A 57,671-nucleotide genomic window follows, 5' to 3' on the forward strand; every position below is an offset into this window, starting at 1 on the left:
GGGGTGGAGGTGGACTGGAAGGCGGTGATCGGTTCGGGTCGTCGGATGGTGGACCTGCCGACCTACGCCTTCCAACGCACCCGCTACTGGCTCGAATCCGAGCCCGTCGCAGCGGCCGAGCCCGTCGCAGACTCCGATGACGCGCGGTTCTGGCACGTCGTCGAGGCGGTGCGCGGTGAGGACATCGGTGCCCTGGCCGACAGCCTCGCCGTCGAACCGGCCTCGCTGGCCGAGGTGTTGCCGGCGCTGAGCGAATGGCGTCGCCGCGAGGCCGCCCGCGCGGATCTCGACTCCTGGCGCCACTCCGTGAGTTGGCAGCCCCTGGCGACGCGTACCACATCCACCACTCCTGGCCTGTCCGGTTGCTGGCTGCTGGTCGCGGACGAGTACGACCAGGCCATGGCACCCGCCGTCGCGGACGCCATAAGGCGCGCGGGGGCCGAGGCGGTCACCGTCCGTGTCGATCCCGCTCGCGCCGACCGGGAGGCCGTGGCTGCCGCGCTCCGTGCCGCCTCGGCGGGCGGCGATCTCGCCGGGATCGTCTCCCTGGTCGGCACCGACGACCGCCCGGACGCCCACCGTCCCGGGCTGACCGCCGGCTTCGCCGCCACCGTCGTGCTGATGCAGGCGCTCGCCGACCTCGGTACGGCAGCCCCGTTGTGGTGTGTCAGCACCTCCGCCGTCTCGGTGGGCACCTTCGAACCGCTCGACCATCCGCTGCAGGCCCAGCTCTGGGGCCTCGGCATCGTGGCCGGACTGGACACCCCGGCCAACTGGGGTGGTCTGGTCGACCTGCCGTCCGATGCGGACGACGCGGTTCTCGACCGGTTCTGCGCGGTGCTGGCTCGCGGTGACGGTGAGGACCAGGTCGCGGTGCGCCGCTCGGGTGTCTTCGGCCGTCGACTGGTGCGGGCGCGTGCCGGTGATGGTGTGTCGGATCGCAGCTGGCGTCCGCGTGGGACGGTGCTGATCACCGGCGGTACCGGGGCACTCGGTGGTCATGTCGCGCGCTGGCTGGCGGCCAACGGCGCCACCCGTCTGGTGCTCACCAGCCGTCGCGGCGACCAGGCCCCCGGCACGGCCGAACTCCTGGCCGAACTCGCCGACCTGGGCGCCCACGCCACCGCCGTCGCCTGCGACCTCGCCGACCGCGACGCCGTCGCCGCACTGCTGGTGCAGGCCCGCGCCGACGGGCCGCTGACCGCCGTGGTGCACACAGCAGGTGTGTCCGGCGAGCCTGCGCCGCTGGTCGACACCGGCCTCGACGACCTCGCCGCGACGCTGGCGGCGAAGGTGTCCGGCGCCCGCCACCTGGACGAACTGCTGGCGGACGAACACCTGGACGCCTTCGTGCTCTTCTCCTCGGCCGCCGGAGTCTGGGGCAATGCGGGCCAGAGCGCCTACGCCGCCGGCAATGCGTACCTCATGGCCCTGGCCCAGTACCGGCGCGACCACGGACAGCCCGCGACCTGCGTCGCCTGGGGTGCCTGGGACGGTGGCGGCATGGTCGACGCCGCCGAGGGCGCCCGGCTGGCCCGGAACGGCGTGCTCCCGATGGCACCCGAGCAGGCCATCGCCTGCCTGCAGCAGGCGATGGACGCTGACGACACGTCACTCGTGGTGGCCCGGGTCGACTGGCCGCGCTTCGCCGAGCTCTACACGCTCTCCCGGCCCCGTCCGCTGCTCGACGCCCTGCCGCAGGCTCGGCCGGCCCGGGCCGGAGAACTGGACGCGGCCGACGCGGTGACCGATGACGTCACGGTCGGTCTCGCGGCGCGGTTGCTGGCGATGGGCGAGGACGAGCGGCAGCGGGAACTGCTGCGTCTGGTCCGTGAGCGGGCGGCGGGGACGCTGGGCCACCCGACACCCGACGCGGTGCGCGCCTCACGTCCGTTCCGCGAACTCGGCTTCGACTCGCTCACCGCCGTCGACCTGCGCAATCAGCTGAACGCGGTGACCGGGCTGCGGATCCCGGTGACGGCGGTGTTCGACCACCCGACGCCGGCCGCGCTGGCCAGGCACCTCAACTCGGCGATGGCGCCCGCCGCCTCGGGGTCGGCCATGCCCGGTTCTGCCCGGTTGGACATGCTCCCGCTGGCCGCCGTCGAACAGCTGGAGTCCTCCCTGGCAATCGTGGACGGCGACGAAGGGGTGCGCCGGCAGGTCGCGGACCGGCTCCGGGAACTGCTGGGTCGTTGGGAGCGGACGGACGAGGGCCTGGAGGGCATCTCCGACGACGACATGTTCGACCTGATCGACCGTGAACTGGGGGAGTCCTGACTCCCCGGTACCCGCGTGCATATGCGGTCCGTTAAGCCGTCGATCATGTGGCATTCGGGACCGGAACAATGCCACCGGTTCCGTTGAGGTAAATGTAACCTCAGATCATCCTCAAATGTGTATCCCTGGAAACAGCGGGCTGAGAACATTTGTATCAGGAAGATACTTCCGGCGGGGCCCGGTCGGCCCCGTGGGAGAGTTCACCAACCGTGCACCCGGCTGATCGGTGACGTCTACGGACGATGCGATACCAAGCTGTCACAGTCTGTGCCGTCAGGATCGGAAAATCCTCACGGTCGGGGGTGTCCTTAGGGTTGCGAGGGCCGCCGCCTTCGGGGCGGGGCCTTGGTCGGGTATGTGTGCATGAAAGACTGGGGAGTGCATCATGGCTTGGCTCAACAGCGCCGTCGTCGATGACATGGAGTCTGCTCGTACTGGTCGGGGCCTGCCCTGCGGCGAGGTCAGCCTGCTGGACCGGCGTCGGAGCGAACCGCGGAATGCCGCCGCGGATCCACTCGTAAGAGCGGACGAATACGGCCACATATTCCTGGAGAATGTCGAGCAGGGCGGCGTCGGACTTGCCGTTATGGATCCCCGGATGCGCATCAAGGAAACCAATGCCGCATTCCTGGAGCATACCGGATTCCATGCTCGCCAAATTCGGGACCGGGCTTTATTCGAATTGCTCCACCCGGCGATCCGGCAGCACGTGATGCGACAGTTCGAGCGGTTGCAGCAGCGTCGTTGCAATCGATTCATGGAGCGGCTCCCGGCGCTCTGGGCGACGCAGACGGAATTCTCCTGGGATCTCACCGGAATGGCCGTCGTCGGCGATGTGGGTGATGTCAAGACCTTCGTCATGCTGGCCGATCCCGCGAGGCTGGACGAGGACAGCCGCGTGCTGATCAGCCCCAAGAAGGTGCTGAAGCAGATAGACGCCCGCATCCTGGAGGGCGTGGCCACCGGCGTCACGACGGTGCAGCTCGCGGCCAGCCTGTACCTCAGCCGCCAGGGCATCGAGTACCACGTGAGCAATATGTTGCGGCAGTTCAAGGTCACCAATCGGGCGGCCCTGGTCTCGAAGGCCTACTCGATGGGCCTGTTCGGTGTCGGTAGTTGGCCGCCGCGCGTTTTGCCTGAGTACATTCAAGAATAGGCGCAGCCCCCGCTCGCCTCTGTCCGTGTCTCGCCGACCCGTGCGCCCGAGCACTTGTCGCGAATGGGACAACCGGAGCCATGACTGCCCACTACACCGCCGGTCATCGACACCTCGTGTGCGCGAACTTGCCATCACCGGCCGGGCCCCGCCCCAGCGAAGGCCCGGCCGGCCCCTCCTCCGCCGTGGGGGATCGGAGGTACGGGCAGGCCGGGCCACATCGTCGCAATCAGCCGAGCGTCGGAATCAGCCGAGCGTCGGAGCTACCCGAGCGTCCACTGCTGGTTGCTGCCGCCGTTGCAGGTCCACAGCTCGACCGGCGATCCGCTCGCGGTCCTGGCGCCGGTCACGTCGAGGCAGAGACCCGACTGGACGCCGGTGACGGTGCCGTTGGCGTTGAACTGCCACTGCTGGTTGGCGCCGCCGTTGCAGGTCCAGGTCTCGACCTTGGTGCCGGCCGTGGTCTGGTTGTTGAAGGCGTCCAGGCACAGGGTGGTGCTGCCGCTGTAGACGGTCAGCTGGTTGGCCGAGGTGCGGGTCCAGGTCTGGTTGGAGCCGCCGCCGCAGGTGTTGATCTGCAGCTGCACCCCCGGAGTGGTGCTGGAGTTCGGCACGTCCAGGCACTTGCCCGCGCCGATCGCGTGCACCTCGCCGCTGCCGGCGCCGGTGGTGTAGCCGGCCGCCACGACGTTGGCCTGGACCGCGTTGTCGGCCGCGTCCGTGGGGTAGCCGGAGGTCATGACGCCCTCGAAGAAGGAGCCGATGGAGCTGTTGCTGTTGTCGCCGCCGGTGCCCAGGATGATCGCGCCCTCCTGGTGCATCGGGGCGTAGCCGCCCAGGTTGGGCAGCGCTCCGTCGTACCAGGTGGTCAGACCGCCGGACTGGGCGTTGCCGCCCTTGATCGCGTACGTGGTGGTGCCGTTGTTCTTGAGCAGCGCGGTGACGAAGGCGCTGGAGTTGCCCTTGTTGCCGGTGTCGGAGCCGTTCCCGCCGGCGAAGAGCCCGTTCTCCAGGTCCGCCTGGACCCAGGGGCCGGAGCCGGAGCAGGGGGAGAACCAGCACTCCGTGCCGAAGTTGATCGCGTCCATGTGGCCGTTGCCGGTGTCGTCGTTGGACGTCTCGGCGTTGCCGTAGTCGAAGCAGCAGCCGCTGTTCACATGGGTGCCGCCGGCCACCATGTACTCGCCCTGCGCCTGGCTGCCGGTCGCGATGCCGGTGGTGGCGTCGTCGCGGTAGCCGACCCCGGCCGACACGTACACCCCGTAGACCTTGTGGCCGCCGACCGTCACCGGCAGCGCGTTGGCGACCGCGCCCACGTCCTGGCCGCCGTTGCCGCCGGGGCCTGCGATGGTCAGGTTGTTGTGCTCCGCGCTCTGGTCGTAGATCTCGGTGATGACGCACGACGTGCCGGCGCAGAAGCTGTCCTGGGCCGCCGCGTCGGCGTAGCCGCCGGCGCTGAGCGTGGAGATGTCCGCACCGGTGCCGTCGGACCCGCGCTGGACCCGGTACAGCGGGCCGTTGTAGGCGCCGTAGAGCGCGCGAACGGTGCTGTGTGCGGCGACGCAGGGGGTGCCGGCGGCTCCGTAGATGTCGCACGGCAGGGACGTCGCGGCCTGGGCCGTGCCGATCGTCCCGACCAGGATGCCGCCGAGGAACGCGATGACCGCGCCCATCGACAGCAGTGCCCGGATCACCTGCCGTGTTCTTGCCACATGTCGACCAGTCACTGTGAACCTTCCCGCTGTGTTAGCGCTAACAATTGACGCCGGACGATGCGCGCACAGGGCTGCGCTCCGTGCTGCGTCTGGGTGGGTGGTGGGGCCGTCGCGTGCGGGCCGGGCGCGAGAGCGCAGGCCGGTGGTCCGAAGCCGGCGATGTGCCCGTCCGTGCCGTCCGACGGGAGTGAACCGGTCGGCCGGTCGGCCCCTCCCATGTTGTACGCGTCCCGCCAGGCCCGGTCAACGGGTCGGCACGAACCTCGGAATGACGCTTCCTCACGATCCGTCGCCGGTCCGGCTCCGTTTCGGCTCCATCCCCGGTCGCCAGAGGGGGACCGAATCGGCGACCTTCGCTGTCCAAGCCCTTGACCGAGCGGAATGTTGGCGCTAACAATTCTCCACAGCGCTCCCCGGGTCGGAGCGGACCGCAGAGAAGAGGGGAGGAGTGGACCATGGACGGCGACCGCGCACCTGTCATGGCGGACGTGGCCCGGATCGCCGGTGTCTCGCACCAGACCGTCTCGCGAGTGCTCAACGATCACCCGAACGTACGGGCGGCCACCCGGGACCGGGTCCACGCGGCCATCCGCGAACTCGGCTACCGCCCCAACGCCGCCGCCCGCACCCTGGTCACCCGCCGCACCCGCACGCTGGGTGTGGTCAGCTTCAACACCACTCTCTACGGCCCGGCCTCGATGCTCCACGGCATCGAGCAGGCGGCCAAGCAGCAGGGCTACTTCGTCACCGTGGCCGCGCTCGCCGCCCTCGACCGTCGTTCGGTGCTCGACGCGGTCGAGCGGCTCCGGGACCAGGCCGTCGAGGGGATCATCGTGATAGCGCCGCAGACCACCGTGGTCGGCGCGCTCGCGAACGTGCCCCCCGAGGTGGCGCTGGTCGCGGTCGGCTGCGGCACCCATGCCTCGCTGGCGTCGGTGGCCGTGGACAACGAGGCCGGCGCCGAGCGTGCCACCTCCTACCTGCTCGACCTCGGCCACCGTACGGTGCATCACCTGGCCGGACCGCGTTCCTGGCTTGACGCCCAGGAGCGCGAGGCCGGCTGGCGACGTGCGCTGGAGAGCCGGGGGGCGCCCGTGTTCGGGCCGCTGACCAGCGGCGACTGGTCGGCGCGGACCGGGTACGAGCACGGGCGGCGGATCGCCGGCGACCCCGGGGTCACCGCCGTGTTCTGCGCCAACGACCACACGGCCCTCGGCCTGCTGCGTGCCGTGCAGTTGGCGGGCCGGCGGGTGCCGGAGGACATCAGCGTCATCGGGTTCGACGACATCCCGGAGGCGGAGTACTTCGGCCCGCCACTCACCACGGTGCGCCAGGACTTCGACGAACTCGGCCGTCGCGCGCTGCGTGCGCTGATCGAGATGATCGGCGAGGCCGCCCCGTCCCCGCACCACGCGCAGCACGCGCACGGGCCGTCCATGTCCAGGCCGCCTTCGGGCAGCCCCTCGTTGGCCAGACCCGTGATTCCGCGTGTCACCATCGAGCCCAGCCTGGTGGTGCGCGCCTCGGCGGCACGTCCTCGCCGCTGACCGGCCGGCCCCGGCCCCACTCGCCACCAGGACATGAGGGATCAGCGGTGACAGCTCCTCCTGCCGATGTTAGCGCTAACAAATATCGTGCCCCCAGCGCCGACTGAGGCAGCCTCAGACTCCCTGTCCGGCCCGCCATCCCGCACGGGCAGGGCTTCGGGGATCGGCCCGCGCCGAACCCGACACACCGTCAGACATCCACCCCCACCCCCCCGACAAGCCTCCACACGGCTCGACTCGACCCACCAACACATCCGCCAGGAAAGGCCCCGATCAACGATGATTGGCATCAGTAGATCCCGCACCGCCGCTGCCGTCGCGACGGCAGCACTGCTCGCGCTCACCGCAGCGGCCTGCTCCAAGAGCCCCACCGGCGGAACCACCGCCGCCGCCCCGTCCGGCTCCGGCGCAGCCGCCGGGCCCGTGCTGTCCGGCTCGGTCACCTTCAACCAGGACAACCTCGGCAAGCTCGACGCCGCCCTCAAGTCCGCGCTGGCCGGCAAGGACCTCTCCGGCGTCAACATCGCCATGGTCGTCAACGTGGCCGCCGACTACTGGAAGGCAGGCCAGGTCGGCTTCCTCAAGGGCTGCTCCGACCTCGGCATCTCCAGTGGCAAATGCACCTACTTCGCCCCGCCGAACGGCAAGCTGACCGAGCAGAACTCGGAGCTGGAGACCCTGCGCTCGCAGGGCGTCACCGGCTACTCCCTGTCCGCCATCGACCCCACCTCGGCCGCCGGCACCATCCACACCGACGTCACCGGCGGCGTCGCGGTCCTGGCCATCGACTCCCCACTGCCCGGCACCGACGCCTCCTCGCTCTACCTGGGCACCCCGAACTACACCGCCGGATTCCAGGCCGGAACCGCGATGAAGACGGAGCTCGGCGGCTCCGGCAAGGTGGCCATCCTGGTCGGTTCGCTCACCGCCTCGAACGCCACCCAGCGGATCCAGGGCTTCGAGGACGCGCTCAAGGGCACCGGCATCACCATCGCCCAGAAGGTCGACGACAACCTGTCGGCGAGCACCGCGACCTCCGACGCCGAGACCATCCTGGCCAACAACCCGGACGTCAACGGCCTGTACGGGGTCTACTCCTACGACGGCCCGGCGCTGGCCCAGGCAGTGACCTCGGCGGGCAAGACCGCCTCGGTGCACATCGTCTCGGACGACTCCGACGCCCAGACCCTCCAGTTCATCCAGTCCGGCGTCATCTCCGGCACCGTCGTCCAGATGCCCTACCAGCAGGGCTACACGGGGGCGTACATCCTGGCCGCGGAGAAGGTCCTCGGCAAGGACGCCACCATGGCCATCGTCAAGCCCTACCTGGAGTCCGACGGTTCCACGCTGAGCTCCGGCGTGGGCCTGGTCACCAAGTCGGACCTGAGCGCCTACCAGTCCCTTGAGTCGCAGCTCGGAATCGGCTGACCATGACGACCTCGAACGACGCCCCGGGCCGCGCGGTCACCGCGCGGCTGCGGGGGGTGCACAAGTCCTACGGCCCGGTCCGCGTCCTGGACCTGCCCGAGCTCGACCTCTACGCCGGCCAGGTGGTCGGCGTGGTCGGCGAGAACGGCGCCGGCAAGTCCACACTGATGGGCACGCTGGCCGGCTCGGTGCACCGTGACGGCGGCGACATCGAGATCAACGGCAGCCCGCTGGCCGCCGGTTCCACCGAGGCGGCCGGACAGCTCGGCGTCGCGCTGGTCTCCCAGGAGTTCCCGCTGGTCGGCGAGTTGTCGGTGGCGGAGAACCTGCTGCTGGGCCGGCGCCCGCGCAACTCCCGGCGGCGGATCCTGGTGGACCGCCGGGCGCAGCGCGCCGAGGCTGCGGCGATGCTGGAGGAGATCGGACTGTCCGCCACCGCGATCCCGGTCACCCGCGAGGTGCGCACCCTGCCGGTGCCGACCCGCCAGATGATCGAGATCGCCAAGGCCTGGGGCCGCGAGCCCTCGCTGCTGATCCTGGACGAACCGACCTCCTCGCTCGGCCCGGTCGAGGCCGGGATGGTGCTCGGCCTGGCCCGGCAACTGGCCGCGCGCGGCGGCACGGTGCTGTTCATCGGGCACCGGCTGGACGAGGTGCGCGCGATCAGCGACCGGATCCTGGTGCTGCGCAACGGCAGGCTGGTCGCGGACCTCGAACCGGAGCAGGCCACCGAGGAGCGGCTGATCCGCGAGATGGTCGGCGGCGAGGTCACCCAGGGCGACCCGAAGGCCCCGCCCGCCGACACCCCGGTGCTGCTCAGGGTCGAGGGCCTGACCGCGGACGGCCTCGGCCCGGTCGACCTGGAACTGCGCGAGGGCGAGATCCTCGGCGTGGCCGGGCTGATGGGATCGGGCCGCAGCCGGCTCGTGCACACCGTCGCCGGCGCGCAGCCGTCCACCGGCGGCCGGATGTGGCTGGGCGGCGCGTCCTACGCTCCGCGCGGACCCGGCGACGGGGTGGCGGCCGGGATCGCGCTGATCCCCGAGGACCGCAAGGAGCAGTCGCTGGTGCTGTTCGCCTCGATCCGGGCGAACGTCGTCGTCTCGGTGCTCCGGCGGATCAGCACCCGGGGCCTGCTCGGTCCGCGCCGCGAGCGCGCCGAGGCGCAGCGCATCGCCGAGGACGTCAACGTCCGGATGCAGTCGGTGGAGCAGCCGATCGGGTCGCTGTCCGGCGGCAACCAGCAGCGCGCCATCTTCGGCCGTGCCTTCGCGGCCGAGCCACGACTGCTACTGCTGGACGAGCCCACCCGGGGGGTGGACGTCGGCGCCAAGGCGGAGATCTACGCGCTGATCGACCGGGCGGCCCAGGACGGCACGGCGCTGCTGGTCGCCTCCTCGGAACTGGAGGAACTGCTGTGGATCTGCCACCGGATCGCGGTGATGAACCACGGCCGGGTGGTCGAGGTCATCGACCGCGCCGACGCCACCAAGGAACGCATCATGACAGCCGCCGCCGGAACCCTCCACCCGACCGCCCCCTGACTCCTGAAGACCTGACCGCAGAAGACCTGACCGCAGAAGCAACTGACCGCAGAAGCTTCTGACGGCTGAACATCGGAGCCGCACCATGAGCGCCCAGAGCACGCTCACCCCCGAACAGGCGCCGCCGCGCGCCCGCCCGGCCGCCACCGCCCTGCTCCGCACGCTGGCCCAGTCGCCGGAAGCCGGCGTCATTATCGCCTGCGTGCTGGTCTTCGTCGGGATCGCCTCCAGCGCGCCTACCTACACCGCCGTCGGCAACCTCCAGGTGATGGGGCGTGACCTCTCCCAGGTCGGCATCCTGGCGATCGGCGAGTCGCTGGTGATCCTCACCGGCGGCATCGACCTGTCGGTGGGCGCGCTGGCCGGACTGGCCGGGATCCTCGCCGCCTGGTTCAACGTCAACCAGGGCCTGCCCGCGCCGCTGGCGATCCTGGTCACCCTGGTGATCTGCGGTGTGGTCGGGCTGTGGCACGGCACCATGGTCACCCGCCTCAGCGTGCCGCCCTTCGTGATCACCCTGGTCACCTACACCGTGTCCCAGGGACTGGCGCTCGCGATCACCAGCGGCTCGCCGATCAACAACATCTCACCGATGTTCAGCAACCTCAGTCAGTACTACATCGGCGAGGTTCCGGTCCCCGCACTGTTCTTCGTGGGGGCGGCCGTCGTCGCCTGGTTCGTGCTGGAGCGCACCTATGTCGGCAGGCAGGTCTACGCCGTCGGCGGCAACAAGGAGGCCGCGCGGCTGGCCGGCATCCCCACCGGCCGCCGGATCACCGCCACCTATGTCGCCAGCGCGGTGCTGGTGGGCGTCGTCGGCGTCCTGGTGATCGGCCGGATGAACGTGGCCGACCCCTCGGTCGGCGCGGGCTGGGAACTGACCGCGATCGCGGCCGCGGTGGTGGGCGGGGTGTCGCTGTTCGGCGGCGCCGGCCGGATCGCCGGCATCGCCGCCGGCGCGATCCTGCTGGAGTTCATCACCAACGGCCTGCTGGCCCTCAAGGTCAGCCCCTACGACCAGCAGGTGGTCCAGGGCGCGGTCCTCGGCGTCGCGATCCTGCTCGACCGCGTCCGCGCCCGCTACTTCGCCCGCAGCCGCACGTAGCCCGCCGGGCTCATCAGGGTGGGTCCGCAGCATCGTTGCGGACCCACCCTGCGCTGTCACCAGGAGGGGCCCTGGACAGTCCGTCAGTAAGTTAGGTTAGCCTAACCTTATGAGCCTTCCTCATTCACTGCTGTCCGCCGCCGGCTACACCACACCTGCGCTGTGGCGCGTGCTGACCAAGTCCGGCTACTTCATCGGCATGTGCGGGGCCATCGGCGCCACCGTCACCTACGCGGCGACGGTCCGCCCGGCCCTGTGCTCGGGGGCCGGCGGTGCCGCTGGGAACGAGGTGCTGCGGCGCCGCGCCGCGGTGTTCATGGCCTGGTCGGGGGTGGTGCTGCTGGTCGCCGGGTACTTCCAGCTCGCGGCCCGGGTGGCCCGCTCGGGCCACGGCATGCCGTTCGCCTCCGCGCTGACGCCGACGCAGATAGCGGCGTTCCTCCGCGCACCGGCCCAGCCGGACGCCTGGATCGCGCAGGGCACGCTCATCCTGGTCCAGAACCTCGTCCTGGTGCTCGCCTCCGCCGTGCTGATGGCCCTGTTCAGCCCGCGGGCGCGGCGCCACGCGGACGCCCTCGCACTGGTCGCGCTGCCGCTGACACTGGCGACAACGCTGGTCGGCGCGATTCCGGCCAAAGCCCTCACCGGTACGGACGCCCTGCTCGACACCCTGCTCGTCCAGGTCCACATCGTCAGCGGCACCGTATGGGTCGGCGGCCTGACCCTGCTGGTCACCCTGGCCGCCGCCAGGCGTGCGCCGGGGGAGCACGCCGGCGTGCTGTGGGCGGATCTGTGGCGACGCTTCGGCCTGGTCGCGCTGGTCTGCGTCGGCGCGGTAATGGTCTCCGGTCTGTGGATGACCTGGAAGCACGTGGGCACGGTCCCGCAGCTGTGGACCACGACCTACGGGCTGTTCCTGCTCGTCAAGATCGGCCTGGTCCTGGGCATGATCACCGCTGGTGGCTTCAACCAGCTCTGGCTGATGCCGCGTATCGCCCGGGCCCGCCGCGCCGACGCGACGTCCTCGCTGCTGAGGCTGACGCTGCGACACTTCCCCAGGGTCGTCTGGGCCGAGGTCGCGCTCGGTGGCGGGGTGCTGGCCGTCATCCCCTTCCTCAGCGGCTCCGCGCGTACCGAGGCGGCACCCGGCAGTACGGCACCCGTGGCGACCGGAGGCATCCTCGCGGTCGGCGTCCTCCTCGTCCTGACCCTGGCCGCCTCCTTCTACGCCACCGCCAGGGCGTCCGACGCCCTCGCCCGACGTGACGCCCCGGCACCCTCCTGACGGGTCGACAGCCACCCGCCGAACAGCGCCCGAACCAGGCGGTCATCCCTTGTTCGGCGGGTGAGGTGGCTACTCTGGCGGCCATGGACGATGCTTCGGTGGCACGGTTCTACGATCAGCTCGCGGCGGACTACCACCTCATCTACGGTGACTGGGACGGAGCGGTGGTGCGCCAGGGCAAGGCCCTGGACGCGGTGATCCGCTCGGCCCTCGGCGCGGAGCCCGTCACGGTACTGGACTGCGCGTGCGGGATCGGTACCCAGGCCGTCGGCCTCGCGCTGCAGGGACACCGGGTGACGGGTACGGACATCAGCCCGGTGGCCGCTGAGCGGGCCGGGCGCGAGGCGGCCCGGCACGGCCTGGAGATGACCACGCGGGATGCCGACATGCGGTCGCTGCCCTTCGAGGACGCCGCCTTCGACGTGGTCGTGTGCGCTGACAACGCCCTGCCGCACCTGCTGACCGCGGAAGACCAGGCCACGGCACTGGGGGAGATGCGCCGCGTGCTGCGCAGGGACGGCCTGCTGCTGGTCAGCACCCGGCCCTACGACGGGATCCGGCAGTCCCACCCCGCCTCGACCACCCCGCAGTCCCACGGGCGGGGACGCGACCGGACCGTCAGCTTCCAGCTGTGGGACTGGCACGAGGACGGCGAACGCTACGACCTGGAGCTCTTCCAGTTGATCCCCGACGGTGACGACTGGCGTGTCGAAGTACGGCGCACCGCGTACTGGGCCCTCACCTCGCAGCAACTGGAGGGCTTCGTGACCGGGGCGGGATTCGACCGTACGGCGTGGTTGCCGCCCGAGGACAGCGGGTTCTTCCAGCCCCTCCTCACCGCCCGGGTCCGCTGACCCGGGCCACGCGGTCGCGTTGCGCAGCGGTGCGGCCGGGATGCGCCCTTCGGGGACGGGGGTTCTGATAGGGGGAGCGAGCAGCGTCCGGCTGTCGCGTACAGCAACCGACCGATTGCCCTCCGAGGAGAGGCGATGTCGATCAACGGCTACGAACTGATCTTCCCTGCGGAAGCCGAGCTGCCCGACCGGGTGGAGGTGCGCCGGACGGGCGCCACCGGCCCGGGCGGGCATCCGGTCTACAGCGACGCCACCGGGATCATCCGGGCCGAGATCAGCGAGAGCGGGGACATCCGGATGCTGCCGACCGGAACCCACCAGAGCCCGCGCCGTCCCAGCTCACTGCGTCGTCTGGAAAGCCCACAGTGAGGGGCCGACGATGCTTCTGGACCTCTTCGTCATCGGCATGGCTATCACGCTCGGCCCGCTCCACAACACCGCGTTCATCCTGATCCTCACCGCGCGTCGGGGCGTGCGGAAGGGAGCGGCCTTCGTCCTGGCCTGGCTTGCCTGCCTGGCGCTGGTGGTCGCGCTGGTCCTGCTCGGCACGGGCGGGGACCCTCCGAGGCCGGGGACCGCACCCTCCACCGCGGCCGAGGCCGTCAAACTGGCAGTCGGCGTCGGCCTGATCGCCTACGGCGAGCACAGACGCCGCACGGCGGCCGGCCACACCCGCAAACCGGCGACCTGGTCGACCCGGCTGCACGACGTCTCCGCCTGGACAGCGGCCGGCTTCGGGGTGTTCCTGCAGCCCTGGGGGATGGTGGCGGCCGGTGCCGCGGTCGTGGTGCAGGCCAAGGTGTCCAGCGTCGGCTCGTACCTGGCCCTGATGGCCTTCTGCCTGCTCGCCACGGCGAGCATTCTCGCCATGGAGCTCTACACCGCGTTCGCCCCGGAGCCGGCGGGCCGGGACCTCGAACGGCTGCGCGTATGGATGGACAACCACACCGATCAGGCGGTGGTGGTGATCTCGCTCCTGGTGGGCCTCTGGCTGGTGAGCAAGAGCATCTACGGACTCGTCGCCTGAGGTCGGCGGACGGTCACCCGCTGTCGCGGTCGTTCCCGGCGGGGCGGACGGCCCGGACGAGCAGTTCCCTGCCGCCCAGGTTCGACGGCCGCCACTCGCCCTCGACGCCGGCGAACCCCGCCGCCTCCACGTCCGGCAGCAGGACCTCGTCGAACTGCGGCCCAGCGCTTCCGCCGTCGGGCAGCACCGCCCGCTCCAGCACACCGAGGACCAGCCGCCCTCCCGGCCGGAGCACCCGCAGCACCTCGGCCAGCGAGCCGACTCTCGGCTGCCACAGCTGCGCACTGTTGGCCGCGAACACGGCGTCGAAACTGTCGTCCTCCCAGGGCAGCGCGGCGGCGGTCCCCTCCCGGAGCCGCACCCGCCCGCCGAAGCGGCGGACCCGGCGCCGGGCCTGCGCCACCATGGCGGAGGACGGGTCGACGCCCTCGATCCGCACCTCCGGCGCCGTCCGCGCCAGCGTCACCAGCCCGACGCCCGGGCCGAACCCGATCTCCAGCACACGCTCACCGGGCACCGCGGCCAACTCGGCAACAACGGCCTCCACCTGGGATTTGTTGATCACCGCCATCAGCCTGCCGACCAGACGGCCGAGCGGTCCCCGGGGCATCGCGAACTGCCGTGTGAGATCCATGGCGGCAAGCCTCGCACAGCGCCCCCGACGCCCGCAGCCCGCGGCCCGTGCCCGCAGCACGCGGCCCGTGCCCGCAGCACGTCTGCCCGTGCGAACGGGCCCGCGGCCGGCCGTCTGCCGCCGATGTCCCGCACACGACGTCCGGGCCCCCGCCGCTCCGTCCGGGCCCGGGGGCGGGGCACCCCGGACCCGGGCGGTGGTCGGCCGTGCGCGGGACCCGGGCAGGGGCGCGCGCCGGTCAGGTCAGCTGATCGTCCACTGCTGCAGCGCGGAGCCGGTGTTCACCTGCTGCGTCACCGTCGACCCGTCGGCCGTCGACGCCGTGGTGAGCAGCAGGCCGCTGTGGGCGGAGGCGACGGTGTAGCCGCCGTCGGGCAGCCGGGTGAGGTTCCAGTGCTGGTTGCTGTTGCCGGTGCAGGTCCACTGGATCACACGGGCGCCCGCCGTGGTGGAGCCGCCGCTGACGTCGGCGCAGAGCCCGGACTCGGCGTTGACCAACTGGTAGGAGCCGTCGGACTGCTGGGTGAACTGCCAGCTCTGGTTGGCGCCGCCGTTGACGCCCCAGGTGATGAGCTGGGTGCCGGCGGACCTGCTGTGGCCGGGGTCGTCCAGCGCCTTGCCGCCGGTGACCAGGGTGTGGGCGCCGTTGAGGTTGCCCGCGGTCGAGCCGACGGCGGTCATCGTCAGCGTCTGCTCGGCGGCGGTGCGTGACCCGCCGACCGCGTTGCCGGTGCTGTTGGTCCAGGTGCGGGTGGGGGTGGTCTCGGCGGAGCGACCGGAGTCCGCGGACAGCCCGACCACCAGCCCGCTGTAGCGGTTGACCAGCCGGTACGCGCCGGTGGCGGTGCCGTCGGCGGCGGACAGCTGCGGGACGACGAACCACTGCTGGCCGACCGTGGGTCCGCCGGACCCGGCCGCGCCGACGGACGGGGCCGCACCCCAGGCCCGGCCGGAGGTGGAGCCGGAGTCCACGCCCAGGAGCAGGCCGCTGCCGGCGTTGGTGATCCGGTACGAGCCGTCGCCGTTCGCGGCGAAGGCCCACGCCTCCAGGTTCGAGCCGGTGGCGGCCGCCTCGGAGGTGGTCGCCGAACCGCCGGAGACCTGGGCGAGCACCCGGCCGTCCGCGTTGCTGATCCGGTACGTCGTGGCCGGGTCCAGCAGGGGTGCGGCGGGCGAGGTGGAGTCGACGGTCTCGTTGGCGTACTCGCCGTCGGAACTCGCGCAGGCGATGGCGCAGTAGGAGCGGAAGGTCTTGCCGATGATCGTGGAGTTCGTCCGGTTCGCGCCGTCGACGAACCAGCGGTACCAGGAGCCGGAGGTGTAGCTGCCGGAGTCGCCGGCCAGGTACCACTGCTGCGTGGACAGGTCGTCGGTCACGTAGTACCGCTGCGGGGCGGTTCCGGAGACCACCTCGGGCTCGCCGATGTAGAGGCCCAGGTAGGCGTCGTAGGCGATGTTCATGATGAACAGGTCCGATTTTGCCGGGAGTTGGCCGGCCGCCACCTGCTGGTCCACGGTGCCGGTGCTGGCCGGGCTGTAGTCGCCGCCGACCGGGGTGTAGCCGGAGGGCGCGGACGCGGTGGCCGGCACCATGTTGCTCTCCATGCCGCCGATGCCCGGCTGCGACCAGGAGCCGTCGTACCACTTCGACCAGGAACCGGCCGCCATCTTCGAGGACAGCGGGGCACGGGCGACGTGCGCGAGACCGCCGTTGCTGCCGCCGACACCGGCCTTGGGGATGATGCGCGAGCCGTAGTAGACGTAGAAGTAGCCCGAGGCGGTGTCGACGAACAGCCGCGGGTCGCCGTCACCGTAGTCGTAGGTCTGGTTGGGGAACGCGGTGGTGTCGTTGCGGGCGGTGCTGTACGGGGAGGTGATCGCGTGGCCCTCGATGGTCCACACCTTGCCCTGGTCCGTCGAGACGGCGTAGTCGATCGAGTCGTAGTGCAGTCCGTCGCCGAAGGGCTGCGGGGTGAACTCGTTGTGCACCAGCCCGTGCCAGTCCCCGGTGTCCGGGTCGACCCAGACCCCGACCAGGTCGCAGTAGTTGCGCTGGGAGTAACCGGAGCCCGACCCCGCCGACGTCGCCTCCAGCCCGGTGGGGCTGTTGTTGCAGCGCCAGGTCGTGTCGTTGTTCCTGTCGTTCGGGTTGGCGGGGTTCACCGCGTCGCTGATCGCGCTGGACCGGGTGGCGCTGTCGAAGTCGGTACCGGTGTAGAAGTCCCAGGCCCGGGGATCGGTGGCGCCGTACAGCGAGTGGGACTGCTGGAAGTAGAAGCTGCCGTCCTTGTCGACGAAGGCGCTGGCCGGGGTGTCGTCCGGGTAGGCGTAGCTGCCGGTCGAGCCGATGGTGACCGTGTACGTGGCGGGCGGCGGGGCCGCCGAGGCGCCGGTCGCGGCCGCGGCGCTGCCGGCCAGCGCCAGCGCCGCGGCGCCGAGCGCGCCGACGAGCCTGTTTCGGGCAGTGGACACAGTTGCTCCTTCGTGTGACCGGGCGCGCCTGCGCGGCGGACCCGTCGCGAACCGGGCACGGGCATGCGGCCGGTCCCCGGCTCCGGCGCTGTGCCCGCTGGTGGATCGGAACGGTACGGCTCACTTGACCGGTAAAACAAGATGCGAGTGCGAGATTGCTACACGCCGTTCCGGTGCCAAGCGCTATGATCAGGCATAAGCTGATGTACGCGAGTTGACTGACCGGGCTGTTCATGACCAATCGTCAGTTCACGACTGCCCTGCTGGCGTATCGGCGAGACGGTCATTGGATCGGTCAAGGGCGAGGGGGACCCATGGCGACGACGATGCAGGATGTGGCCGAGCGGGCCGGGGTCACCAAGCAGACCGTGTCCAACGTCATCACCGGCCGGGTGCCGGTGCGCCCGGCGACCGCCGCCCGGGTGCGCGCGGCGATCGACGAGCTCGCCTACACCCCGAACCTGGTGGCCAGGTCGCTGGCCACCGGGACCACCAAGACGGTGGGCCTGTTCGTCCCCACCGTCGCGAGCTCCTTCTACTCCGAGGTCGTCGAGGAGGTCGAGGACGTCCTGGAGCGCAACGGCTACCACCTGCTGCTGTGCACCACCCGTCTCGACGGCGAGCGCGCCCGGCGGCAGCTGGCCGGCCTGTCCAGCCGCTCGGTGGACGCGCTGCTCATCGCCGGTGACCGGGATCTGATCGACCATCTGCCGCTGCTGGCCGGTGCCCGCTTCCCGGTGGTGCTCTGCGCGTGGGAGACCGAGGCCCCGGACCGCTACCCGGTGGTCACCATCGACTACGAGCGGGCCGGGTTCCTGGCCGGGCGGCATCTGCGCGAACTCGGACACCGGCGGGTGGCGGTCCTGGCCAGTCCGGCCCACACCGTCCGGGTGCAGGGCTTCCGGCGTGCCTTCGCCGCCGACGGGCTGACGGTCGCCGACGACGCGGTCCACATCGCGCCCGAGCCGACCCCGGAGGGCGGCTTCGCCGCCGCGAGTGCCGCACTCGCCGCCGACCCCGGCCTGACGGCGGTCTTCGCCACCCACGACGTACTCGCCCTCGGCGCGCTGGAGGCGGCCAGGGTCCTCGGCCGCTCGGTGCCGGACGACCTGTCGGTGGTCGGGCACGACGACAACGCGGAAGTGCGGCTGTCACGCCCGGCACTGACCACCGTGTCGATCCCCAAGCGCGCCATGGCCCGGCAGGCGGTGGAGCAGCTGCTGCGCGCCGTCACCGCGTCGACGGCACCGGCCAACTCGCTGCAACTGCTGCGGCCCGAGCTGATCGTCCGCGACAGCACCGCCGCCGCGCCCCACCGCCCCGTCACCGCCGAGGCCTGAGCCCGCCAAGGGCCGGGGCTGCGGTCAGGGCATCGGCCGGGCGGCGGCGCGGCAGGGCACGGTTCGGCAGTGCGTCAGACCCGGCGGAGACGCCCAGGTCAGAAGGGTGACCCGTACCGCGACCTCGATGACGCCGGCCGCCAGCAGCACCAGCACCAGCCATGGGCCCAGCAGCGCGGCCCCGGCCCCACCCGCCAGCAGGTAGCCGATCCACCGGCCCCGCGCGGAACGCGCCGCCCCGGCCCGCTTCCAGCTCGCCGGCACCAGGCCGGCCGCCGCCTGCACCGCCACCGCCGCCACCGCCGAACCGGCGCCGGCCGCGGCCCCGCGTACCCACAGCGGCGGCTGCCCCGACAGGAACAGCGCGGACAGTGCCAGGATCAGCAGCAGCCCCGGCACGATGAACGACAGACCGCCGACCAGTGCCCCCCGCAGGCCCCGCAGCCGCCACGCCGTGAGGATCGCCAGTTGGGTCGAGGCCGGCCCCGGCAGCAGGCTGGTCGCCGCGATCCCGTCCTCGAACTCCTCCGCGGCGATCCATCCGCGACGCTCGACGCAGAGCTGCCGCAGCAGAGCGATATGCGTGGGCGGGCCACCGAACCCGATGCAGCCGATCCGGCCCCACTGCCGGGCGATCGTCGCCAGCCGCACCCGGCCGACCGCGAGGTCACCCTCCCGGCCGTCTGCCCGGTCGTCATCGCCCCGGCCCTCGCCAGCCACCACGTACTCTCCTTGGCCACCTGTTCAGCGCCGAGAGCCTACCCGCCGGCCATGGCGTGGCGCGGCGGCACAGCCCACCGCAGACCCGACTGCGGACCCGCGCCTGCGAGCCCGGCTCCCCTCGCGCGCTCCGTCCCGGCAGCGGGCAGCATGGAAGGAGCACCGGGGGCTGCGCCGGTGCCCGCGGGCGGCGCAGTCCGGCCGCGGCGGTGCTCGCGGTCACGCCGGTGCCACGGCTACAGCGGTCAGGAGGCAGTGCGATGACTCAGGATGTGTCGATCGCCACGCACGGTGAGCTGCGGCTCTCCCCGCAGGAGCGCGCCGCTCTGGGCAGGGAGGCGAGAGCCAGGGCACCCCGGTCGAGCCACGCCGGGTTCGAGGCGCCGCCGTCCCGGCCGGACCCGGTGGACGTCATCGAGAAGCAGTCCGCGACGCGGGTCCAGGAGCTGGTGCCGATCCGCTACGGGCGGATGACGGAGTCGCCGTTCCGCTTCTACCGGGGTGCCGCCGCCATCATGGCCGGCGATCTGGCGGCCACCCCGGCCTCCGGCCTGCGCGCCCAACTGTGCGGGGACGCACACCTGCTGAACTTCCGGCTGCTGGCTTCCCCCGAGCGGAACCTGGTCTTCGACATCAACGACTTCGACGAGACGCTGCCCGGGCCGTGGGAGTGGGACGTCAAGCGGCTGGCCACCAGCCTGGTCATCGCGGGCCGGGAGAACGGCTACACGGACCGGGAGCGCGCCGACGTGGTCCGCTCCTGCGTGCGCTCCTACCGCGAGCAGATGCACCGCTTCGCCGCCATGCGCGACCTGGACGTGTGGTACGCCAGAGCCGACGCCGGGGTGCTGCAGCAGCTGGCCTCCGGCGGGCTGCAGAAGCGGGGTCGCAAGCTGCTGTCCGAGGCCCTGGAGAAGGCGCGCACCCGGGACAACCTCCAGGCCTTCGAGAAGCTCACCGAGGTGGTCGACGGTGAGCGTCGGATCGCCTCCACCCCGCCACTGGTGACGCCCATCGCCGAGCTGCTGCCGGACGAGCAGCGCGGATTGTTTGAGGGGCAGATCAACGACCTGATCCAACGCTACCGGCGCACCCTGCAGTCGGACCGGCAGCATCTGCTCGGCCGGTTCTCCGTGGCCGACATGGCGCGCAAGGTGGTGGGCGTCGGCAGCGTCGGCACCCGCTGCTGGATCATCCTGCTGCTCGGCCGGGACGGCGAGGATCCGTTGTTCCTCCAGGCCAAGGAGGCCGACGAGTCGGTGCTCGCAGCCTTCGCGGGCGGGAGCGAGTACGCCACGCAGGGGGAGCGGGTGGTCTCCGGCCAGCGGCTGATGCAGGCCGCCAGCGACATCTTCCTCGGCTGGGAGCGGGTACACGGGATCGACGGTCGCGAGCGGGACTTCTACGTGCGCCAGCTGCGGGACTGGAAGGGCATCGCGGAGCCAGCGCTGATGGTGCCTCAGGGCATGGGCCTGTTCGGCGAGCTCTGCGGGGCCACGCTCGCCCGCGCGCACGCCAGGTCCGGCGACCGGATCGCGATCGCGGCCTACCTGGGCCGCGGCGAGGTGTTCGACCAGGCCCTGGTGAGGTTCGCGGAAAGCTACGCCGACCAGAACGAGCGCGACCACCAGGCCCTGGTCGACGCGGTCCACTCCGGCCGGGTCACCGCCGAAGCCGCCTGAACGCGCCCCGCCCTGGGCCCGCAGCGACCTCGACGCGCAGTGGCTCCGTCCCGCGGCGGCCTGGACCTGCGGTGGCCTCGGCGCGCAGTGGCCTCGTCCCGCCGTGGCACTGCCCAGCCGCGGCGCCGCGCCGCCGTGGCTCCGTCCCGCGGCGGCCCGGACCTGCGACGGCCTCGGCGCGTAGTGCCCCGGACCCCGGTGGCCGAGGCCGGTGACACGTGGGCGTCCGGCGATGGTCGGGTGCCCCTCATCCGGCATTCACCCGATCGACCCACACTGTGGGCAGCATCCTTCGTGCACGTCCCTGCGCATCCGCTCCCACCTGCGAGGACACTCATGTGCACTGACGGATACTGTGAACACACCGTCGACCCGCTGCCGAGCCGGCAGCCCCCGGAGGCCGGAATGGCGCGCCGCCGACTGCTGCTGGCGAGTGCGGGAGGTGTGGCCGCGCTGACCCTCACCCCCATGTCCTTCGCCCAGGCCGCCGAACCGGCGTCCGCTCCCGCCGCTGCAACGACGCCGGTGTCCGGCAGCACCGCGACCCAGGCCATCACCGGCCACCTGGAGACCGGGGCGGCGGACTTCGTGTACCTGCCCGTGGAGATCCCCGCCGGAGTGCGGCAGATCTCCGTGCAGTACTCCTACGACAGGCCGACGGTGCCCTCCGGCGTGCCGGGCAACTCCTGCGACATCGGCGTCTTCGACCAGCGCGGCACCGCGCTCGGCGGCAAGGGCTTCCGTGGGTGGTCGGGCGGCTTCCGCACCTCGTTCGCGATCAGCAACAGCCAGGCCACCCCCGGCTACCTGCCCGGACCGGTCGACCCCGGCACCTGGCACATCGTGCTCGGCCCCTACCAGGTCGCCCCGCAGGGCCTGAACTACCAGGTCCAGGTCACCCTGACGTTCGGCGAGCCCGGCCCGGCGTTCGTGCCCGACTACCCGCCCACGCGTGCCAACGGCCGCGGCCGCGCCTGGTACCGGGGCGACTGCCATCTGCACACCGTCTACTCCGACGGCAAGCGGCTGCCGGTCGAGGTCGCCACCGGCGCCCGCGAGGCCGGCCTGGACTTCATGGTCTCCACCGACCACAACACCTCTGCCTCGCACGCCGTCTGGGGCCAGTACGCCGGCGAGGACCTGCTGATCATCACCGGCGAGGAGATCACCACCCGCAACGGGCACTGGCTGGCGCTCGGCCTGCCCGCGGGGGAGTGGATCGACTGGCGATACCGCTCCCGCGACGACGCGTACCCGCGCTTCGTCCGGCAGGTCCACGGCAGTGGCGGCCTGGTGGTGCCCGCGCACCTGTACTGCGCCTATGTCGCCTGCCAGTGGAAGTTCGGCTTCACCGACGCGGACGCCACCGAGGTGTGGACCGGCCCCTGGACCTACGACGACGAGTACGCGGTCGGCACCTGGGACCAGAAGCTCGGCGAGGCGGTGCGCACCGGCACCCGCTGGCTCCCGGCGATGGGCAACAGCGACGCCCACAGCGTCCCCAACGTCATCGGCCTGCCGCACAACGTGGTCCTCGCCGACGACCTGGCCACCCATGCCGTGATGGAGGGGATCCGGTCGGGCCGGAACTGGATCGCCGAGTCCTCCTCGGTCGAACTGACGTTCACCGCCACCGGCGACGGAGTACAGGCCGGCATCGGCCAGACGCTGACCGTGCCCGCCTACGCCCCCGTCGACGTCCGGCTGGACGCGGCCGGCGTGCCCAACGGCACCGTGCGGTTCATCACCGACGAGGGCCAGATGCACCAGGAGTCCCTGGACGCCTCCGGCGCCGGCACGGTGGTCTGGCGGACGACCGCCTCCCTCGCCGCGTACGTGCGTGCGGAGATCCGCCACCCGATGGCGGACGGCACCCCGGGCCAGGGCAACACCATGGGCGCGGCGCTGATGTTCGGCCCGATGGCCGCCCTGACCAACCCGGTCTTCCTCAGGCGCAGGGACGCCTGACCGGCGCCGTGCCCCGGCGGGTGAGGGCCGCCCGCCGACGGCTGCTCCCGGGGGCACCCGAGCGCCCGGTCATCGCTGAGTCGATCTTGGCGAGGGCGGCGCGTCCGTGCCACTCTGCGGAGGGGCTTCGCTGCAGCACTCTGCCCGTGGGCCTGGCTCGCCTTGACACCCCTGGTGGGGCGGCGTACAGAGAAGAGATGCGCCAGGGTGTGCCGGCGGACCCGGGAGGGCCGCGTGTGACCGGCGGTACGACGGCGACGCGCACCGGGTCGGTCCCCGATGGTGTCCGCCGTCCTCAGCGTGTTCCCGACACCCCGCAGGCCCCCGCGGAGCCCGTCGGCGGCGGATATCGGGCGGCGTCGACCCAGCAGCGGGACGAGCTGCTCGCCACCGCCGTGCGCAAGGCGCTGAAGGGCACCGGCGCCTACAGCGGCATGGTGTACCTGCGCTCTCGCGACCGGCGCTCGCTCGTGCTCAGCACGGTCGCCGGGGTACCGGTGTCGGCGCTGGGCGCGTTCCGCCGCGTCTCGCTGGGCAGCCCGCTGCCCGCCCCGGTCGCCTATCGCACCGGGCGCAGCGTCTGCCTCTCGGGCGCGGACGAGACCATGCGGCGCTTCCCGCAGCTGCTGGTCGGCCTGCCGTACTCGTTCGCGTCCGCCTATGCGCCGGTCATGGCGGGGGGTGAGACCTTCGGGGTGCTCTGCGCGCTCTGGCCCACCTCGGCCGCCGGGGTGCCGGCGGGAGCCCGTCGCCATCTGCGGACGGCGGCCAACCGGCTGGGGGTCCTGCTCGCGGCGCTCGCGGCCGGGGGAGAGCCGGTGGAGAGCGGCAGCGACGCGGCGGTGATCGAACTGCCCACCGCGTCGGGTCCGGCGATCCGGCTGGGGCTGTTCGACTGGAACCTCGCCACCGGGTCGGTCTCGGCCGACGACGAGCTGTGTGCGATCTTCGGACTGGACGCCGAGCGGTTCGACGGCCGGGTGGAGACCCTGGCCGCCGCGGTCCACCCGGAGGACCGGCCCGGCCTCCGCACCGCCGCCCGCCGCGCGCTGACGGACGGTCATGTGCTCAACCTGCGGTTCCGGGTGGCGAGCGGAGCGAACCGGTCACGGTCGGTCGAGCTGTGGGGGCGGGCGGCCGGGGCCGTGGCCGGCACGGCGCCGTCCCGTCTGGTCGGCGCCGTCCTCGACACGGGGACGGGCGCGGCCGCCGCCGAGGCCGTCGAGCGGCTCCGGCAGGGCATCCTCTCGCTCGATCCGGACGGTCGGGTCACCTACGCGAACCTGGGCACGGAGCTGCTGCTGGGGGCGCACCGGGAGGAACTCCTGGGCCGGCAGCTGTGGGACGCCGTGCCCTGGCTCTCCGATCCCGCGTACGAGGACCGCCACCGGGCGGCGATGCTCTCCCGGCAGCCGACCGCGTTCCTCGCCTGCCGCCCGCCCGACCGCTGGCTGGCGTTCGCGCTGTACCCGGACGCGCACGGGGTGACCGGCACCGTGGTCCCGGCCTCCCGGCCCCCCGCGAGCGATCACCCGCCTCCGGCCGCGGCTGCGAGCCCGTCCCCGGCGGCGATGCCGTCCCCGACCCCGCCGGCGACGGAGGACCCGCCCGCGCCGGGGCTGCGGGACCCGACCGGCCCGGCCGCGGCCTTCGGGCCGGCCCCGACACCCGTGCGGCGCGCCAGCGTCGGGGCGATCTACCACCTGATGCAGCTGGCCAGCGCGCTGACCCAGGCCGTGACCGTCCGGGAGGTCTGTGTGGCCGTCGCGGAGCAGATCCTGCCGGCCTTCGGCGGCCAGGAGCTGGCGATCTACGTCGTCGCGGAGAACCGGCTGAACCTGGCCCATCAGGTGGGCTATCCCGACGAGTTCCTGGACCGGTTCGAGGGCACCCCGATGCGGGCCCGGCTGCCCGGGGTGGAGACGCTGATCACCGGCGCGCCGATCTTCTTCGCGTCCGTGGACGAGCTCGCCTCCGCCTACCCGGGGATCCCGCTGGACGAGATGGGCGCCTGGGCCTTCCTCCCACTGATCGCCTCCGGGCACCCGGTCGGCAGCTGCATCCTGGGTTTCGACGAGCCGCACCCGTTCACGTCCGAGGAGCGGGGCGTGCTGACCGCGCTGGGCGGCCTGATCGCCCAGGCGCTGGAGCGCGCCCGGCTCTACGACGCCGAGTTCGCCCTCGCCCGCGGGCTCCAGCGGGCGTTGCTGCCGCACCGTCTGCCGCAGGTGCCCGGGATCACCCTCGCGACCCGCTACCTGCCCGGAACCCAGGGCATGGAGATCGGCGGTGACTGGTACGACGCGATCGTCACCCCCGAGGGCCTCTGCCTGGTCATCGGCGACGTCGAGGGCCACAGCGTGGCCGCCGCCGGGATCATGGGCCAGCTCCGCAGCGCGGTGCGGGCGTTCATCACCAGCGGGAACGAGCCGGACCAGGTGCTGGCCCGCACCAACCGGCTGCTGGTGGACCTGGACCCCGGGCTGCTTGCCAGCTGCTGCCTGATCCGGCTGGACCCGTCCGCCGGGCGGGCGCGGATCGTGCGCGCCGGGCACCTGCCGCCGCTGCTGCGGTACGCCGACGGCCGTACCGATGTGCTGGAGGCTCCCGGCGGCCCGCTGCTCGGCGTCGATCCGCTGGCCGAGTACCCGATCAGCGAGCGGCCGCTGCCGCCGGGATCGGTGCTCGCCCTCTACACCGACGGGCTGGTCGAGGCGCCGGGGACGACCATCGACGAGGGCATCGACCGGTTGCGGGTCGGCCTGGCCCATGCCGAGGTGACCTCGCTGGAGGAGCTCGCCGACCGGCTGCTGGGCGACGCCAGCACGTCGGCACACCGCGCGGACGACGTGGCCCTGCTGCTCACCGAGATCGCGGCCGCGCCCTGATCCGCCCACTCGGGGCGGCGTACCGCGTGCCGCCTCATTCCGTACCGCGGGCCGTACCAGCGGGGGTGCCGCCGTCGCTACCGCGTACCGGCTCGTCGGAGGTCCTGCGGTCGGTCCGGCGGTGCTCGTCGAGGAGCTTCTGCTCGAACCAGACCACCTTGCCGGTGCTCAGCATGGTCGACCCCCAGTTCGTGGCGAGCCGGCTGACCAGGAAGAGGCCCCGGCCGCCCTCGTCGCCCGGCTGGGCCTGCCCCATCCGGGGCACCTTGGGCGAGTCGTCGCCCACCTCGCAGCGGAGCACGTCCGTGCGCAGCAGCCGCAGCGTGATCGGCCGGGAGGCGAAGTGGACGGCGTTGGTCACCAGTTCACTGACCATCAGCTCGGTGGATTCGAGCAGATGGTCCAGGCCCCAGCGGCGCAGCGTCCTGCGGACCAGCCGGCGGGCCTTGCCGGGGGTCTGCGGACGCGGGTCCAGGAACCAGTACGCGACGTTCTGCGGGGGGATGCCGTCGAACCGGGCGGCGAGCAGCGCGATGTCGTCGTCCCGGGTGCCCGGGCCCAGGACGTCGAGGACGTGGTCGCACAGCTCCTCCAACGGCGGGGAGCCGGGCACGTCGGCGGCGGTGTGCAGGCGGGCGCGCAGCAGCTCCACTCCGGTCCAGACGTCCCGGACGCGGGATTCGACCAGCCCGTCGGTGTACAGCAGCAGGGTCGCCCCGGTGGGAGCGGGCAGTTCCACCGCCTCGAACGGGACGCCGCCGACGCCTATCGGCGCGCCCGGCGGGATCCACAGCACCTCCGCGCGCCCGTCCGGGTGCAGCAGCACGGGCGGCGGATGGCCGGCGTTGGCGACCAGGAGCCGGTGCGACACCGGGTCGTAGATCGCGTAGAGGCAGGTCGCCAGGTGTTCGCTGCTGAGGCGCTGGGCCTGCTCGTCCAGGTGGTGCAGGACCTCGTCCGGCGGCAGGTCGAGCCCGGCGAGGGTCTGCACGGTGGTGCGCAGCTGGCCCATCATCGCGGCCGAGGTGATCGAGTGCCCCATCACGTCCCCGACGACCAGCGCGATCCGGTTGCCGGGCAGCGGGATCGTGTCGTACCAGTCGCCGCCGACCCGGGCGGTCTCGGAGGCGGGCAGATAGCGGCTGGCGAGCCGCACGCCGGTCGGTTCGGGCAGCGAGGAGGGGAGCATGGCGCGTTGCAGCGCGTCCGCGACGGAGGCCTGGTGGCCGTAGAGCACCGCCTTGTCGATGCCCAGCGCGGTGTGGGTGGCGAGCTGGGAGGCGACGAGCAGGTCGTCACCGGCGAAGCCGGCCCGTTCGGGCCGGCGCAGCAGCACGACCGCGCCCATGACGCGGTGGCGGCCGTACAGCGGAGCGATGATCAGCCTGCGCCCGTCCGGCATGCTCCCGGGGGTGCCCGCCAGCGGGGCCAGCAGTTCGGTTGCCACGGACCACGACCACGGGTCGCTGCCGAACACCGGCTGCCCGGCGAGCAGGACCGACGCGAGCCGCATCGATGCGGTCAGGTGTTCGGTCGCGGGTCCGGGCCGGTGCTCGGGCCGGTGCTCCGGCTGGTGCTCGGGCCGGTGCAGGCGGAGCACGACGGGGGCGGTCGGCTTCTCGTCCCCGTACGGGAGCGGGTCGCAGAGGTACACCAGAATCGCGTCGGCGAAGGCCGGCACCGCCGCCAGGCGCAGTTCCCCGAGGGTCTCCTCCAGGTCCAGGCCGCCGGCGATCCGGCGGGTGGCCTCGTCGAGGTACCGCAGCCGGTCGGTCTGCGGCCCGGCGGCGAACGCCGGCGCGTCCCAGTCGTGGTCCGGCCGGGACGCGTCGGGAGTGCACGGGGGCTCCGCGAAGGCCGCGAGCCGCGTGCCGGGCTGCTCCAGTGAGATCCAATGCTCGGTCACGCGCGCCGTTCCATCAGGTGAGCGCCGCGGGTCGCGGCGAGCGGATGGGAGACTCTCAGCCGTTGTTGCGACGGCAGCGCAGGAAGATCTGCTCCTCCGGCGGTACGTCCGCGATGGCCGGGGCGTAGCTGTGCGAGGACTCCGCGACGATCTCGAAGCCCGCCTCCTCGACGACCTTGCGCAGGTCGTCCCGCAGGAACCCGGACACCCGCACGGTGTTTCCGAGGAACGGGATCGCGAAGTAGTCCACGTCGGCCTCGACCATGGACAGTACGAACAGGCCGCCGGGGGACAGCAGCTGGTGGACCGTCCGCAGGGCGACCGGGATCTCCGCGCGCGGCAGCATCAGCAGCGAGAAGAAGGCGACCACTGCGTCGAAGCGGCCCAGCTCCGGGCTGCCGCCCGGGCGCACGTCGGCGATGTCCAGCTGGTGGAACAGCGCGTCCGGGACGTTCTTGCGGGCGAGCGCGACCATCCCGCCGGACAGGTCGACGCCGACGACGTCGAGCCCCGCGTCCGCGAGCTGGCGGGCGGTCGGCACCCCGGTCCCGCAGCCGAGATCCAGCACCCGGGCCCCGCCAGGCAGCGACCCGATCAGCCACTCACCGGTGGCGAGCTGACCGTCCTTGTGCGGGAAGGCCTCGTCGTAGCGGTCCCCGATGGCGTCGAAGGCCTCGGCCTGGCCGGTACGGTCCGGCCGGCCGCTCTGCTGCCCGACACCGCTGCTCCCGCTGCCCATGGACACATCCCTTGACTGAGTCATGCCAGAATTCTCCCACACCCTATCCGTCCGGGATGAAGTCGGCAGGATGAACTCGCGGTCGGATGACATCAGTTGGCCGATCCGGAGTGGACTTTGTCAGGTCGTCGGGCCGAGCACCAGCGACGGTGTCCGGCGCAGTCCCGCCGGTGATCCGGCACGCGTCCCGGCACGGTCGGGAGCCGGAGCGGCGGCGCCCGCGCGGCCGATGGCGGCGATGATGTCGGCGGCCCAGTCCGCGGGGTGGTGCCGTCCGAGCAGGGCGGACAGGCGCGTCAGCCGGCTGCGCCGTTCCCCGGGAGGGAGCAGCAGGGCCCGGTGCAGGACGTTGCGGAGGTCGTCGGGGGCGTGCGGGTCGGTGAGCAGCGCCGCCTCGCCGAGTTCCTCCGCCGCGCCGGCATGGCGGGAGAGGACCAGGACCCCGGCGCCGCGGACGGCCGCCTGGGCGGCGACGAACTCCTTCGCGGTGAGGTTCATCCCGTCCTGAAGGGAGGTCACCCAGAACACGTCGGCGGCGAGGTACTGGTCGATCACCTCGGCGAAGGACAGGCTGACCGGCAGGTACTCGACGGGCTGCCAGGCGGCGGTGCCCCAGAGCCGGTTGACCTCGGTGATCCGGCGCTCCAGCCTGCGCCGGGTGGTCTCGTGGGCGGTGATGCCGGCTTCGGGCGGCGGGCAGACCAGCCGGAATCGCAGCCGCCCGCGTAACCAGGGGTGGAGGGCGAGCAGCGCGGCCACGGCCTCGACCTTCTCCACCGGAGCCTTGGCGTAGTCCAGGCGCTCGACGGAGAGCACCAGCATGCCGTTGCCCGGCCGGGTCCCGGCGCCGCGGCTGCGGGCCAGCGCGGCGATGGCGTCGCGGTCATCGCCCAGCGGGTGCACTCCCACCCGGGGCGGGCAGGCCGTGCCGGCGAGGGTTCGGCGGAAGTTGTCGGCGAACGCGCGGGTGTGGAATCCCGCCCAGTCCAGACAGGTCAGGGAGTGGCGGATCTCGGTCACGGTGGGCAGGGCGGCGAGGATCTCGGGTGCGGGGAAGGGGGTGTGGTGGAACAGGCCGATCCGCAGGTCCGGGCGGACCGGGCGGAGCAGGCCGGGGACGAGCCACAGGTTGTAGTCGTGCAGCCAGACGGTGGCGCGCGGTGCGGCGCAGGCGCTGATGTGGTCGGCGAAGCGTGCGTTGACCTGGCGGTACTGGTCCCAGGCCGCCGGGTCGAAGCCCATCCGCCGGGGCTGCGACAGCAGCACCGGCCACAGCGTGTCCTTGCAGGCGCGGTGGAAGTACCCGGACCACTGGGCGGGACTCAGCCGCACGAAGGACAGCGGCAGCCCGGTCTCGTGGCCCTGCCCGAGGGGCGCGGCATCCGAAGCGCCGTCGGGTCCGGCGCCGTCCGGTCCGGCGCCGTCCGGTCCGTCGATCGCGGCGGTGGCCCAGACGGCGTCCAGGCCGCCGGCGAGCAGGCTGCGCAGGGTGGGCAGGATGCCGTTGGGGCTGGCCGGCGGCTGCCATCCGGCGGGGGTCCGGCTCACCGGCGGGCGGTGGTAGCCGACCACGAGGGGATGGTCGCGCTCCACCCAGCCGAGCGCCTGCAGGGCCGACAGGACGCCTGCCGCTCCCGGCTGCTCGGGGCGGGTGACCAGGTCGTCCGCGGGTACGGCGGCGCGCAGGCCGGGCTCCGCGTTCGACGGGATCACGCCGTGCGCTCCGAGTCCGAACAACGACAGGTCGTTGAGGGAGTCGCCGGCCACCAGCACGCAGGACATCGGCCAGTCCTGCTGGGCGGCAAGGGCCGCCAGGGCGCTGCCCTTGCCCGCGTTCGGGGGCAGTACATCGAAGTAGCGGTCCGCCGAGTACAGCCAGGTGCAGCCCAGTTCCCGTACGGCGTCCGTGAGTTCCCGGGTCAGGTCCTCGGGGCGCAGGTGGAACGAGCAGCGGCCGTCCTGGGCGACGCCGTGCTGGTAGCGGAGCGCCGGGAAGCGGTCCAACGCGGCGCGTACCGCTCCCGAACCGGGCCAGTGGGCGCGGAGCCGCTCCTGGAACTCCTGAACCGGCGTCAGGTCCGCGCCGTCGACGACGCCGGTTCCCGCATCCGTGATGATCCACCGTGGCCGCGGAACCAGCGGGTCGTGGAGGACCTGGACCACCGACGGCAGTCCGCGCCCGGTCGCGAAGACCACCGTCACCTCCGGGTGGCGGCTGAGGGCCGCGTGCAGGCGGCGGCGATCGGTGCCGTCGCCGCCGAGAAGCGTGCCGTCCAGGTCGGTGACCAGGATCTTCATGCGCAACCGCCGATCGGCACGTGGAGCCGCGCCCCCGCCGATCGGCTGGGGCGTGGCTCGGGGCAGGATCAACGGCACGCTAACACGAACCGACAACCCGTTGAAGTGCACATGCCGAAATGGGCTTTCGGTTCGAGCGCGGCGTCGCCCGGCAACCACGGGGCTCGGGGGCTCACGCGGTTCAGGACCTCGCAGTCTCAGGACTTCGCAGTCTCAGGACGCGGGGCACGGGACAGCCAGCGCCGGAGGCCGGCCCGGTCCAGGGCGAGCCGGGAGCCGGGCCCGGTGACTGCCGCGGCGCCGCAGGCGACGGCCGCGGCCAGGCAGTCGGGAAGCGGTCTGCCCTCCAGGCGTGCGTGCAGGAATCCGGCGTTGAAGCAGTCGCCTGCGCCGGTGGTGTCCACCACGTCGACCGGGATGGCGGCGATGTCGTGGCGGTCCCCGGCGCTGACGGCGCTGGCGCCGTGACCGCCCCGTTTCACCACCACGGTGCGCACCAGCGGCGCGAGCCGGTAGAGCGCACCGTCGAGGGTGCTCGCACCGGTCAGCCGCAGGGCCTCGTCCGCGTTCGGGGCGAAGACGTCCACCTCGGCCAGCACGGCGCGCAGCGCGGGATCGTCGAGCGTGCCGGGCACGTCCTGACAGTCCATGAAGACCAGGGTGCCGAGCCGGCCGGCGATCCGCAGCGCGGCCAGCACGGTTTCCCCGTACTGGAGCTGGGGCAGTAGCAGGACCCGGGGGCGATGCTCCCGCACCAACGCGGCCAGCGGCTGCGGGTCGACCTGGTCCTGAAAGCTGGCCATGGCCCGGTCACCCGGATACGACAGTGAGGCCGTCACGCTGCGGACCGGGCCGCGATGGTGGCGAAAGCCCCGCTCGTCGAGGCCCTCCGCGCGGGCCGCGGCCAGGATCTGCCCGCTGAACAGGTCGTCGCCGAAGTCGGTGGCCCACACCACGGCATGGTCCAGGCGGTGCATGGCCATCGCCGGGGTGAAGGCCCCGCCGGGGAGCAGGTCCAGCGCCCCGGCGAACACCTCCGAGCCGGGCAGGACCGGCCGGGTCAGATCGCGGAAGATCAGGTCGGCGAAGTACGCCCCGACGACCAGCACCTCGCAGCCCCAGGGCTCCGGGCAGACCTCTTCCGGCTCGCTTCCGGCCCCGCGGCTGCTCTGCATGCCGTCCCCCTTCTGCCTCGGCGGTTGCCGAGGCAGAACCAGGCTCCCCCCGCTGTCGCAATCCCAAGCCTCGCGGGGGCGGCTCCCCGGGGCCGGCTTCGGCCGGCTCGCCGCGCGTTCCGTCCGAGCCGGCCATAGCCTCGACGGTGCGCCCGCGAACACGCGGGGACCGTTGGGAGGTGCCATGCCCGCAGCATCGGAGACGTTCACGCAGGACGGGCGGCCGAACCGCGCCGGGCCCGGGCTGCTGGGGCACTGGCGCACGACGCTGGACCACCGCACCACGCCGGTCCAGCGATCCCTGCTGGCCACCTGGCTGTCCTTCGGGGCGACGTTCGGAACCGTGCGTGTGATCACCCACGGCATCCGCGGCGGGTGGCTGCCCTGGGGCAACATCTCCGCCGGTGGCACCCATCTGCACCACTACAACATCGGGATCGCCACCCTGGCCGGGGTGGGTCTGGTGGCCGTGCGCGGAGACGCCGAGTACACCGGACACCCCGGCGTCGGAGCCGCCTACGGAGCCGGTGCGGCACTGATCGCGGACGAGTTCGCGCTGCTGCTCGACCTCAGGGACGTCTACTGGGCCAGAGAGGGCCGCCTCAGCGTGGACGTGTCCTTCGGGATCCTCTCCGCCCTCGGCCTCTATCTCACCGCTGCCCCGTTCTGGCACGAACTGGCGAAGGTGACGGCCCGCCACGCCCGCGAGCGCCTCCAGGCCTGAGGCTGCCCGGGACGGGCGGGGGAAGGCCGACGCCGCGGGTCAGTGCCAGCAGGCGGCGATGTGGAGGGCCTGCCCGGGGTTGAGCCGGGGGTCGCAGAGGGAGGTGTACTTCTCGCCGACCCGGTGCAGCCGGCTCGCGTCCGTCACGCACTCGGTGACCTGGTCGGGCGTGGTCTCCAGGTGCAGGCCGCCGGCGATCCCCCCGGCCGCGCCGACGGCGGTCAGGAATCCGCGCACCTCGCGGGCGACCGTCGTCACCAGCCGGGTCTTCAGGCCTTCGGCGCCGGTGGGCACGGTGATGGTGTTGGCGTGCATCGGGTCGCACAGCCAGATGACCGGGTGGCCCTCCCGGCGTACCGCGGCGACCAGGGGCGGCAGCCGGTCGGCGACGGTGCCGGCGCCCATCCGGGAGATCAGGGTGAGCCGCCCCGGGGTGCGCCGGGGGTCGAGGCGGTCGCAGAGCGCCAGCAGTTCGCCGGTGTCCATGCCGGGCCCGACCTTGCAGGCGACCGGGTTGGCGACGGCGGCGAGCAGGGTGACATGTGCGCCGTCGAGCTGCCGGGTGCGGTCGCCGATCCAGGGCCAGTGGGTGGAGCAGAGCAGCAGTTCCCCGGTGTCGCCGGTGCGGCGCAGCAGCGGCAGTTCGTAGTCGAGCACCAGCGCCTCGTGGCTGGTCCAGGTGCGTGCGCCGACCGGGCAGGCTCCCCGCACCGCGGCGTCGCGCCGCAGGAAGCCGGCGGTGGTGGCCGCGGCGCGGTAGCAGGAGAGCATGCGGGCCGGGTCGGCGCGGCGCAGCTTCGCGTCCGGCTCCGGACCGTTGATCAGATGTCCACGGTAGACCGGAAGTTCGACCCCGCCGACCCACTCGGTCGGGCGCGAGCGGGGCTTGGCGAACTGGCCGGCGATCCGGCCCACGCGGACCACGGGTCTGCCGGAGTTCACCGCCATCACCCCTGCCAGCGCCTCCAGTTGCGCCAGCTTGCGGCCGATGCCGACGGGGGTGCATGCGCCGGGGTCCTCGGCGCAGTCGCCGGCCTGGACCACCTGGTACCGGCCGGCCGCGACCCCGGCGAGGAGACGGCCCAGCCGGCGGACCTCGTCCGGACGCACCAGTCCCGGTGCCTCCGCCAGCCGCGCGGTGATCTCCGGCAGCGCGTCCGGGGCGTCCCAGGACGGCTGCTGCAGCGCCGGGAGGGTCGTCCACGCGCGGTACTCCCCGGGCGCGATCGGCGTGCTGTGCGATCTCGCACGCCCCGGTACCCTGTCCCCGGCGCAGCCGTGCGGGCAGGCCGCCCCGCCCTGCAACGAAACCGGCCAAGTCATGTCAACTCATCCTCTGCGAAGGTGTGGTGAGTGGAGGTCGGAGGGAGTCGCGGGTGAGTCCTGACAGCGCCCGGGTCTGGCTGATCCCGGCCCGGCTGCCGGAGCCGGTCGTCACCGCGGTGGCGCGCACGCTGGGCGAGGACGAGCGACGGCGCGCCGAGGCGATGGCGCGTCCCGACGAACGGAGGCGGTTCGTCCTCGCGCACGGCGCGACGCGGGTGCTCCTCGGCGACCGTCTCGGAGTGCCGCCGGAGCGGATCCGGTGGTCCCGGAGCCGCCACGGCAAGCCCGAACTGGCCTACCCGGGGGACGCGGCACAGGTCAGCCTCTCGCACTCGGACGAGCTGATCGCCGTCGCCGTGACCGTGCGCCGCCCGGTCGGGGTGGACGTCCAGCGAGTGCCGGTCGCGGCCCACGCGTCCCGTGTCTGCGCGCGGTTCTTCCCGCCCGGGGACGTCGCCTATGTCACGGCCGACGGCTCCGGGGCAGGGCTGGCCGAACGCTTCACCGAGTTGTGGACCCGCAAGGAGGCCTGTGTGAAGGCGGCCGGCGGGCGGATGGCCGACGGCCTGGGGATGCCTGTCCATGGCAGCGCACCGCTGGTGGTGGGGTATGGGGGTGCCGGGAACGAGGGGGCTCCGGCAGCGGAGCGCCGCTATCGGGTCACGGACCTTGCCGCGCCCCGGGGTTACCGTGCCGCGCTGGCACTGCGGGGCGAAGGCGGGTTCCAGGTGCGGTGGAGCTGGTGGTACGGCGGGGAGGGGTGAGTCAGGACAGCCGCGCCCTCCTGGTGCTCGGCGGGCCGAACAGCAGACTGACGTTGTGCCCGCCGAAGGCGAAGGAGTTGGAGAGCGCGGCGCGTACGGTCAACAGCCGTGCGGAGCCCCGTACATGGTCGAGGGCGCAGGCCGGGTCCGGCTGCTCCAGGTTGACCGTCGGCGGCACCGCCCCGCGCGCCACCGCCAGGACGCACGCCACGGCCTCGACCGCTCCGGCCGCGCCGAGCAGGTGCCCGGTCGCGCCCTTGGTGGAACTGACCGCGGGGCCCTGCTCGCCGAAGACCTGCCGCAGTGCGGCGGCCTCGGCCACATCGCCCAGCTTGGTGCTGGTCCCGTGCGCGTTGACGTAGTCCACGTCCGCCGGCGCGAGGCCGGCCGAGGCGAGTGCGGCGAGCATCGAGTCGGCCGCGCCCTCGCCGTCCGGGCGCGGCATGGTGGGGTGGTGGGCGTCGGTGGACGCGCCCCAGCCGAGCAGGTCGGCATGGCCCGGCGCGTTCCGGCCGTCGGCGTGCCCGCTGCGCTCCACCACCAGCACCGCGCTGCCGTCACCGAGCACGAAGCCGTTGCGCCCGGCGTCGAACGGCCGGCTGGCCTCCACCGGATCGTCCCAACCACGGGCCAGGGCACGCGCGTTGGTGAACGCCGCGGCGATCGTCGGATGCAGCGGGGCCTCGGCCGCGCCGCAGACCACCACGTCCGCGTCGCCCGCCCGGATCAGCCGCAGCGCCTCCGCGATGGAGTGCGCCCCGGCCGCACAGGCGGTGACGATGGAGGAACTGTAGCCGCGGATGCCGTGCTTGATGGCGATCCTGGCCGTCGCCATGTTGGAGAGCATCCCCGGGAGCAGATAGGGGCTGACGCCCGGCCGGCCGCGTTCCAGCCGGGCGTGGGCGTACTGCTCGTAGGTGTGCAGGCCGCCTCCGCCGGTGGACACGACCACCGCGACCCGGCGCGGGTCCACGTCCCGGCCCACCACCAGCCCGGCGTCCGCGAGTGCGTCGTCCGCCGCCGCCAGGCCCAGCAGCACGAAGCGGTCCACGGCGCGGACCTCGGTGGCCGGCAGCACCTCCAGGGGGTCGATCTCCGGGGAGATCCCGGCGACGTCCAGCCAGCCCGCCGCCGGATGGCCCTGCTCGGGCCTGCGCAGGCCCGAGCGGCCGGCCAGCAGCGCGTCATAGAACGCGCCGGGTTTGCGGCCCAGCGGGCTGACCAGGCCGATGCCGGTGACCACCGCGCCGTGGTGCGCACTCACTGGGGCTTGTCCCCGCTCGCGACCGCCAGCTTGGCGGCCAGCTCCGCGGCGAGCCCGCCGACGGTGAGCACGGCCAGCGCCTCGGTGTCCTCGTCGCTGTATCTCAGCCCGTAGGTGTCCTCGATCTGGACCGTCAGCTCCGCGAGGGCCAGGGACTCCAGGTCGAGTCCGGCGGGACCCAGGTCGGTGTCGGCGGTGAGGTCCTCGACGTCGTAGTTCATCTCCCGCAGCGCCTGGATGATGAACTCGGCTATCTCCCCGGTCATGACTGCTCCTTGAGGTCGTGGTGACGGTGCGGTGGTCAGGGGGTGCGGTGGGCAGGGATACGGTGCGCAGGGGGTGCGCTGGTCAAGGGTGCGGCGGTCAGGGCGCGGTGGCCTCCGCCGAGGAGTAGCGCGCCCGCAGTACCGCCTTGAGTACCTTGCCGGTGGCGCCCAGCGGGATCTCCTCCTCGGGCACGACCGCGACGCGGCGCACCGTCGCGGCCACCCGCTCGTCGCGCAGCGCGGCCCGTACCTCCTCGGTACGGTCGACCGCCGGGTCCGCGCCGGGCGCGAGCCTGAGCAGGACGTGGGTGCTGACCCCGGTACCGTGCCGCACCGCGACCACGGTGCAGTCCAGCACCTCCGGGCAGGCGGCCAGGACCCGGTCCTCGGACAGCGCGGTGTAGACGTGGGTGCCGTCACCGAGGTCGATCGCGTCCGCGGCCCGGTCGACATGGTGGTAGTAGCCGTCCTCGGTGCGGTAGACCAGCTCGCCGGGGAGGAACCAACCCCCCTGCCGGGTGCGGTAGGTGGCCGCCGAGTCGTTCCAGTACCCCGGGGTCACCGTGGGGGAGCGGACCGCGAGCTGCCCCACCCGTCCGGCGGGCAGCGGCTCGCCGGACGGGTCCAGTACCTCGGCCTGCGCGAACAGGTGCGGTCGGCCGATACAGCGGTCGAAGCGGTCGCTGTCGGCGCGGTGGGTGATGTGGAACTGCGAGTGGCCCAGCTCGGTGGAGCCCAGCCCGTCGACGAACATCGACCCGGCACGGTGCTCGATCCCCTTGCCGGTCGCCACATCATGGCTGCCGACCGCGACCAGCCGCCGGATGTGCGCCTCGTGGGCGCAGTCCCCGGTGTTCCACCAGACCCGCACCGATTCCAGGTCGTCCGCGTCGAGTTCGGCGTGGGCGAGCTGTGACCAGGTCACCGCGAAGCCGAGGACCATGCCCGGACGCCAGCGCCGGACCGCGTCCACGACGGTTCCGCCGTCCTGGGCGGAGAGCAGCAGGATCTCGCCGCGGTTGCCGAGGGCCAGGTTCAGCGCGGTCAGGGTGGCGTTGTGGGCGGCGGGGAGGGCGCAGAGGATCCGGTCGGCGCCCTGGGCGCGCGGAACCGACAGCCGGTGCCGGATCGCGGCGAAGAGCGTGGCGTGGGTGGAGGTGACCGCCTTGGGCTCGCCGGTGGTTCCCGAGGAGTGCGTGATCGCGATCGGGTCGTCGGGGTGGTGGCGGTAGGGTGCGGGCGCGTCCGAGGGACGGTGGCCGTCGATCCGGTCCGGGGCACCGAGCAGCGGCGCCCCCGGGTCGTGCTCGGCCAGCCGGGACCAGGAGGCGGCGTCGGCCAGTACTCCCACCGCCTTCAGCCCGCTGATGTAGCGGGCGGCCACGGCTCCGCGGAGGTTGCCGTTCACCAGCGCGGGGATGGCCCCCAGCCGGACCAGTGCCAGGAACGAGAGCATCTGGTCGGCGGCGGTGACCCCGTAGACCGCGACCGGGTCGCGCGGGCGCACGCCGAGGGCGTGCAGCCCGGCCGACCGGGTGGCCACCGCCCGGTCGAGCTCGCCCAGGGTGAGGGGCTTCCAGGCGGGATGGCCGTCGACGTCGGTGTCGAAGGTCAGCGTGGGCTCGTCCGGGTCGACGCCCAGCGAGACCAGGGTGGACAGGACGTTCCCCGCGCCCAGCGCCGGATCGGCGGCGAGTCGCCCCCGGATGCTTCGTGCCCGCATGTGCGTCCTTTCCTCGGTCCGGTCAGCTCACTCGTGGTCAGCTCACTCGTGGTCAGCTCACTCGTGGTTGGAGCACTCGTGGTTGGAGCACTGCGGGCCGGAGTCCTCGCCCGCGTCCCATGACCGTGCCAGTACCGCCGTGGCGTGGCTCCGCCCGCCGGGGCCGCGTGCCTGCTCGGCGAGGATGACCAGCACCTCGTCGGCCTCGCCGTCCTCGACCAGCAGCTGCGCCAGTTCCCTGCCGTCGTCCTGCGGGTCGCCGACCGGGCTGACGCAGAGCACCGGCCCGGCCAGTCCCCACCGCGAGGCCACATGGCCGACGACGGAGTTGGGCACCGACTGGAAGAACAGCAGCGGCGGTACGGACCGGCCGGCGTCCACGGCGGCGGCGGTCGCGTCCGCCGTGCCGACGTCGCCGCCCACGCTCACCAGGACCACCGCGATACGTTCCCCGCGCTCCGGAGCGACCGGCGGCGGGCCCACGGCCTGCCGGAGGCAGCGCTCGGCCGCCGCCGCCACCATCGGGCTGAACGTGGACTCCACGAAGCCGGGCAGTGGCGGGGGCTGGTCGCCGTCGCCGGGCTCCGGCCAGCGGGCCGAGCAGGTCCAGCGGAGCGCCGCGCCGTCACCCCTGGTCCCGTCACCGCCCGTCCCGTTGCCGACGTTCCCCTTGCCGACGGTTCCGTTGCGGTTCATGGCGCCCCGATCAGCAGGGCGGTGTTGGCACCGCCGAAGGCCGCGTTCAGACTGAGCGCGTACCGGGCCCGGGACTCGCGTGGTTCCCCCAGGACGAGATCGAGGCGGCACTCCGGGTCCGCGTCCAGGAAGCCCGCGTTCACCGGCAGCCGCCCGTGCCTCAGGGCCTGGAGCACCACTGCGAGTTCGAGCAGCCCGGACGCCTCCAGGGTGTGCCCGTGCACGGACTTGGTGGAGCTGACCGGTGTCCGGTCGACGGCGGGGCCGAGCGCCCGTCGCAGTCCGGCGGCCTCGGCCGAGTCATTGAACGGGGTACCGGTGCCATGGGCGTTGACGTAGTCGAGCTCCTCCGCGGACACCCCCGCGCGGTCCAGTGCGGCCCTGACCGCCCTGGCCACCCCGGCGCCCTCCGGATGCGGACGGCAGACATGGTGCGCGTCACCCGCCCTGCCCCAGCCCAGTACCCGGCCGAGCACCTCCGCGCCGCGTGCGCGCGCCGCGCCCGGCGACTCCAGCACCACCGCGGCCACGGCGTCGCCCAGCAGCAGTCCGGTACGGCCCCGGCTGAACGGCCGGATCCGCCCGTCCGTGGCCAGTGCGCGCCCGGCGTCGAACAGGCCGAAGTAGTCCTGGTCCACCAGGTATCCGGCGGCCACCACAACGCGGTCGGCCCGGCCCGTGGCGATCATCGCGGCCGCGTCGGCCACCGCCGTGCTCGCCGAGACGCAGGCGGTGGTGTAGGTGCGCACCGCCCCGCCGAGACCGCACCGGGCGGCCAGCCCCGCCGCCATGGCCGCCGCCGAGTGCGCATCGGGGCTGCCCGGGGCGTGCGTCGCGGCCGACAGCTTCGGCGCGTGGACGGCCACGGCTGCGACTGCGGCTTCGGTGACGGCTGCGGTAACGGATGCGGCTTCTTTGACGGCCTCGGACGCGCGGCGGGCGGCCCGGACCGCGTCGGGACCCGGATGCCAGGCCAGCAGCAGCGGGGAGTCCTTCCGCTGATCAACCGTCAGTCCTGCCTGTGTACAGGACTGGTGGAGCGCCTCGGCCAGCTCCTCCGGGAGCGGGGCGGCATCGTGCAGCGTCGCCGCCACCCGCACCCGGCGCGCCGCGGTGTCGAAGCGGGTCACCGGTCCGAAGGCGGGGGTACCGGCGCAGACGCTGTCGAAGAGCGCGTCGGGGCCGCGTCCGCAGGCCGACGCCACCGCCAGGCCGGTGACGACAGCGCTGGAGCCACGTCTGTGGCGGCCCGGGTCACTGGCCATCGGCCGCACCGCCGATCGACTCGGCGAGCACGGCGGTGGCGCCGGTCACCGTCTCCATCAGCTCCAACTGCGCGTCGGACAGGTCCAGGCAGATGCCGTAGTGCTGCTCCGCCGCGTGGATCAGCCAGGTCAGCTCCAGTGAACCGATCCGCTCGCCAACGGCGCCGGGAGCCCTGTTGTGAAAGGTGGCCAGCAGGGAGACGACGGTGTCCCGGTCCACGGGCCGGTCGGCGCTCACCGGTGCCGCGCCGGTGCGACGGCGGCACGCAGCACCGCCACGTCACGGACCCGCTTGCCGGTGGAGGTACGCGGAAGTCCGCTCACCCCGTGCAGCAGCCGCGGCCGTTTGAACGGAGCCAGCCGCTGGGCCAGCGCGGCTTCCACCTCGTCCAGCGTCGCCGTCCCGGCGAGCGCCAGGTACGCCTCGATGCCGTCGTCGTGGACCACTACCGCCTCCGTCACGCCGGGCAGGGCGGCCAGGAACTGCTCGACCTCGTTGAGGTCGACCGAGAGGCCGCCGACGGAGACCTGGGAGTCCAGCCGCCCGCGCAGGGTGACCACGCCCCGCTCGTCCAGCTCCGCCGCGTCGCGGGTGTGCAGCCAGCCGTCGTGCCAGCGCGAGGGGTCGGCGGCGCCCAGATACGGCGAGTGCTCCAGGGCGACCAGCAACTCCCCGTCCTGTGCGCGCACCCGGACACCGGGCGCCGGACGTCCGGCGGACGGGCGGTGGCGGGCCGCGACGTCCATGGCGATGACGCCGGTCTCGGTCATCCCGTAGCACTCGCCGACCGGGACGCGGAAGCGTTCGCCGAACGCGGCCGACACGTCCGGGCGGATCAGCTCGCCGCCGCTGACCGCGGCGACCAGGTGCGGCAGCGGCGGCGGGTCGGCCAGCGTTGCCAGCAGCTCGTAGTGGAAGGGGACACCGAACAGGGTGGTCGGTTCGCTCCCGGCGCCGAGCGCGGCGAGGATTCCGCCGCCGGTCATCCGGCCCGGCAGGACCAGCTGCACCCCGGCGTGCAGCCCGTGCAGCAGGCCGCCGACCAGGCCGAAGGTGTGGATCAGCGAGTTGAGCAGCACCAGGCGTTCGCCGCGCCGGGGCATGTCCTCGATCCTGGTGTAGCGCTCGGTCTCGGCGATCAGGTCCTCGGCGGTTCGCCCGATGACCTTGGACGGGCCGGTCGACCCCGAGCTGAACTGGACCAGGCAGTGCGCGCTCTCGGCCGGCGCGCCCGTACGGGGGACGATGCGCTCGGCCGGCTCGACGAAGCCGCGCAGTTGCGCGGAGACCGGCCCGTCCGGTTCCACCAGCAGCTGCGGGCGTAATCGGTCGAGGATCCGGTCCACCTCGGCCGTGGTCAGCCGGTGGTCGATCAGGATCGCCTGGGCGCCGCAGCGCCAGGAGGCGAGCAGGTTCGCCACGAAGGCGAGTGAGGGCGGGAGTCGCAGGGCCACGGTGCCGCCGGCCCGCAGACCGGCCGCGACCAGCAGGCTCTGGCGTTCGGCGACCGCGCCGCGCAGCGCGGCGCGGTCGATCGGGCGGTCGAGCCCCAGCAGGACCTCGTGGTCAGGGCCTGCCAGCAGGGTCTCGTCGATCCACTCACCGCTTGTGGCCGCATGGGTGCCGTTGCTCACCAGTGCTCCCCCCGGGGGTTCCAGTGCGCCGCCGACGTGCCGGCTTGGTGCCGTCGGCCGAGGTGTCGACCAGCGGTCAGCATAGCCAAGCGGAACCCCGTCGCACAGGGGTCCGAGGCACTTGCCAGGACCTGCGGAAACGGCATGCGGAAGCGGAACTCGGGCGCCCGGAAGAACAGTTGTGACGGGCTTGGGTCAACACCCCGAAAGTGTCGTAGCCTTTTGCCGCGGTCCGGCCGGACGGGGGGAGTCATGACACCCGGTACAACCGCTCCTTCAGCATGTCCGCGCCTCGTTCGGTGCCGCCGACATGCCCTGCACGAGACGAACCCGGTACCCCTGCGCCGCACACCACCGCATCGCGAACCGAAGGGGCACGACCATGCGGACCCTCCTCGTGGACAACTACGACTCGTTCACCTACAACCTGTTCCACTACCTGGCGGAGGTGAACGGCCGGGAGCCCACGGTGATCCGCAACGACGAGCCCGGATGGCACGCCTCACGGCTGTCCGACTTCGACAACGTGGTGATATCCCCAGGACCGGGCACGCCCGAACGGGGGGCCGACTTCGGGCTGTGCCGGGAACTCGTCGACCACTGCCGGCTCCCGCTGCTGGGCGTGTGCCTGGGCCACCAGGGCATCGCACTCGCCCATGGGGCCAAGGTGTCCCCGGCCCCCGAGGTACGGCACGGCCGGGTGTCGCCGGTGTTCCACAACGGGGCCGACCTCTTCGCCGGGCTGCCGTCCCCGTTCGACGCCGTGCGCTACCACTCGCTCGCGGTCGAGGACCTGACGGCCGATCTGGAGGCCGTCGCCTGGACCGCGGACGGGGTGCTGATGGGCCTGCGGCACCGGCACCGTCCGCTGTGGGGCGTGCAGTTCCACCCGGAGTCGATCTGCACGGCCGACGGCCGGCTGCTGCTGTCCAACTTCCGCGATCTGACGCTGCAGCGACCGAGAGCGCAGAGACCGGAAGCGCAGAGACCGGGGGCGGAGAGACCGGACGCAGGGCCGAGCACCCGGCCGGCGCAGCAGCTCGGGGCCACCCGGCCCGGCTGCGCGGTGCCGGAGCCGGAACAGCGCCGCCTGGCGCTGACCGTACGTCACCTACCGCTGTCCTGCGCGGCGGAGTCGGTGTTCGACCGGCTGTTCCTCGCGAGCGAGCACGCGTTCTGGCTCGACAGCAGCCGTCCCGATCCGCTGACCGGGCGCTTCTCGATGATGGGGGACGCGAGCGGCCCGCTGGCCCGCGTCGCGGTCGCGGACGTGTGGACCGGCCAGGTGACCGTCACCGGAGCGGACGGCACGCGGATCCACACCGGCGGCTTCCTGGACTGGCTGGAGCAGGATCTGCGCTCGGCGCGGATCGAGGCGCCGGAGCTGCCCTTCGACTTCGCCCTCGGCTGGGTCGGTTACCTCGGTTACGAGTTGAAGGCCGAGTGCGGGGGCGAGCGCGTCCACCGGTCCACCGAGCCGGATGCCGCGATGGTCTTCGCCGACCGTGCCGTCGTCTTCGACCACGGCACCGGGACGGTCTACCTGCTGGCGCTCTCCGAGGACGGCCACGAGCAGCCCGCCACGGACTGGCTGCACCGCACCGAGGACGCCCTGCGGGCACTGGAGAGCCGCCAACCCGACCTGGACGAGGCCCCGCCGACCGGTCGTCGAACACCACTGAGCCTCCGTCATCAGCGGGAGCACTACCTGGAGTTGATAGGAACCTGCCTGGACGCCATCACGGCCGGTGAGACCTACGAGGTCTGCCTGACCAACCGGATCGCCGCCGGTGCCCCGGCCGCGACCGAGGCATGGACCGGCTACCGCTTCCTGCGCCGGGCCAGCCCGGCGCCCTTCGGCGCCCTGCTGCGGTTCGGCCCGCTGGCGGTGCTCAGCACCTCGCCCGAGCGCTTCCTGCGGATCGACCGGGACCGGCTCGTCGAGTCCAAGCCGATCAAGGGAACCCGGCCGCGAGGACGCACGCCGGAGGAGGACGAGCAACTCCGTGCGGAACTCGCACTCAGCGAGAAGGACCGCGCCGAGAACCTGATGATCGTGGACCTGGTCCGCAACGACCTGGGCCGCTGCGCGGAGGTCGGCTCGGTCGAGGTGCACCGGCTGTTCGACGTGGAGACCTTCGCCACCGTCCATCAGCTGGTCAGTACGGTCCGGGCGCGGCTGCGTGCCGACAGCAGCGCGGTCGGCTGTGTCCGGGCGGCCTTCCCCGGAGGGTCGATGACCGGCGCGCCCAAGATCCGCACCATGCGGATCATCGACGAGCTGGAGGGCGGTCCGCGCGGTGTCTACTCCGGTGCGATCGGCTACTTCTCGCTCTCCGGCGCCGCCGACCTGAGCATCGTCATCCGCACGCTGGTGCTGGGTCCCGAGGGCGCCCGCTACGGCGTCGGCGGCGCGATCGTGTCCCTGTCCGACCCCGAGGAGGAGTACGAGGAGACCGCCGTCAAGGCGACCCCCCTGCTCCGCCTGCTGGCCACCGACTTCCCCGACCGCTGAACCCCGCCCGGCGGGGCGCACCGACCCCGGCGGGCGCGCCACTCGGCGCCCGCCGGTCAGTCGCGGAAGACGTGGCCCCGGGAGTCGTCGTCCGCCGCGGAGGCCACGTCGTAGCCGCGGACCAGGTGCTGTTCCAGGCGGAGGGTCCGGGCCAGGCGCATGGCGAGGGCGATCGGGCGACGGTAGCCGTGCACCACCCGGAAGGTGCAGCCGAAGCGGGACTTCACCGACTCGTTGGAGATGCCGAAGCTCAGCAGCGCAAATCCGTGGTCGCAGGCGTAGCGGATGGTCTCGGCGATGAGCATGTGGCCGACCGGCTCACGGCCCAGCCGTTCGTAGTCGCGGCCGCAGAACTTGGAGTCCAGGACGGATCCGTTGGCCATCAGCTGGTCGAAGGCCACCAGGCGGCCCTGGTGCCGCAGCAGCAGCAGCACCGTGCCCGGGAGTGCCAGGATTTCCTGGAAGTAGGCGACGGGGAGCAGGAGTTGATCCCACTCCTCGGGGTGGCGCCGGAAGACCTGGAGCCACAGCGGCTGGAGTTCCCCGGCCAGGTGCACGGCCTCGGGGCCGGGGAGGACCTCCAGGGTGAAGCCGGCCGCCTCGACCTGGGCGGCGTTGCGCCGGATGTTCTGGCGGTAGCGCTTGCGCAGCGCCTGGAGGTAGTCGTCGTAGCAGGCCCAGGCGATCGGCAGGACCGCCTCGGCGAACAGCGGGAAGCGGCGGAAACCGAGGCGGGCCAGGGTGTGCTCGTGTCCGGCCACCTCCTCCTCGTGGACCACGTCGCGCAGCAGCAGCCCGGCGGCGCGTGACCGGCGGGCCTCCGCCACCATGGCCGCACCGAGAGCGGCCAGCACCGGCTCCGCCGGGGTCCCCGGCCGGACGACGAAGGGGAAGCCGATGTCGGTCGGAGATCCGGTGCTGAACACCCGGATCCGCAGCGGTCCGGCGACCGGGGGCGCGAAGGTGTAGCCGAAGGCGAGCCCCACGGCGGAGCCCGCCTCCTCGGCGAGCAGGAAGCGGAAGGAGCAGTCGAGGCCGGACCGGCTCAGGGCGCGCAGGTAGTCCGCGTGGAAGTAGTCGTCGGGACGGCACAGGCTGTCCCAGCTCTTCGCGTCGAGTTCGTCCAGGTCGCGGGCCACCCGTACGGTGATCCCCGACTGCCGCAGGGCTGCCGGTGCGTCAGAATCCGTACTCACGCCGCACCTCGGCCAGGGTCTGTACGAAGCCGTCGACCTGCTCCTCGGTGTGGCGGGCGTTGAGCATCAGCCGCATCACCGACTCGCCCTTCTTGACCGCCGGGTAGCGGAAGACCGGCACCAGGTAGCCGCGCTCGATGAACTCCTGGCGGACCTGCTCGGCCGTCTCGCCCTTGCCGATGAACACCGAGATCACATAGGTCCGGGTGGGGCTGACCGTGCAGCCGGTCTGCTCCAGCCGGCGCCGGAAGTCCGCCACCCGGGCGAGGTAGCCGTCCACCACCGAGTGGTCGTCCATCAGCCTGCGCATGATGTACGCGGCGGCGTCGGCCGTCGGCGGCTGCATCGCGGCGGTGAACATGGACGTTCCCGAGAGCACGTCGAACGCGTGGATGGCGTCCGCCGGGCCGGCCACCGCGCCGCCCTCCAGGCCCACGGACTTGGAGAAGGACACCATCACGAAGTCGGCCCGGCGCATCGCCCGGTACTCCTCCGCGAAGGGCCGGTGTTCGGGACCGTAGACCAGGAACCCGTTGGCGTCGTCGACGAAGCTCACCGCACCGTGACGGGCGCAGACGTCGACCAGGTCACCGATGGGGGCGACCGTGCCGTCCGCCGAGTAGACGCTCTCGAAGATCACCACGACCTTGCGCCCGGCCAGCCGCTCCAGATGGCGTTCGAGGTCCTTGGGGTCGTTGTGCCGGAAGGTGACCAGGGTCTTGCCGAACTCCAGGTGCTCGGTGGCCTTGAACAGGCTCCAGTGGCTGTACCGGTCCAGCACGAAGACGGTGTCGGAGTTGTCCACGGACGTGCCCCGGCCCATGCTCAGCCGGGCGCCCATCGCGGTGACGAAGCCGAGGTTGGCCAGCAGCCCCGAGGCGAAGCTGATCGCGCGCTCCTTGCCGGTGGCCTCGCAGAGCAGCCGCTCCACCTCCTGGTGGGGCCGGCACACGCCCTGGGTGGCCCGGGAACCGCCGGTCGCGATCCCGTAGACGTCGGCGGCGTCCTTGAAGCGGCGCAGGACCGTCGGATCGTGCTGCAGGCCGAGGAAGTTGATGGAGGCGAAGTTCACCAGGCGCCGGCCCTCGATGCTCACCACGGCGTCGGACGCCCCGTCCAGCCGGGGGATGTCCTGGTACACGTTGCCGCTGGCTACTCCGTTGCGGACGAACTCCGTGAATCCCCAGGTGCGGATGGCGCTGTCGTTCTCGGACATGTCCAGGTCTCCCGGATCGGGCGGGGTGGGCGTGCCAAGTGGTGATCCGTCAGAATGCCTTGCCGGTACATGCTCTGCCGGTGCGGGAGTCGACCGCCGCGCACGGGTGCCAACGTAGGGGGCGTGGGGCGCCGGCGTCCATGGGGCGTGCGGTTCCGGACGTCCACGAGAGTTGCTAGCGCGCCGAGACGGTGCGGTATCGGTGTACCGACAGCGGGACGAAGACCGCCAGTACCAGCGCTGAGCAGAGCAGGGAGGCCAGGGCCGGGTGCTGCATGGGGAAGTCGTGCGGGGCCGGCTGCCCCGGCACGTCCCCGGTGGGATTGCCGAACAGTTCCCGGGCCGCCCGCGCGGTGGTCGAGACCGGGTTCCACTCCGCCACCGGGCGCAGCCAGCCCGGCAGTGAGCGAACCGGGACGAAGACGTCGGAGACGAAGGTGAGCGGGAAGAGCCAGACGACGCCCGCGGTGTTGGCGGCCTCCACGGTGGTCACGCAGAGCCCGATCAGCGCGCCGATCCAGCTCATGGCGAAGCCGAAGAGCAGGATCAGCCCGAACGCTGCCAGCGCCATCGTCAGCCCCCGGTGCAGGCGCCAGCCGACCAGCAGGCCGCAGCCCGACATCACCACGACGATCAGGACGTTCTGGATCAGGTCGGCCGCGGTCCGCCCGGACAGCACCGCGGAGCGGGCCATCGGCAGCGAGCGGAACCGGTCGATCAGTCCCTTGTGCAGGTCGTCGGCGAGCCCCACGGCGGTCGCCCCGACCCCGAAGGCCACGGTCTGGGTGAAGATCCCGGCCATCAGGAAGCCGCGGTAGTCGCCGCCGGGCACCGGGATGGCGTCGCCGAAGACATAGGAGAACAGCAGCAGGAACATCACCGACTGGACGATCGCCAGCACGCCCAGCTCCGGAATCCGGGTGAGCCGCCGCAGGTTGCGCAGCGTCACCACCCAGCCGTCGGCGAGCACCCGCGCCTGGCGGCCGCCCGGTGCCAGGGCGCTCACGCCCGGCTCCCGGCGGTGGCGGCGGCGTCGGGATCGGCGGCATCAGCATCGGCGTTGGCGTCCGCGGGCCGGGCGGCGTGACCGGTGAGGCCGAGGAAGACGTCGTCGAGGGTGGGCTTGCGCAGGGCCGCGTCGTCCAGTTCGATGCCGACCGCGTCGAGCCGGCGCAGCGCCTCCATCAGCACCCGCGCACCGCCGCGCACCGGCAGCGTGATCCCGCGCGTCCGTGGCTCGGCACGCGGCGGTGCCAGACCGAGCCCGTCGAGGGCGGCCACCGCGGCGTCGAGCCGGGCGCGGTCCCGCACCACGACGGACACCCGCTCGCCGCCGACCCGTTCCTTGAGCTCGTCCGCGGTGCCCCTGGCGATCACCCGGCCGTGGTCCACGACCGCGATGGCATCGGCCAGCCGGTCGGCCTCCTCCAGGTACTGGGTGGTCAGCAGCAGCGTGGTGCCGGAGGCGACCAGTTCGGCCAGCACGTCCCACAGGTCCATCCGGCTGCGGGGGTCGAGGCCGGTGGTGGGCTCGTCCAGGAAGAGCACGGCGGGCTCGGCGACCAGTGCCGCGGCCAGGTCCAGGCGCCGCCGCATCCCGCCCGAGAACCCCTTGACCACGCGGTCCCGCGCCTCGGTGAGGCCGAAGCGGTCCAGCAGTTCCGTCGCGCGGGCCGAGGAGTTCCGCTTGCCCAGGTGGTGCAGCCGTCCCACCAGGACCAGGTTCTCCCGCGCCGTCAGGGTGTCGTCGACGGCCGCGTACTGGCCGGAGAGGCCGATCAGCGCGCGAACCCGCTCGGGGTCCCGGGCGACGTCGAGCCCGAGTACCCGGGCCTGTCCGGCGTCCGGCCGCAGCAGACCGGCCAGGATCCGCACCACGGTGGTCTTCCCGGCGCCGTTGGGGCCGAGCAGGCCCAGTACCGTGCCCTCCGGCACGTCCAGGTCCACGCCGTCGAGCGCCCGCACCGGGTGCCTGCCCCCGTAGGTCTTCACCAGGCCCTCGACCCTGATCGCCGCCGACATCCCCACCCCTCCCCAGAAGCTTCCGCGACCAGACTCCTGAGGTTCCCCCGCCACGGCAAGAGCGCGTCACGCATCGAGGGACCGGGGGCGGACAACCGCCGACGCCGCGAGCTGACCGCCGGTCGTCGGACCTGCCCGTGACTGTCACCGGCTGTGCGTGCCGTGCCTGCGGTCAGCGGGGCTGTCAGCCCCCTGCCGGTGTGAGCGTCCGGGTGCGGCTGAGGAGGGTGACCGCGAGGGCGTCGGCCTGCCGGCGGATCTCGGGGATCGCGGTGGTCTCCAGCAGGTCGCCCCGCCGGAGCCCGCCCAGGGTCCACAGCGGGGCCTGGGCCCGGTCCGGCGCGGCGAGGAGCCGGCCGTCCGCTTCGGTCCCGAAGCCTCCCCCGACCGGAGCGGGGACCGCCAGCCCTGCTCCGAGCAGGGCGGTGACCAGCGGGTCGTCGACGCGGGTGAGGTCGCTCTGGGAGCCGGTGCAGTTCACCACCGCTTCGACGGACAGGACGCGGCCGTCCGCCAGGACCAGGCGGACGCCGTCCGCGCCGACCGTGGCATCGGCCACCGCGCCGCTGCCGATCGTGACCCGGCCGGTGTCGACGGCCTCCTGGAGCACCGCGGCGCTGCTCGGCGGAATCCGGTGCCGGTGCGTCTCCCAGCGGCGGAGGTCGTCGCGCAGGAAGCGGGACCGGTCGGCCGGGGGGAGTTGCTGCCAGAGGGCGCTGGTGACCTGGCGGAGGCTGTCCACGCCCGGTCGCCAGTCACCGTGGGTGCGGCGGCACCGGGCCAGGTGCCGCAGCACCGTGCGGCGCAGGTCGGCGAGGCCGCCGTGGGCGTCCAGGTGCGGGGTCTCCGCCGGTGCGGGCAGGGAGGCGGCGTGCGGCTGCGGGACCAGCCCGTGGCGGGAGATGGCGCGGACGACGCGTCCCGGGCGCTGGAGGGTGAGCGCGATGTCCACCATGGTCAGGCCGGTGCCGACGAGGAGGACGTCGTCGGCACCGGCGACGGCCGCCTCGAATCCGGGTGCCCACGGGTCGGCGACGAACCTCGCCGAGTCGCGGAGCGCGGGCGGTGCCCAGCTCTGGTCGGGCGGGAAGTTGCCCAGCGCCAGCACCGCGGCGTCGGCCCTGAGGACCTGTCCGGTCTCGAACCGCAGGGCCAGCGACGAGCGGTCCGCGTCCTCGTCATGGCTGATCCCGACGACGCGCTCGTGGATCCGCAGGAGCGGGGGCGCACCGTCCAGTTCGGTCGCGACGTCCAGGCTGTCGGCGAGGTAGCGACCGTAGAGGCCACGCGGGGCGAAGACCTCGCCGTGTCCGTGCCGGTCGAGCCAGCGGGTGAAGTGGTCGGGCTCGTCCCAGTGGGCGCTCATGTTGGCGGCCGGGACGTTGAGCAGGTGATGCGGCGCGTCCGTGCCGAACGCCAGGCCGCGGCCGGTGGGTTCGGGATCGATCAGCCAGACCTGACAGGAGGTCCCGCCGTGCGCGGCGGCGTGACGCAGCAGGCGCATGGCGGTCAGGGTGCCCGCGGCTCCCGCGCCCACGACGGCGATGCTGAGGAGGGGACGGATCGGGTTCGTCACGGTGCCGTCACTCCCGGGCGTCGGCTCCCGACGGGGGACTCCCGGCAGGGACGGTCGACTGACTGTTCGTCATCATCGACTGGGGCGCGGTAGACCCGGCGGACGCTGGACCCCAGCCTGGAGACGTCCGCCCCGTAGACGTGCAGCGAGATCGCCTTTGTCGAACCGGTGTTGGTGACCTGGTGGATGTCGCCGGGCGGGGCGATCGCGGAGAGTGCGCCGGTCCGGTTCACGACGCTGCGGTCCAGGAGCAGCCGAGCCGTCCGGCCGCCGGGCGCCAGCCGGTAGCGGCGCTCGGTCTCCTGACCCCGGTGGACTCCGGAGACGCACCAGCAGAGGTGGTCGTGGATCGTGGTCTGCTGGCCCGGCAGCCAGACCAGCGCCACCAGCGAGAAGCTGCCGTCGGCCTCCGCGTGCAGGAGATGCTGACGGTAGCTCGCGGGGTCGCCCTCCTGCTGCGCGGCGCTGAGCAGCCGGGGGTCGCCGAGCGACGGCTCAAGGAGCCGGGCGACCCGGTCCGCCGTCGTCTGCGGCGGCAGGCCGCGCTCGACGACCTCGCGAATCGCGAGGACGAGATGGTCGATTCGCGGCGTCGTGCCGACGCCGATCGCGCTGAGCGCACCGGAGGATGCCATGAGTCGAATGTGGTGGCCACGATGATTCGTGTCCAATAATGCCCTGTTGGGTATTCCCAACGAATGCTTATCCCTCGTCAGCATCCGTCGTGAGCGGATGCGGCCTCCTGGAGTACCTTCAGCACCTGGGCGATCGCCGGAACCTGCGCGTGCTCGCGCAGCACGTAGGCGGCGATCCGGCGCCGGGCATGCGGTTCCACCGCCCGCGCGGTCACCTTGTCGTGGCGCAGGAAGGCCAGCACGAGGGCGGGCATCAGGGCGATTCCCGCACCCACCGAGACCAGGTTCTGGATCGCGAGGTTGTCGTCGGTCGCGAACACGATGTCAGGGGTGAAGCCCTGTTCCGCGCAGGCGTGCAGCAGGTTGGCCTGGCACCGCGGACAGCCGGCGATCCAGCGTTCCGCGGCGAGGTCGGGCAGGCGGACGGTCTGCCGCCGCGCGGCCGGGTGCCCGACCGGGAGCAGCACCGTCAGCAGGTCCTCCATCAGCGGATATTCCATCAGATCCGCCGAGGCGCCCACCTGGAAGCCCGGATAGCTGAAGGCCAGAGCGATGTCGCAGCTGCCCTCCGGGAGACGCCGCAGCGATGCCGGCGGCTCCTCCTCCTGCAGCTCGACCCGGATGCCGGGATGATCGGCGAGCAGCCGGGCGATCGCCTCCGGCACCAGGGTCGCGTTCGCGCTCGGGAAGGCGCAGATCCGCACCCGCCCGCCGCGCAGCCGTGCCAGGGAGTGCAACTGCTGCTCCGCCGCCGACAGATGATCCAGGATCACGCCGGTGTGCCGGGCCAGCGCCTCCCCGGCCTCGGTCAGTCCGAGGCGGCGACCGACGCGGACGAAGAGCGGCATCCCGACGCTGCGCTCCAGCGCCTTCATCTGCTGGGTGATCGCGGGCTGGGTGCAGCCCAGAGTCCGCGCAGCCGCGGAGTACGAACCCGCGCCGACTACTTCGTGAAAGGTGGCGAGATGGCGTGAGTCCAGCACCCCTGCATCATAAGCGGAAATTGGGGGCTCATCGGGCGGGCAATTCCCGGTTTTCGGCCAGGCCGCGCCCTCCCGGCACGGCTGGGAGCCGTCGGCCGGGAGGGCGCACTGCGCGCCTCAGAAGGCGGAGTTGGCGGACCAGTTCGCCAGCAGCTCCGGGTTCCCCTGCCGCGTGAGGGATTCGGCACCGGGGGCCAGGCGTCCGTAGACGAACAGCAGCAGGTCGGCGGCCGTTCCCTGGACGGTCGCGTCGGCGCCGCCCTCCGCCGCCGCGCCGGCCGGCTCCAGACCGAAGCCGTCGGGGCGCAGCCGCACCAGCCAGTCGCCGTCCGCGTCGGTGGTACGGAAGCGGATGGTCTCGCCGGTGCCGCGCAGGTTGGCCACCTTGGGTGCGAAGAGGCCGGCGAAGGGCAGATTGACCAGGAACTCGTCGATCCCGTCGACGGCGAGCGCACGGTCGATCTCGGGACGGAGCCCGAGCGCGCGCTCGGCGTCGGCGCGGTGCAGCAGCGTCTCGAAGAGCATCCGGCGCGCCCAGAACCGGGCGTGCTGGTCGGCGCCCCACGCCCACATCGGCAGGTCCGGGTCGGTGGCCGCGAACGCGTCCGCGGCCACGGTCGCACTCTCGGCGAGCCAGTCGGGGTAGCCGTCCTCCTCGGCGGGAAGGCGCAGGTCCACCTCGCGGCTGCGCGGGGGCTCCTGGAGGCGGGAGTGCAGCAGGACCGAGAACCAGCGCTGCACGCTGCCGGCGTGCTTGACCAGGTCGGCCAGCGTCCAGCCGGGGCAGCCGGGTACCGGGGTCGCCAGGTCGGCGCCCTTGACCACGGCGGTGAACCGGACGGTCTCGGCCGCCACGGCGGCGCGGTGATCGGGGTGCTGCGCGGTGTCCATGGCGTCGTGCCTCTCTGATGGTCGATTGAGGACTTTGATGGTTGAAGTCTTCAAGCAATGAGGGGAACGGTAGGCCTCGATAGTTAAGGAAGTCAAGTAATCCGACGCCCCGGGGTGGGCGCCGCAGCGCGGCGACGAACCGGACGGCGAACGGGGCGGCCTCGGCCCTCGCCGATCGGGCGCGGGCTGGGAGGATGGTGCCGTGGAGCTACGTCATCTGGCGGCGTTCGTCGCGGTCGCGGAAGAGTTGCACTTCGGCCGGGCGGCCGCGCGCCTGCACATGGCCCAGCCACCGCTGAGCCAGCAGATCCGGCTGCTGGAACGCGACCTGGGGGCGGTGCTCTTCGAGCGCAGCACCCGCTCGGTGCGGCTGACCGAGGCGGGCGAGTTCCTGCTGGAGCCCGCGCGCCGGGTGCTGGAGGAGGCGGCGACGGCCAGGCGCGCGGTCCGGGCGGCGACGCTGGGTGAGGTCGGCCGCGTCACCGTCGGATTCGCCGGGGCGAGCGGCTATGACGTGCTGCCCCGGCTGACCCGGGCGATCACCTCCGAGCTGCCCGGCATCGAGTTCGTGCTCAAGGGGCAGACCTACTCCGGCGAGGCGATGGCGCTGATCGCCGACGGGGCGCTGGATCTGGGCTTCGTGGCCCTGCCGACCCCGCGTGGCATCTCCGCGCGGGTCGTCCGGGTGGAGCGCCTGGTGGTGGCGCTGGCCGACACCCATCCACTCGCGGAGCAGACCGAAGTGGACCTGGGTGATCTCGCATACGAGCGGTTCGTGGCGTTCCCCGCCTCACGCGGCTCGGCGGTGCGTGACGCGATGGTGCAGGCATGCCGTACCGCCGGCGTCATACCGATGGTCACTCAGGAGGCCCCGGACGCGTACAACCTGCTGACCCTGGTGGGGGCGGAGGTCGGGGTGGCGATCGTGGTGGGCTCGGCACAGAACATCCGGATGGAACATGTCGTCTTCCGGCCGATCGCGGGCGACGTCCCGGTGCTGCCGATCGGGCTCGCCTGGCGCACGGACAACCCCTCGGCGGCACTGCGCTCGGTGCTTCGCGTCGCCGAGAGCGCGCTGCCGACGGCGGCCGACTATGACGGCAGCAACTATGACGGATGTGGTCTTACCGACCCCGCTGATTAGTCTTGGACAGGTTCTAATCACCGGGTCCAGAGTGATCTGCATCTCGTCATGCAGGTCCGCCCGGCGGCGACGCCGCACCGTGAACCACATCCGCCCGCTCCTGGCATGACGGGACCCCCACCCAGTGCAAGGAGCCCGCCATGACGCACGCACAGCTCCCTCCATCGCCCCGAACGACCCCTCCGCTCCGAGCGGCGGCCACGGTGCCCGGCCCATCCCGGCTTCCGGCCGGACCGGCGGTCCGCGCCGCGGAAGGAGCGAGACGGTGACCACGACGAGTGCCACGCCCGACGCACCGACGGTCGCCGAGGTGCACGCCCGGCTGGACCGCATGCCTCAGTGGGGCATCTCCCCCTGGGCCAAGGCCGTCTTCGCCGCCGCCTACTTCTTCGCGTTCTACGACATCATCGCGCTGGGCGCGGTGCTGCCCGACCTCGCCGGGAGCCTCCACCTCTCCGGCGCCGAGGCGGCCCTGCCGCTGACCACCAGCCTGGCCGGATACGTGGTGGGCGCCTACGTCTTCGGCAGCCTCGCCGACCGGATCGGGCGCCGACGGGCCCTGCGACTGGCGCTCGTGCTGCTGGCAGCGGCCTCGGCGGCATCCGCGTTCTCCTGGGACCTGAGCTCCCTCTCCCTGTTCCGGCTGCTGGCCGGAGCGGGGATCGGGGCGCAGATCACGCTGTCGGCCACGCTGATCACCGAGCTGTCCCCGAGCGCGCACCGGGCACGCAACATCCAGCGCAACGTGGTGTGGGCGGGCCTGGGCGACGCCGCGGCCCCCTTCATCGCGCTGGGACTGCTGCACGTCGACGCGATCGGCTGGCGGCTGGTCCTGGCGGTGGGCGCGCTGGCGGTGATACCCGCCGCACTGATCGGCCGGGTCCCGGAGTCCCCCCGCTGGCTCGCCGTGCACGGACGCGCGGCCGAGGCCGGCCGGGTCCTGGCCGAGATGGAGCGGCGGCTGCGCGGACAGGGCCGCGAACTCGCCCCGGTGCCCGCCCGGGACGCCGAGCACACCGCAGCAGTCCCGGACCAGGCGCAGGCTGGCGGAGTCGCGCTGACGGCGCTGCTGCGCGCGCCCTACCGCAAGCGCATCATCGTGGTCACCGGCTACTGGATCCTGCTGTACCTCACCGTGTACGGGTTCCTCGGTGAGGAGACGGTCCTGCTCGACAGGATGTCCCTGCACCAGCCGAACGGCCTGTTCTACACCGCGCTCGGCGACATCGCCTTCCCCCTGGGGGCGGCGCTGCCGCTGCTGCTCCTGGCGCGGGTGCCGCGCACCTATCTGCTCGCGGCCTCCAGCCTGGTCTTCGCGCTGGGTCTGGCCGTCATGGCTACCAGTTCCGGGGCGACCGGCCTGGTGACCGGGGCGTTCCTGGTCGCGCTGGTCATCCTGGTCAACTCCGGCGTGGGGTACGTCTACACCTCGGAGGTCTTCCCCACCCGTGTCCGCGCCACCGCCATGGGCCTCGCCGACGGCGTCGGGCACCTCGGCGGACTGGCGGCTCCCTATGTCGTGCTCGCCGCGCTCGGCGCCTGGGGCCCTCGCGGTGCGTTCTGGCTGCTGGCGGCGCTGATGGTCGCCTGCGCGGTGCTGATCGCCTCGCTCGGTCTGCGCACCAGCGGCCGTGGACTGGCCGAGGTGGGCGAGGTCTGATGATCCGTCAACTCGAAGAGAGGGTTCCCATGGCCCTGGCCAGCACCTCCGGCCCCGAGGCCGCAGCCTCCGGCCCCGCCGCCGACAACTTCGCGGACCGTGACCCGGCCCTGCGCCCGCTCCTGGACCGGCTGCTCTCCGAGGCCGACCGCCGGCGCATCGAACCGGTGCTGCACGACCTCGGGCAGGTCGCGGCCGGCGAGCTCGCCCGGCTCGCCGCGATCGCCGACGCCAACCCGCCGCGGCTGCGTCAGTACGACGCCGCGGGGGAGCGGGTCGACGAGGTCGAGTACCACCCCGCCTACGCGCGGATGTCGCAGCTGGCCTTCGAACGGTTTGGCCTCGCCGCGCTGTCGCACCGGCCCGGCGTGCTGGGCTGGCCGGCCCCCGCCCCGCACGTGGTGAAGTACGCCCTGTCCTATGTCTTCGCCCAGGCGGAGTTCGGGCTGCTCTGCCCGGTCTCGATGACCGACTCGGCCGCCCGGGTGCTGCGCCTGTTCGACTCCGTACGGTTCGCGCCGGAGATCGCCGCGCTCAGCAGCCCGGACCTGCGCGGCCTGGCGACCGGCGCGATGTTCATGACGGAGCGGCAGGGCGGCACCGATATCGCCATGACCGGCACCGAGGCCACCCGGCACGGCTCGCACTGGACCCTGCGCGGTCAGAAGTGGTTCGCCTCCAACGTCACCGCCGACGTCATCCTCACCCTGGCCCGGGTGCCGGGGCAGGGCGAGGGGACGAAGGGGCTGGGGATGTTCCTGGTCCCCAGGCTCCGCCCGGACGGCAGTCGCAACAGCTACCTGATCGACCGACTGAAGGACAAGCTGGGGGCACGTTCCATGGCCAGCGGCGAGGTCACCCTGGAGGACGCCCATGCGCTGTCCGTCGGCGAGCCGGAACACGGCTTCCGCCAGATGGCCGAGATGCTCAATGTCTCGCGGCTGTCCAACGCCATGCGATCGGCCGGGCTGATGCGCCGGGCGGTTCGGGAGTCGGTCGACCACACCCGGCAGCGGGTCGTGTTCGGCCGCCCCCTGTTCGACCAGCCGCTGATGCGCGCCACGCTGCTGCCGCTGATCGTCGACACCGAGGCCGCCCTCGGCCTGGTGCTGGAGTCGGCCGCCCGCCTCGACGACGCCGACGCGGGCGACGCGGAGGCCGGACGGCTCGTCAGGGTGCTGACCCCGCTGGCCAAGTACTCCGTCTGCAAGCAGGCGCGCGCGGTCACCGCCGAGGCGATGGAGGTCCGCGGCGGCAACGGCTACATCGAGGACTGGGTCAACCCCCGCCTGCTGCGCGACGCGCACCTGGGATCCATCTGGGAGGGCTCCTCCAACGTCATCGCCCTCGACGTGCTGCGCTGCCTGCGACAGGACGGGTCCCACCGGCTGCTCGCGGACGTGTACCGGCGCCGGCTGCACACTCTGGACGATCCGGAGGTGCGGCCGGCCGCGGACATCCTCGACCGGCGCTGGAACGCCCTGGCGGTCCAGGGCGAGCTGCTCCTCGCCGGCCCGGTGGAGGAGCAGCAGGCCGACGCGGGCGGGTTCGCCGAGGCGACGGCACGCACCGTGATGGCCTCGCTGCTGCTGGAACAGGCCGCCTACGAGGCCGGTTCCGGCCTCGGGCACCGCAAGCTGCTCGTCGCACACACCTACCTGAGCCGGCTCGACCCCCTCGACCGCCCCGACCGTACCGGCGGTCCGGCCCCGATGCCCGCCTCGGCCGTGCGGTCCGCGCTGGCCCACCTCGGCGAGCTCGCCGAGGGCGGCCCGGTCGGGATCGAGGCGGCCCGGGCCGCGCTGGAAACCACCCCCGGGAGCACCCATGCCTAGCCCCACCGAACCGCAGCACCCGGCCCCCCTCGCCGGGATCCGTGTGGTCGACCTGTCCAAGATCCTCGCCGGTCCCTATGTCACCATGTCGCTCGCCGATCTGGGCGCCGACGTCATCAAGGTCGAACACCCCGACGGCGGCGACGCCACCCGGCAGTGGGGGCCGCCGTTCAACGGCCCCGACTCCGCCTACTACCTCGCCGCCAACCGCAACAAGCGTTCGGTCACCCTCGACCTGAAGTCCCCGGCCGGACAGGAGGCCGCACACCGGCTCATCGCCGACGCGGACATCGTCGTTGAGAACTTCCGGCCGGGAAGCAGCCTCCAGGAGGTGTTCCGCTACGACCGGCTGAGCGAGCGTTACCCGAGGCTGGTGGTGCTGCACATCTCCGCCTTCGGCGAGACCGGCCCGCTGCGCGGGGAACCGGGCTACGACATGGTCGCGCAGGCGGCGGCCGGACTGATGTCGCTCACCGGCGAACCCGAGGGGCCGCCGGTGAAGGCCGGCTACGCGATGGGAGACCTGGGCGCCGCGCTGTTCGGCACCATCGGCGTGGTCTCCGCACTGGTCG

Annotated in this window: 45 protein-coding genes (1 of these 45 running past the window's edge); 21 read left to right on the forward strand and 24 right to left on the reverse strand. The window is 72.7% G+C overall.

The annotated features are described in order from the left end of the window. Together ABH925_RS23280 and ABH925_RS23285 are read left to right on the forward strand one after the other, a co-directional pair. A partial coding sequence (locus ABH925_RS23280) for an SDR family NAD(P)-dependent oxidoreductase (protein ID WP_370150758.1) occupies window positions 1-2,280 on the forward strand: 2,280 nt, incomplete at its 5' end. A gap of 385 nt (window positions 2,281-2,665) precedes the next feature. Further along, on the forward strand, window positions 2,666-3,436 hold the full coding sequence (locus tag ABH925_RS23285) for a LuxR C-terminal-related transcriptional regulator (RefSeq protein WP_370150759.1): 771 nt from the start codon (window positions 2,666-2,668) through the stop codon (window positions 3,434-3,436). A 263-nt stretch (window positions 3,437-3,699) separates the two neighbouring features. Here the strand turns inward: ABH925_RS23285 and ABH925_RS23290 are convergent, their stop codons facing one another. Continuing rightward, on the reverse strand, window positions 3,700-5,109 hold the full coding sequence (locus ABH925_RS23290) for an arabinofuranosidase catalytic domain-containing protein (protein ID WP_370150898.1): 1,410 nt from the start codon (window positions 5,107-5,109) through the stop codon (window positions 3,700-3,702). Between the two features lie 497 nt (window positions 5,110-5,606). Here ABH925_RS23290 and ABH925_RS23295 point away from each other — a divergent pair, with 497 nt between their 5' ends. From ABH925_RS23295 to ABH925_RS23330, 8 genes are all read left to right on the forward strand, one after another. Further along, the gene (locus ABH925_RS23295) at window positions 5,607-6,698 is read left to right on the forward strand and encodes a LacI family DNA-binding transcriptional regulator (RefSeq protein ID WP_370150760.1); all 1,092 of its coding nucleotides are present in this window, start codon (window positions 5,607-5,609) and stop codon (window positions 6,696-6,698) included. A 279-nt stretch (window positions 6,699-6,977) separates the two neighbouring features. Then, window positions 6,978-8,126: a substrate-binding domain-containing protein gene (locus tag ABH925_RS23300; RefSeq protein WP_370150761.1), complete on the forward strand. Its 1,149-nt coding sequence runs from the start codon at window positions 6,978-6,980 to the stop codon at window positions 8,124-8,126. 2 nt (window positions 8,127-8,128) lie between these two features. Next, window positions 8,129-9,670, forward strand: a complete 1,542-nt coding sequence (locus tag ABH925_RS23305) for a sugar ABC transporter ATP-binding protein (RefSeq protein WP_370150762.1) — start codon at window positions 8,129-8,131, stop codon at window positions 9,668-9,670. An 85-nt stretch (window positions 9,671-9,755) separates the two neighbouring features. Continuing rightward, on the forward strand, window positions 9,756-10,775 hold the full coding sequence (locus ABH925_RS23310) for an ABC transporter permease (protein WP_370150763.1): 1,020 nt from the start codon (window positions 9,756-9,758) through the stop codon (window positions 10,773-10,775). Window positions 10,776-10,884: 109 nt separating this feature from the next. Further along, the gene (locus ABH925_RS23315) at window positions 10,885-12,060 is read left to right on the forward strand and encodes a copper resistance D family protein (protein ID WP_370150764.1); all 1,176 of its coding nucleotides are present in this window, start codon (window positions 10,885-10,887) and stop codon (window positions 12,058-12,060) included. An 83-nt stretch (window positions 12,061-12,143) separates the two neighbouring features. Further along, the gene (locus ABH925_RS23320; RefSeq protein WP_370150765.1) at window positions 12,144-12,914 is read left to right on the forward strand and encodes a class I SAM-dependent methyltransferase; all 771 of its coding nucleotides are present in this window, start codon (window positions 12,144-12,146) and stop codon (window positions 12,912-12,914) included. A 135-nt stretch (window positions 12,915-13,049) separates the two neighbouring features. Continuing rightward, complete coding sequence (locus tag ABH925_RS23325; RefSeq protein WP_370150766.1) at window positions 13,050-13,283, forward strand: DUF6296 family protein; 234 nt, start codon at window positions 13,050-13,052, stop codon at window positions 13,281-13,283. 10 nt (window positions 13,284-13,293) lie between these two features. Next, entirely contained in the window at window positions 13,294-13,941 is a 648-nt protein-coding gene (locus ABH925_RS23330) for a GAP family protein (protein WP_370150767.1), read from the forward strand. A gap of 13 nt (window positions 13,942-13,954) precedes the next feature. Here ABH925_RS23330 and ABH925_RS23335 read toward each other — a convergent pair whose 3' ends face one another. Together ABH925_RS23335 and ABH925_RS23340 are read right to left on the reverse strand one after the other, a co-directional pair. Then, on the reverse strand, window positions 13,955-14,575 hold the full coding sequence (locus ABH925_RS23335; protein WP_370150768.1) for a class I SAM-dependent methyltransferase: 621 nt from the start codon (window positions 14,573-14,575) through the stop codon (window positions 13,955-13,957). A 243-nt stretch (window positions 14,576-14,818) separates the two neighbouring features. Continuing rightward, window positions 14,819-17,047, reverse strand: a complete 2,229-nt coding sequence (locus ABH925_RS23340; protein ID WP_370150769.1) for an RICIN domain-containing protein — start codon at window positions 17,045-17,047, stop codon at window positions 14,819-14,821. Between the two features lie 314 nt (window positions 17,048-17,361). Between ABH925_RS23340 and ABH925_RS23345 the strand changes: the two genes are divergently transcribed. Then, window positions 17,362-18,387: a LacI family DNA-binding transcriptional regulator gene (locus ABH925_RS23345; protein WP_370150770.1), complete on the forward strand. Its 1,026-nt coding sequence runs from the start codon at window positions 17,362-17,364 to the stop codon at window positions 18,385-18,387. A 24-nt stretch (window positions 18,388-18,411) separates the two neighbouring features. Here ABH925_RS23345 and ABH925_RS23350 read toward each other — a convergent pair whose 3' ends face one another. Beyond that, window positions 18,412-19,110: a chromate transporter gene (locus ABH925_RS23350; protein ID WP_370150771.1), complete on the reverse strand. Its 699-nt coding sequence runs from the start codon at window positions 19,108-19,110 to the stop codon at window positions 18,412-18,414. Window positions 19,111-19,367: 257 nt separating this feature from the next. On the opposite strand from ABH925_RS23350, the gene ABH925_RS23355 reads away from it, so the two are divergent. The 3 genes from ABH925_RS23355 (at window position 19,368) to ABH925_RS23365 (ending at window position 25,645) form a co-directional block, all read left to right on the forward strand. After that, window positions 19,368-20,789 (forward strand): DUF2252 domain-containing protein, encoded by a 1,422-nt coding sequence (locus ABH925_RS23355; protein ID WP_370150772.1) that lies wholly within the window; start codon window positions 19,368-19,370, stop codon window positions 20,787-20,789. Between the two features lie 405 nt (window positions 20,790-21,194). Further along, a complete protein-coding gene (locus ABH925_RS23360) occupies window positions 21,195-22,757 on the forward strand; it encodes a CehA/McbA family metallohydrolase (protein WP_370150899.1) in 1,563 nt (520 codons plus the stop codon). 236 nt (window positions 22,758-22,993) lie between these two features. Next, window positions 22,994-25,645: a SpoIIE family protein phosphatase gene (locus tag ABH925_RS23365; protein WP_370150773.1), complete on the forward strand. Its 2,652-nt coding sequence runs from the start codon at window positions 22,994-22,996 to the stop codon at window positions 25,643-25,645. Window positions 25,646-25,679: 34 nt separating this feature from the next. Here the strand turns inward: ABH925_RS23365 and ABH925_RS23370 are convergent, their stop codons facing one another. The 4 genes from ABH925_RS23370 to ABH925_RS23385 all read right to left on the reverse strand — a co-directional run bounded on the left by ABH925_RS23370 (window position 25,680) and on the right by ABH925_RS23385 (window position 31,763). After that, on the reverse strand, window positions 25,680-27,551 hold the full coding sequence (locus ABH925_RS23370) for a SpoIIE family protein phosphatase (protein WP_370150774.1): 1,872 nt from the start codon (window positions 27,549-27,551) through the stop codon (window positions 25,680-25,682). 55 nt (window positions 27,552-27,606) lie between these two features. Further along, entirely contained in the window at window positions 27,607-28,290 is a 684-nt protein-coding gene (locus ABH925_RS23375; RefSeq protein ID WP_370150900.1) for a class I SAM-dependent methyltransferase, read from the reverse strand. A 120-nt stretch (window positions 28,291-28,410) separates the two neighbouring features. After that, window positions 28,411-30,588: an HAD-IIB family hydrolase gene (locus tag ABH925_RS23380; protein ID WP_370150901.1), complete on the reverse strand. Its 2,178-nt coding sequence runs from the start codon at window positions 30,586-30,588 to the stop codon at window positions 28,411-28,413. A 197-nt stretch (window positions 30,589-30,785) separates the two neighbouring features. Further along, the gene (locus ABH925_RS23385; protein ID WP_370150775.1) at window positions 30,786-31,763 is read right to left on the reverse strand and encodes a carbohydrate kinase family protein; all 978 of its coding nucleotides are present in this window, start codon (window positions 31,761-31,763) and stop codon (window positions 30,786-30,788) included. 184 nt (window positions 31,764-31,947) lie between these two features. On the opposite strand from ABH925_RS23385, the gene ABH925_RS23390 reads away from it, so the two are divergent. Continuing rightward, window positions 31,948-32,487: a hypothetical protein gene (locus ABH925_RS23390; protein ID WP_370150776.1), complete on the forward strand. Its 540-nt coding sequence runs from the start codon at window positions 31,948-31,950 to the stop codon at window positions 32,485-32,487. Window positions 32,488-32,526: 39 nt separating this feature from the next. On the opposite strand, the gene ABH925_RS23395 is transcribed toward ABH925_RS23390, so the two are convergent. Continuing rightward, entirely contained in the window at window positions 32,527-33,810 is a 1,284-nt protein-coding gene (locus tag ABH925_RS23395; RefSeq protein ID WP_370150777.1) for a 3-deoxy-7-phosphoheptulonate synthase, read from the reverse strand. A 53-nt stretch (window positions 33,811-33,863) separates the two neighbouring features. Here ABH925_RS23395 and ABH925_RS23400 point away from each other — a divergent pair, with 53 nt between their 5' ends. After that, window positions 33,864-34,577, forward strand: coding sequence for a 4'-phosphopantetheinyl transferase superfamily protein (locus tag ABH925_RS23400; protein ID WP_370150778.1), 714 nt, complete (start codon window positions 33,864-33,866; stop codon window positions 34,575-34,577). A gap of 1 nt (window position 34,578) precedes the next feature. Here ABH925_RS23400 and ABH925_RS23405 read toward each other — a convergent pair whose 3' ends face one another. The 7 genes from ABH925_RS23405 to ABH925_RS23435 form a co-directional block, all read right to left on the reverse strand. After that, entirely contained in the window at window positions 34,579-35,841 is a 1,263-nt protein-coding gene (locus ABH925_RS23405; protein WP_370150779.1) for a beta-ketoacyl synthase, read from the reverse strand. Next, window positions 35,838-36,107 (reverse strand): phosphopantetheine-binding protein, encoded by a 270-nt coding sequence (locus tag ABH925_RS23410; protein WP_370150780.1) that lies wholly within the window; start codon window positions 36,105-36,107, stop codon window positions 35,838-35,840. Before ABH925_RS23410 ends, ABH925_RS23405 begins: the two co-directional genes overlap by 4 nt. Window positions 36,108-36,204: 97 nt before the next feature. Beyond that, window positions 36,205-37,830, reverse strand: coding sequence for a class I adenylate-forming enzyme family protein (locus tag ABH925_RS23415; protein ID WP_370150781.1), 1,626 nt, complete (start codon window positions 37,828-37,830; stop codon window positions 36,205-36,207). 57 nt (window positions 37,831-37,887) lie between these two features. Continuing rightward, the gene (locus ABH925_RS23420) at window positions 37,888-38,526 is read right to left on the reverse strand and encodes a hypothetical protein (protein WP_370150782.1); all 639 of its coding nucleotides are present in this window, start codon (window positions 38,524-38,526) and stop codon (window positions 37,888-37,890) included. Further along, window positions 38,523-39,791 carry a beta-ketoacyl synthase gene (locus ABH925_RS23425; protein ID WP_370150783.1) on the reverse strand — a complete coding sequence of 423 codons (1,269 nt, stop codon included), beginning with the start codon at window positions 39,789-39,791 and terminating at the stop codon, window positions 38,523-38,525. Before ABH925_RS23425 ends, ABH925_RS23420 begins: the two co-directional genes overlap by 4 nt. Beyond that, complete coding sequence (locus ABH925_RS23430) at window positions 39,781-40,029, reverse strand: acyl carrier protein (RefSeq protein WP_370150784.1); 249 nt, start codon at window positions 40,027-40,029, stop codon at window positions 39,781-39,783. Before ABH925_RS23430 ends, ABH925_RS23425 begins: the two co-directional genes overlap by 11 nt. Continuing rightward, entirely contained in the window at window positions 40,026-41,426 is a 1,401-nt protein-coding gene (locus ABH925_RS23435) for a class I adenylate-forming enzyme family protein (RefSeq protein WP_370150786.1), read from the reverse strand. The genes ABH925_RS23430 and ABH925_RS23435 overlap by 4 nt, the downstream gene beginning before the upstream one ends. A gap of 382 nt (window positions 41,427-41,808) precedes the next feature. Here ABH925_RS23435 and pabB point away from each other — a divergent pair, with 382 nt between their 5' ends. Further along, a complete protein-coding gene (gene pabB, locus ABH925_RS23440; RefSeq protein ID WP_370150787.1) occupies window positions 41,809-43,941 on the forward strand; it encodes an aminodeoxychorismate synthase component I in 2,133 nt (710 codons plus the stop codon). A 56-nt stretch (window positions 43,942-43,997) separates the two neighbouring features. On the opposite strand, the gene ABH925_RS23445 is transcribed toward pabB, so the two are convergent. The 8 genes from ABH925_RS23445 to ABH925_RS23480 all read right to left on the reverse strand — a co-directional run bounded on the left by ABH925_RS23445 (window position 43,998) and on the right by ABH925_RS23480 (window position 52,460). Continuing rightward, complete coding sequence (locus ABH925_RS23445; RefSeq protein ID WP_370150788.1) at window positions 43,998-45,137, reverse strand: GNAT family N-acetyltransferase; 1,140 nt, start codon at window positions 45,135-45,137, stop codon at window positions 43,998-44,000. Beyond that, window positions 45,121-46,353 carry an aminotransferase class I/II-fold pyridoxal phosphate-dependent enzyme gene (locus ABH925_RS23450; RefSeq protein ID WP_370150789.1) on the reverse strand — a complete coding sequence of 411 codons (1,233 nt, stop codon included), beginning with the start codon at window positions 46,351-46,353 and terminating at the stop codon, window positions 45,121-45,123. Before ABH925_RS23450 ends, ABH925_RS23445 begins: the two co-directional genes overlap by 17 nt. Before the next feature lie 175 nt (window positions 46,354-46,528). Then, entirely contained in the window at window positions 46,529-47,359 is an 831-nt protein-coding gene (locus ABH925_RS23455; protein WP_370150790.1) for an ABC transporter permease, read from the reverse strand. Beyond that, window positions 47,356-48,375 (reverse strand): ATP-binding cassette domain-containing protein, encoded by a 1,020-nt coding sequence (locus ABH925_RS23460; protein WP_370150792.1) that lies wholly within the window; start codon window positions 48,373-48,375, stop codon window positions 47,356-47,358. Before ABH925_RS23460 ends, ABH925_RS23455 begins: the two co-directional genes overlap by 4 nt. Before the next feature lie 184 nt (window positions 48,376-48,559). Beyond that, window positions 48,560-49,951 carry an FAD/NAD(P)-binding protein gene (locus ABH925_RS23465; RefSeq protein WP_370150793.1) on the reverse strand — a complete coding sequence of 464 codons (1,392 nt, stop codon included), beginning with the start codon at window positions 49,949-49,951 and terminating at the stop codon, window positions 48,560-48,562. Continuing rightward, a complete protein-coding gene (locus ABH925_RS23470; protein WP_370150794.1) occupies window positions 49,948-50,586 on the reverse strand; it encodes a cysteine dioxygenase in 639 nt (212 codons plus the stop codon). The genes ABH925_RS23465 and ABH925_RS23470 overlap by 4 nt, the downstream gene beginning before the upstream one ends. A 77-nt stretch (window positions 50,587-50,663) precedes the next feature. Further along, complete coding sequence (locus tag ABH925_RS23475; RefSeq protein ID WP_370150795.1) at window positions 50,664-51,569, reverse strand: LysR family transcriptional regulator; 906 nt, start codon at window positions 51,567-51,569, stop codon at window positions 50,664-50,666. 117 nt (window positions 51,570-51,686) lie between these two features. Beyond that, window positions 51,687-52,460, reverse strand: coding sequence for a maleylpyruvate isomerase family mycothiol-dependent enzyme (locus ABH925_RS23480; RefSeq protein WP_370150796.1), 774 nt, complete (start codon window positions 52,458-52,460; stop codon window positions 51,687-51,689). 202 nt (window positions 52,461-52,662) lie between these two features. Here ABH925_RS23480 and ABH925_RS23485 point away from each other — a divergent pair, with 202 nt between their 5' ends. The 4 genes from ABH925_RS23485 to ABH925_RS23500 all read left to right on the forward strand — a co-directional run. Further along, the gene (locus ABH925_RS23485; protein ID WP_370150797.1) at window positions 52,663-53,604 is read left to right on the forward strand and encodes a LysR family transcriptional regulator; all 942 of its coding nucleotides are present in this window, start codon (window positions 52,663-52,665) and stop codon (window positions 53,602-53,604) included. Between the two features lie 265 nt (window positions 53,605-53,869). Continuing rightward, entirely contained in the window at window positions 53,870-55,264 is a 1,395-nt protein-coding gene (locus tag ABH925_RS23490; protein WP_370150798.1) for an MFS transporter, read from the forward strand. A 29-nt stretch (window positions 55,265-55,293) separates the two neighbouring features. Then, window positions 55,294-57,099, forward strand: coding sequence for an acyl-CoA dehydrogenase family protein (locus ABH925_RS23495; RefSeq protein ID WP_370150799.1), 1,806 nt, complete (start codon window positions 55,294-55,296; stop codon window positions 57,097-57,099). Then, a protein-coding gene (locus ABH925_RS23500; RefSeq protein ID WP_370150800.1) for a CaiB/BaiF CoA transferase family protein crosses the window boundary here: on the forward strand, window positions 57,092-57,671 show its 5' end (the start). 650 nt of this gene lie beyond the right edge of the window; the window shows 580 of its 1,230 coding nt (coding positions 1-580); its start codon is at window positions 57,092-57,094; its stop codon lies beyond the right edge, outside the window. Before ABH925_RS23495 ends, ABH925_RS23500 begins: the two co-directional genes overlap by 8 nt.

It is taken from the genome of Streptacidiphilus sp. EB129 (assembly GCF_041262645.1).
GTDB lineage: Bacteria > Actinomycetota > Actinomycetes > Streptomycetales > Streptomycetaceae > Streptacidiphilus.

Excerpts from the sequence above, each read along its gene's own strand:
- ABH925_RS23330 (WP_370150767.1), top strand. The coding sequence starts at position 13,294 with ATGCTTCTGGACCTCTTCGTCATCGGCATGGCTATCACGCTCGGCCCG.
- ABH925_RS23310 (WP_370150763.1), top strand. The coding sequence starts at position 9,756 with ATGAGCGCCCAGAGCACGCTCACCCCCGAACAGGCGCCGCCGCGCGCC.
- ABH925_RS23345 (WP_370150770.1), top strand. The coding sequence starts at position 17,362 with ATGGCGACGACGATGCAGGATGTGGCCGAGCGGGCCGGGGTCACCAAG.
- ABH925_RS23480 (WP_370150796.1), bottom strand. The coding sequence starts at position 52,460 with ATGGACACCGCGCAGCACCCCGATCACCGCGCCGCCGTGGCGGCCGAG.
- ABH925_RS23425 (WP_370150783.1), bottom strand. The coding sequence starts at position 39,791 with ATGGCCAGTGACCCGGGCCGCCACAGACGTGGCTCCAGCGCTGTCGTC.
- ABH925_RS23305 (WP_370150762.1), top strand. The coding sequence starts at position 8,129 with ATGACGACCTCGAACGACGCCCCGGGCCGCGCGGTCACCGCGCGGCTG.
- ABH925_RS23495 (WP_370150799.1), top strand. The coding sequence starts at position 55,294 with ATGGCCCTGGCCAGCACCTCCGGCCCCGAGGCCGCAGCCTCCGGCCCC.
- ABH925_RS23355 (WP_370150772.1), top strand. The coding sequence starts at position 19,368 with ATGACTCAGGATGTGTCGATCGCCACGCACGGTGAGCTGCGGCTCTCC.
- ABH925_RS23295 (WP_370150760.1), top strand. The coding sequence starts at position 5,607 with ATGGACGGCGACCGCGCACCTGTCATGGCGGACGTGGCCCGGATCGCC.
- ABH925_RS23290 (WP_370150898.1), bottom strand. The coding sequence starts at position 5,109 with ATGGGCGCGGTCATCGCGTTCCTCGGCGGCATCCTGGTCGGGACGATC.
- ABH925_RS23460 (WP_370150792.1), bottom strand. The coding sequence starts at position 48,375 with ATGTCGGCGGCGATCAGGGTCGAGGGCCTGGTGAAGACCTACGGGGGC.
- ABH925_RS23325 (WP_370150766.1), top strand. The coding sequence starts at position 13,050 with ATGTCGATCAACGGCTACGAACTGATCTTCCCTGCGGAAGCCGAGCTG.
- ABH925_RS23390 (WP_370150776.1), top strand. The coding sequence starts at position 31,948 with ATGCCCGCAGCATCGGAGACGTTCACGCAGGACGGGCGGCCGAACCGC.
- ABH925_RS23300 (WP_370150761.1), top strand. The coding sequence starts at position 6,978 with ATGATTGGCATCAGTAGATCCCGCACCGCCGCTGCCGTCGCGACGGCA.
- ABH925_RS23320 (WP_370150765.1), top strand. The coding sequence starts at position 12,144 with ATGGACGATGCTTCGGTGGCACGGTTCTACGATCAGCTCGCGGCGGAC.
- ABH925_RS23450 (WP_370150789.1), bottom strand. The coding sequence starts at position 46,353 with ATGTCCGAGAACGACAGCGCCATCCGCACCTGGGGATTCACGGAGTTC.
- ABH925_RS23395 (WP_370150777.1), bottom strand. The coding sequence starts at position 33,810 with ATGACTTGGCCGGTTTCGTTGCAGGGCGGGGCGGCCTGCCCGCACGGC.
- ABH925_RS23380 (WP_370150901.1), bottom strand. The coding sequence starts at position 30,588 with ATGAAGATCCTGGTCACCGACCTGGACGGCACGCTTCTCGGCGGCGAC.
- ABH925_RS23335 (WP_370150768.1), bottom strand. The coding sequence starts at position 14,575 with ATGGATCTCACACGGCAGTTCGCGATGCCCCGGGGACCGCTCGGCCGT.
- ABH925_RS23410 (WP_370150780.1), bottom strand. The coding sequence starts at position 36,107 with ATGACCGGGGAGATAGCCGAGTTCATCATCCAGGCGCTGCGGGAGATG.
- ABH925_RS23375 (WP_370150900.1), bottom strand. The coding sequence starts at position 28,290 with ATGGGCAGCGGGAGCAGCGGTGTCGGGCAGCAGAGCGGCCGGCCGGAC.
- ABH925_RS23420 (WP_370150782.1), bottom strand. The coding sequence starts at position 38,526 with ATGAACCGCAACGGAACCGTCGGCAAGGGGAACGTCGGCAACGGGACG.
- ABH925_RS23285 (WP_370150759.1), top strand. The coding sequence starts at position 2,666 with ATGGCTTGGCTCAACAGCGCCGTCGTCGATGACATGGAGTCTGCTCGT.
- ABH925_RS23415 (WP_370150781.1), bottom strand. The coding sequence starts at position 37,830 with ATGCGGGCACGAAGCATCCGGGGGCGACTCGCCGCCGATCCGGCGCTG.
- ABH925_RS23315 (WP_370150764.1), top strand. The coding sequence starts at position 10,885 with ATGAGCCTTCCTCATTCACTGCTGTCCGCCGCCGGCTACACCACACCT.
- pabB (WP_370150787.1), top strand. The coding sequence starts at position 41,809 with ATGCGGACCCTCCTCGTGGACAACTACGACTCGTTCACCTACAACCTG.
- ABH925_RS23470 (WP_370150794.1), bottom strand. The coding sequence starts at position 50,586 with ATGGCATCCTCCGGTGCGCTCAGCGCGATCGGCGTCGGCACGACGCCG.
- ABH925_RS23360 (WP_370150899.1), top strand. The coding sequence starts at position 21,195 with ATGGCGCGCCGCCGACTGCTGCTGGCGAGTGCGGGAGGTGTGGCCGCG.
- ABH925_RS23385 (WP_370150775.1), bottom strand. The coding sequence starts at position 31,763 with ATGCAGAGCAGCCGCGGGGCCGGAAGCGAGCCGGAAGAGGTCTGCCCG.